General features: G+C 58.7%; 41 protein-coding genes, 1 tRNA gene and 1 pseudogene. 41 read left to right on the forward strand and 2 right to left on the reverse strand.

Features of this window, described 5'->3' with window-relative positions; all coding sequences use genetic code 11:
* The first annotated feature begins 645 nt into the window (after positions 1-645).
* The 9 genes from BN1189_RS00160 (at position 646) to rsmI (ending at position 7,308) form a co-directional block, all read left to right on the forward strand.
* The gene (locus BN1189_RS00160) at positions 646-2,097 is read left to right on the forward strand and encodes an aminotransferase class I/II-fold pyridoxal phosphate-dependent enzyme (RefSeq protein ID WP_040224460.1); all 1,452 of its coding nucleotides are present in this window, start codon (positions 646-648) and stop codon (positions 2,095-2,097) included.
* Entirely contained in the window at positions 2,094-2,726 is a 633-nt protein-coding gene (gene tmk, locus BN1189_RS00165; protein WP_040224462.1) for a dTMP kinase, read from the forward strand. Before BN1189_RS00160 ends, tmk begins: the two co-directional genes overlap by 4 nt.
* A gap of 49 nt (positions 2,727-2,775) precedes the next feature.
* The gene (locus tag BN1189_RS00170; protein WP_040224464.1) at positions 2,776-3,105 is read left to right on the forward strand and encodes a cyclic-di-AMP receptor; all 330 of its coding nucleotides are present in this window, start codon (positions 2,776-2,778) and stop codon (positions 3,103-3,105) included.
* 72 nt (positions 3,106-3,177) lie between these two features.
* Positions 3,178-4,182, forward strand: coding sequence for a DNA polymerase III subunit delta' (gene holB, locus BN1189_RS00175; RefSeq protein ID WP_040224466.1), 1,005 nt, complete (start codon positions 3,178-3,180; stop codon positions 4,180-4,182).
* Positions 4,172-4,978, forward strand: a complete 807-nt coding sequence (locus tag BN1189_RS00180; RefSeq protein ID WP_040224467.1) for a PSP1 domain-containing protein — start codon at positions 4,172-4,174, stop codon at positions 4,976-4,978. Before holB ends, BN1189_RS00180 begins: the two co-directional genes overlap by 11 nt.
* Positions 4,979-5,002: 24 nt before the next feature.
* Positions 5,003-5,365: a DNA replication initiation control protein YabA gene (yabA, locus tag BN1189_RS00185; protein WP_040224470.1), complete on the forward strand. Its 363-nt coding sequence runs from the start codon at positions 5,003-5,005 to the stop codon at positions 5,363-5,365.
* A gap of 59 nt (positions 5,366-5,424) precedes the next feature.
* Positions 5,425-6,174, forward strand: coding sequence for a tRNA1(Val) (adenine(37)-N6)-methyltransferase (locus BN1189_RS00190; RefSeq protein ID WP_040224473.1), 750 nt, complete (start codon positions 5,425-5,427; stop codon positions 6,172-6,174).
* Positions 6,158-6,436 (forward strand): GIY-YIG nuclease family protein, encoded by a 279-nt coding sequence (locus tag BN1189_RS00195; protein WP_040224474.1) that lies wholly within the window; start codon positions 6,158-6,160, stop codon positions 6,434-6,436. Before BN1189_RS00190 ends, BN1189_RS00195 begins: the two co-directional genes overlap by 17 nt.
* Positions 6,433-7,308 carry a 16S rRNA (cytidine(1402)-2'-O)-methyltransferase gene (gene rsmI / locus BN1189_RS00200; RefSeq protein ID WP_040224475.1) on the forward strand — a complete coding sequence of 292 codons (876 nt, stop codon included), beginning with the start codon at positions 6,433-6,435 and terminating at the stop codon, positions 7,306-7,308. The genes BN1189_RS00195 and rsmI overlap by 4 nt, the downstream gene beginning before the upstream one ends.
* A gap of 49 nt (positions 7,309-7,357) precedes the next feature.
* Here rsmI and BN1189_RS00205 read toward each other — a convergent pair whose 3' ends face one another.
* A complete protein-coding gene (locus tag BN1189_RS00205) occupies positions 7,358-7,648 on the reverse strand; it encodes an AbrB/MazE/SpoVT family DNA-binding domain-containing protein (protein ID WP_040224476.1) in 291 nt (96 codons plus the stop codon).
* A gap of 323 nt (positions 7,649-7,971) precedes the next feature.
* Between BN1189_RS00205 and metG the strand changes: the two genes are divergently transcribed.
* From metG to BN1189_RS00345, 28 genes and pseudogenes are all read left to right on the forward strand, one after another.
* Positions 7,972-9,936: a methionine--tRNA ligase gene (gene metG, locus BN1189_RS00210; protein WP_040224478.1), complete on the forward strand. Its 1,965-nt coding sequence runs from the start codon at positions 7,972-7,974 to the stop codon at positions 9,934-9,936.
* A 240-nt stretch (positions 9,937-10,176) separates the two neighbouring features.
* Positions 10,177-10,950 (forward strand): TatD family hydrolase, encoded by a 774-nt coding sequence (locus BN1189_RS00215; RefSeq protein WP_040224480.1) that lies wholly within the window; start codon positions 10,177-10,179, stop codon positions 10,948-10,950.
* 116 nt (positions 10,951-11,066) lie between these two features.
* The gene (locus BN1189_RS00220; protein ID WP_040224482.1) at positions 11,067-12,329 is read left to right on the forward strand and encodes a G5 and 3D domain-containing protein; all 1,263 of its coding nucleotides are present in this window, start codon (positions 11,067-11,069) and stop codon (positions 12,327-12,329) included.
* 508 nt (positions 12,330-12,837) lie between these two features.
* Positions 12,838-13,416, forward strand: a complete 579-nt coding sequence (rnmV, locus tag BN1189_RS00225) for a ribonuclease M5 (RefSeq protein WP_373604602.1) — start codon at positions 12,838-12,840, stop codon at positions 13,414-13,416.
* On the forward strand, positions 13,409-14,287 hold the full coding sequence (gene rsmA, locus BN1189_RS00230; protein ID WP_040224484.1) for a 16S rRNA (adenine(1518)-N(6)/adenine(1519)-N(6))-dimethyltransferase RsmA: 879 nt from the start codon (positions 13,409-13,411) through the stop codon (positions 14,285-14,287). The genes rnmV and rsmA overlap by 8 nt, the downstream gene beginning before the upstream one ends.
* 161 nt (positions 14,288-14,448) lie before the next feature.
* Positions 14,449-14,715, forward strand: a complete 267-nt coding sequence (veg, locus tag BN1189_RS00235) for a biofilm formation stimulator Veg (RefSeq protein WP_040224486.1) — start codon at positions 14,449-14,451, stop codon at positions 14,713-14,715.
* A 116-nt stretch (positions 14,716-14,831) separates the two neighbouring features.
* Positions 14,832-15,017, forward strand: a complete 186-nt coding sequence (locus tag BN1189_RS00240; protein WP_040224488.1) for a small, acid-soluble spore protein, alpha/beta type — start codon at positions 14,832-14,834, stop codon at positions 15,015-15,017.
* 417 nt (positions 15,018-15,434) lie between these two features.
* Positions 15,435-16,301, forward strand: coding sequence for a 4-(cytidine 5'-diphospho)-2-C-methyl-D-erythritol kinase (gene ispE / locus BN1189_RS00245; RefSeq protein WP_040224491.1), 867 nt, complete (start codon positions 15,435-15,437; stop codon positions 16,299-16,301).
* A gap of 105 nt (positions 16,302-16,406) precedes the next feature.
* Entirely contained in the window at positions 16,407-17,237 is an 831-nt protein-coding gene (gene purR, locus BN1189_RS00250; protein ID WP_040224531.1) for a pur operon repressor, read from the forward strand.
* Between the two features lie 2 nt (positions 17,238-17,239).
* Positions 17,240-17,617 (forward strand): RidA family protein, encoded by a 378-nt coding sequence (locus BN1189_RS00255; protein WP_040224493.1) that lies wholly within the window; start codon positions 17,240-17,242, stop codon positions 17,615-17,617.
* Positions 17,618-17,801: 184 nt separating this feature from the next.
* Positions 17,802-18,086: a septation regulator SpoVG gene (spoVG, locus tag BN1189_RS00260; RefSeq protein WP_040224494.1), complete on the forward strand. Its 285-nt coding sequence runs from the start codon at positions 17,802-17,804 to the stop codon at positions 18,084-18,086.
* Between the two features lie 133 nt (positions 18,087-18,219).
* Positions 18,220-20,247, forward strand: a complete 2,028-nt coding sequence (locus BN1189_RS00265) for a penicillin-binding transpeptidase domain-containing protein (RefSeq protein WP_040224495.1) — start codon at positions 18,220-18,222, stop codon at positions 20,245-20,247.
* A gap of 199 nt (positions 20,248-20,446) precedes the next feature.
* On the forward strand, positions 20,447-21,835 hold the full coding sequence (glmU, locus tag BN1189_RS00270) for a bifunctional UDP-N-acetylglucosamine diphosphorylase/glucosamine-1-phosphate N-acetyltransferase GlmU (protein ID WP_040224497.1): 1,389 nt from the start codon (positions 20,447-20,449) through the stop codon (positions 21,833-21,835).
* 3 nt (positions 21,836-21,838) lie between these two features.
* Positions 21,839-22,798: a ribose-phosphate diphosphokinase gene (locus tag BN1189_RS00275; protein ID WP_040224499.1), complete on the forward strand. Its 960-nt coding sequence runs from the start codon at positions 21,839-21,841 to the stop codon at positions 22,796-22,798.
* Positions 22,799-23,029: 231 nt separating this feature from the next.
* Positions 23,030-23,677 (forward strand): 50S ribosomal protein L25/general stress protein Ctc, encoded by a 648-nt coding sequence (locus BN1189_RS00280; protein WP_040224501.1) that lies wholly within the window; start codon positions 23,030-23,032, stop codon positions 23,675-23,677.
* Positions 23,678-23,826: 149 nt separating this feature from the next.
* Positions 23,827-24,390, forward strand: a complete 564-nt coding sequence (gene pth / locus BN1189_RS00285; protein ID WP_040224502.1) for an aminoacyl-tRNA hydrolase — start codon at positions 23,827-23,829, stop codon at positions 24,388-24,390.
* 58 nt (positions 24,391-24,448) lie between these two features.
* Positions 24,449-24,676 (forward strand): anti-sigma-F factor Fin family protein, encoded by a 228-nt coding sequence (locus tag BN1189_RS00290; protein ID WP_040224503.1) that lies wholly within the window; start codon positions 24,449-24,451, stop codon positions 24,674-24,676.
* A 65-nt stretch (positions 24,677-24,741) separates the two neighbouring features.
* Entirely contained in the window at positions 24,742-28,260 is a 3,519-nt protein-coding gene (gene mfd, locus BN1189_RS00295) for a transcription-repair coupling factor (RefSeq protein WP_040224506.1), read from the forward strand.
* A gap of 155 nt (positions 28,261-28,415) precedes the next feature.
* Positions 28,416-28,952 (forward strand): stage V sporulation protein T, encoded by a 537-nt coding sequence (gene spoVT, locus BN1189_RS00300; RefSeq protein WP_040224508.1) that lies wholly within the window; start codon positions 28,416-28,418, stop codon positions 28,950-28,952.
* A 121-nt stretch (positions 28,953-29,073) separates the two neighbouring features.
* Positions 29,074-30,678: a putative polysaccharide biosynthesis protein gene (locus tag BN1189_RS00305; RefSeq protein WP_040224511.1), complete on the forward strand. Its 1,605-nt coding sequence runs from the start codon at positions 29,074-29,076 to the stop codon at positions 30,676-30,678.
* Between the two features lie 5 nt (positions 30,679-30,683).
* A pseudogene (locus BN1189_RS00310) lies at positions 30,684-31,658 on the forward strand (MazG nucleotide pyrophosphohydrolase domain-containing protein); the annotation flags it as partial.
* A 59-nt stretch (positions 31,659-31,717) separates the two neighbouring features.
* Positions 31,718-33,181, forward strand: coding sequence for a nucleoside triphosphate pyrophosphohydrolase (gene mazG / locus BN1189_RS00315; RefSeq protein ID WP_040224514.1), 1,464 nt, complete (start codon positions 31,718-31,720; stop codon positions 33,179-33,181).
* Positions 33,178-33,468, forward strand: coding sequence for an RNA-binding S4 domain-containing protein (locus tag BN1189_RS00320; RefSeq protein ID WP_040224516.1), 291 nt, complete (start codon positions 33,178-33,180; stop codon positions 33,466-33,468). The genes mazG and BN1189_RS00320 overlap by 4 nt, the downstream gene beginning before the upstream one ends.
* An 81-nt stretch (positions 33,469-33,549) precedes the next feature.
* The gene (yabP, locus tag BN1189_RS00325; protein ID WP_040224518.1) at positions 33,550-33,849 is read left to right on the forward strand and encodes a sporulation protein YabP; all 300 of its coding nucleotides are present in this window, start codon (positions 33,550-33,552) and stop codon (positions 33,847-33,849) included.
* Entirely contained in the window at positions 33,846-34,349 is a 504-nt protein-coding gene (yabQ, locus tag BN1189_RS00330; protein WP_040224519.1) for a spore cortex biosynthesis protein YabQ, read from the forward strand. The genes yabP and yabQ overlap by 4 nt, the downstream gene beginning before the upstream one ends.
* Positions 34,350-34,400: 51 nt before the next feature.
* Entirely contained in the window at positions 34,401-34,907 is a 507-nt protein-coding gene (locus BN1189_RS00335; RefSeq protein ID WP_069201925.1) for an FtsB family cell division protein, read from the forward strand.
* 553 nt (positions 34,908-35,460) lie between these two features.
* Entirely contained in the window at positions 35,461-35,967 is a 507-nt protein-coding gene (locus tag BN1189_RS00340; protein WP_069201925.1) for an FtsB family cell division protein, read from the forward strand.
* A 426-nt stretch (positions 35,968-36,393) separates the two neighbouring features.
* Positions 36,394-36,834 carry a S1 domain-containing RNA-binding protein gene (locus BN1189_RS00345; protein WP_040224521.1) on the forward strand — a complete coding sequence of 147 codons (441 nt, stop codon included), beginning with the start codon at positions 36,394-36,396 and terminating at the stop codon, positions 36,832-36,834.
* A 709-nt stretch (positions 36,835-37,543) separates the two neighbouring features.
* Here BN1189_RS00345 and BN1189_RS00350 read toward each other — a convergent pair.
* Positions 37,544-37,617: transfer RNA gene (locus tag BN1189_RS00350), tRNA-Met, on the reverse strand.
* A gap of 184 nt (positions 37,618-37,801) precedes the next feature.
* Between BN1189_RS00350 and BN1189_RS00355 the strand changes: the two genes are divergently transcribed.
* The 4 genes from BN1189_RS00355 to BN1189_RS00370 form a co-directional block, all read left to right on the forward strand.
* The gene (locus tag BN1189_RS00355; protein WP_040224523.1) at positions 37,802-40,210 is read left to right on the forward strand and encodes a SpoIIE family protein phosphatase; all 2,409 of its coding nucleotides are present in this window, start codon (positions 37,802-37,804) and stop codon (positions 40,208-40,210) included.
* A gap of 65 nt (positions 40,211-40,275) precedes the next feature.
* Complete coding sequence (gene tilS / locus BN1189_RS00360; protein WP_040224525.1) at positions 40,276-41,718, forward strand: tRNA lysidine(34) synthetase TilS; 1,443 nt, start codon at positions 40,276-40,278, stop codon at positions 41,716-41,718.
* Positions 41,715-42,257, forward strand: coding sequence for a hypoxanthine phosphoribosyltransferase (gene hpt / locus BN1189_RS00365; protein ID WP_040224526.1), 543 nt, complete (start codon positions 41,715-41,717; stop codon positions 42,255-42,257). The genes tilS and hpt overlap by 4 nt, the downstream gene beginning before the upstream one ends.
* Positions 42,258-42,381: 124 nt before the next feature.
* Positions 42,382-43,323: ATP-dependent metallopeptidase FtsH/Yme1/Tma family protein (locus tag BN1189_RS00370; protein ID WP_040224534.1), on the forward strand; the 942-nt coding region annotated here is incomplete at its 3' end.

Below are 43,323 nucleotides of genomic sequence, written 5' to 3' on the forward strand. Positions count from 1 at the left end.
ACGTTGCGTATCTAGGATAAAACGTTGTGTATCTAAGGTGAAACGTTGTGTATCTGAGCTGAAACGTTGTTGATCTGAGCCGAAACGTTAATTAGCTAGGCTAAGACGTTAATTTGCGGAGCTGAGATGTTAATTTGCCAAGCCGAAACGTTAATTATCCAGGGATGCAGCTGCCGTCCTTCGTTACGGCGTCGCAAAGCCGTCCACAAGCGGGTGGATTCTTCGAATGATGACACTTATACCCTACCATGGACACAATCAGCAACGCCCATGCCGTGTCCGGCCGGTTCGAGATCGAATGTTCCCGGTTCAGGCCGAAATGCGGACGGTCCGCCGATTTCAAAACCCCCGTATCCGTGGCGCGCCTTTGAATTCACTCAGCGCGCCTTTGAAAAATCCTCTCATGGAAACACACCTTCGAACCACCTTCCCCCCGCCTCTGAAACGCTCCCACGCGCTTCTGAATTCCTCCCGATCAGAAACACACCTTCGAACCACCTTCCCCTCCTCTGAAACGCCCCCCCGCGCTTTCGGAATCTCCCCTAAACACGGGCACCGGCCTAATTTCCTTCCTCTTCCCCCGCCCATGCTATAATGAAGCCGGCAAACCATATACAGACACACACAGACAAAGGGGTTTTCATTATGTTGGACAGGCAACAGCGCCGTCCCGTCGTGGAGATGCTTGAATCCTTTACCGGTACAAATCCGATTTCTTTCCACGTTCCGGGACATAAAGGCGGGGAGTTCTCCGGGTTGCCGGCTTCCGTTCGGGGGATGCTGTCCTGGGACGTCACCGAGCTGCCGGGCCTGGATGATCTGCACGCTCCGGAAGGTCCTATTCTGGAAGCCCAGCAGCTGCTGGCGGAGGCTTACGGGGCAGGCAGGAGCTTTTTCCTTGTCAATGGTTCGACGGGCGGCAACCTGGCGATGATCCTGTCGGTCTGCCGTCCCGGTGACCGGGTGATCGTCCAGCGGAATGCCCATAAGTCCATATTCAACGGTCTCGCGCTTGCGGGGGCCAGGCCGGTTTTCCTGACGCCCGAATGGGATATGCGGACGATGGCGGCCGGCCATGTACCGGCTGCTGTCGTCCGGGAGGCGATCCGGCTTTACCCCGACGCGAAGGCTGTCATCTTGACGAATCCGACCTATTACGGACGGGTCTCGCCTGAACTCGGGACAATCGCCGAAGCCTGCAGGAGGGTGGGCATTCCGTTGCTCGTCGATGAGGCGCACGGGTCGCATTTCGGCATCGGCGAGCCGTTTCCGGAGCCGGCGCTCAGGCAGGGGGCGGACGTCGTTGTCCAGTCGGCGCACAAGACACTGCCGGCGATGACGATGGCCTCGTTCCTGCACGTCTCGAAAGATTCACTGGTCGATCCGTCGGCGGTTGCCCGGCAGCTTGGCATTCTTCAATCGAGCAGTCCGTCTTATCCGCTCATGGCCTCGCTCGACGATGCCCGCCATTTCATCGCCACTTATCGATCGGCGGACATCCGGTCTTTCCTTGACCGCCGCAGGTTCCTGATCGAAGGACTGACAGCGATGCCGTCCCTGTCCGTGATCGAGGCGGATGATCCGCTGAAGCTGCTTCTGCGCACGGAGGGAAGAACAGGCACGGATCTTCAGCGGGCTCTCGGAGCGCAGGGAGTGCACGCCGAACTGGCGGACGACTGCCAAGCCCTGCTTGTCCTGCCTCTGTTGAAGGAAGGGCAGGATGACCGCTTCGCCGAAACGCTCGGACGGATCGGCAGGGCGCTGCAGGACCTGCCGGCAGCCGGGAATCGACCGGAGCCTGAAATTCCTTCACTCCCATCGTCCGTCACGGCTTCCGTCCTGCCGCCCGCAGAGAACCCGCAGTCACCGGCGGAGTGGGTCCATTACACCGAATCGGCGGACCGCATCTCTGCCGCGTCTGTCATCCCTTATCCGCCGGGAATCCCGCTTTTATTGCCGGGAGAACCGATCCGGCGGGAGACGGTCGGGCAGCTCGGCCGCCTGCTTGAGGCCGGCGTCCCGTTCCAGGGGCATCACAGGCTGGAGGACGGACAGGTTCTCGTTCTAATACAGTCATCGGAGGCATATTCTATATGAAGAAAAATGGGTTGTTCATCACACTGGAAGGACCGGACGGGGCCGGGAAAACGTCCGTCATGTCCATTCTCGCCGCCCGTCTTGAAGACAGCGGGGTTCCGCATGTCGTGACCCGCGAACCGGGCGGGGTCCGGATCTCAGAAATGATCCGGGAAATTATCCTGGATCCGTCGCATACTGAAATGGATGCACGGACCGAGGCCCTTCTGTATGCGGCCGCACGCCGCCAGCATCTCGTCGAAGTGATCGAACCGGCCATCCGGGACGGGAAAGCCGTCCTGTGCGACCGGTTCATCGACAGTTCCATCGCCTACCAGGGGGCGGGCCGGGGAATCGGGACGGAGGAAGTCCGGGCGATCAACCGGTTCGCCATCGGGAAAAGGATGCCGGATCTTACCCTTCTCCTGGATCTGCCGGCGGAAGAGGGACTGGCCCGGATCAGCCGCAACAAAGGCCGGGAAGTGAACCGGCTGGATACGGAGGAGCTTGATTTTCACCGGAAAGTACGCAGCGAATACAAGGTGATTGCGCAGGAGGATCCGGACCGTGTGATCGTCATCGATGCGACGGGGACTCTTGAAGAGACGGCGGAAAAGGCCTGGGCTTCGGTAAAAAGCCGCCTGCTCTGATGGTTGTTTGTGATATACTATTATAAAAGCAGGCGAGGAGTTGATCCGAATGAAATTGGTCGTAGCGGTCGTGCAAGACCAGGACAGCAACCGTTTATCCGCCGCATTGACGAAAAGTGATTTCCGTGCCACGAAACTGGCGAGTACCGGCGGGTTCCTCCGCTCGGGCAACACCACGTTCCTCATCGGTACGGATGATCCGCTCGTTCCGAAGCTGCTCGGGCTGATCCGCGAAAATTGCCGTTCCCGTGACCAGATGGTCGCACCGGTTTCCCCGATGGGCGGAAATGCGGATTCGTACATTCCATATCCCGTAGAGGTGGAAGTAGGCGGAGCGACGGTGTTCGTGCTTCCGATCGAGCAGTTCCACCATTTCTGATGAAATCCAGCCAGATGCCCCGTGCCCGGAATCGCCGGACACGGGATTTTTACAAAAAGGAGGCAGGGAAGCATGGAAACTGAATATCCGATCGTCGAGAGGCAGCACGCCGCGATTGCAGGTCTTCGGGCTTCCTTTGCCTCCCGGCGTGTTGCCCATGCCTATCTGATCGAAGGAGTGAAGGGTGCCGGAAAGGAGGCGGTCGCCCGGTTTTTCACTCAGCTCCTCCTCTGCACCGAGCCTGCGGATGCCATGCCGTGCGGAAACTGCCGGAACTGCCGGCGGATCCGCGAGGGGAACCATCCGAACGTTTCGGACATCCGCCCGGACGGCCAGGACATCAAAAAAGGCCAGATTGCCGATCTCATCTACCAGCTGAACAAAACGGGGATCGAGGACGGCAGGAAAATCTATATCATCCACGAAGCGGAACGGATGAACGCATCTGCAGCCAATACGCTCCTGAAGTTCCTCGAAGAGCCGGAAGGCGAAGTGACGGCGATCCTCCTGACCGACACGCTTTCCGCCATTTTGCCGACAATCCGCTCGCGCTGCCTGGAGATCCATCTGCAGCCGCCGCCCCGGGAGCAAGTCATTGAACAGCTTGCCGGAGAGGACGGTCTGACCCGCTCGATGGCCTCGACGGCGACGATGGTGACGGCCGGTCCTGAAGAGGCGCTCGAGCTCGCATCCGGCGAGCTGTTTGGACAGGCCAGGAAAACGGTGTTAAAATTGGTGGAAGCATCGGAAAAAAATATCCAGGAAGCGTTGCTCTTCATCCAGACGGATTGGGGGCTCGTTTTCAAGGAAAAGGACGAGGCCGAGCTTGGTCTTGACCTGCTCCTGTTCGCCTACCGGGACATCGCGGCCGTGAAAGCGGGCCTCGGGACGGTGCTTGCCTATCCGGATCAGCGGGACCAGTGGGAACAGCTGGCACTCCGGATGACATTCGGCAGACTGGCGGACATCCTCGGGGCGATCCTCGGGGCGAAACGGAACCTCCACAGCAATATGAACCGCACGCTTCTGATGGAACAGCTGGTGCTCAACATGCAGGAGGTCAGACATGCTTTATAATGTAGTAGGTGTCCGCTTCAAGAAAGCGGGTAAGATATATTATTTTGATCCGGGCGATTATGCCCTTGTGAAAGACGACTATGTGATCGTCGAGACAGCACGCGGCGTCGAATACGGAAAAGTGGCCATTCCGCCCCGGCGGATGAGCGGCGATGACGTGGTCCTTCCGCTGCGGCTGGTCGTACGGCCGGCGACGGAATCCGACCGCGATACCGTCCTCGACAACGAGGAAGAGGCCATCCGGACGTTCTCCGTCGCCGAGAAGAAGATCGAAGAGCACGGGCTCTGTATGAAGCTCGTCGATGTCGAATACACATTCGACCGCAACAAGATCATCTTCTACTTCACCGCGGACGGCCGGGTCGACTTCCGGAACCTTGTGAAGGATCTCGCGTCGGTATTCAGGACGCGGATCGAACTGCGCCAGATCGGGGTGCGGGATGAGGCGAAGATGCTCGGCGGGATCGGTCCGTGCGGCCGGATGCTCTGCTGCTCGACGTTCCTCGGCGATTTTGAGCCGGTATCGATCAAAATGGCGAAGGACCAGAACCTGTCGCTCAATCCGTCGAAGATCTCCGGACTGTGCGGACGGCTCATGTGCTGCCTGAAGTATGAGAACGATGAATACGAGGAGGCGAAGCGGCTCATGCCGGATGTCGGCACACGGATCACGACTCCGGAAGGCACCGGCAGGGTCGTCGGCCTCAACTTGCTGGAACGGGTTCTCCAGGTGGAACTGTCCGGCGGCCAGAAAGTGATCGATTATACGCTTGACGAGATCATGCAGTCGGTATAATGGCTAGATGATGAGGTGTAGACAATGAAGGACCGGAACTTCTTGGACATGGTCATGGAATTTGGCCAGCAGCTCGAATCGGCGAACCGCCAATTTGCGGAATTGAAGGAATCGGTCGCGCAGGTGATGGAGGAGAACCATGCCCTCCAGATCGAGAATCATCACCTTCGAAAGCGTCTGGAGGAAGTGGACGGGGCGGACGTGAAACAGGCCCTGAAGCCGGGGAAGCGCAAAGCGCCCGCCGGTGCGGAGATCGGTGAGGGTCACGACAACCTCGCCCGTCTGTATAACGAGGGGTTCCACGTCTGCAACGTCCATTTCGGAAGTTCGCGGAAGGGTGAGGACTGCCTGTTCTGCCTGTCATTCCTGAATAAACAGAACGGATAATGTGACCGGCCCCGCCTCGTGCGGGATGCGGTCTTTTCTTTTGGAAAGGAACGAGGCTCATGGATGTACATCTTGAAGGGGACGAGCGCCTGGATGACCTGCTTGCCGAAGGGCTGAAGATCATCCAGAGCCCGACAGTGTTTTCGTTCTCGCTGGACGCGGTGCTTCTGGCGAAGTTCGCATATGTCCCGATCCGCAAGGGCAGCATCATAGACCTGTGTGCGGGAAACGGGGCGATTCCGCTGTTCCTGAGCGCCCGGTCGAAAGCGGAGATCACCGCCGTGGAACTGCAGCCGCGGCTCGCCCGGATGGCGGAACGGAGCGTCCGGCTGAACGGGCTGGAGGACCGGATCCGGATCATCGAGGGAGACGTGAAGGGGATCGCGGACCGGCTCGGCCATGAAAAGCATGACCTGGTCACCTGCAATCCGCCGTATTTTCCGGCCCACGAGCTGAGCGACCGGAACATGCTCGAGGAAGTGGCGATCGCCCGGCATGAGCTTTACTTGACACTCGATGAGGCGGTCGCGAACGCGGGCAGTCTTCTCAAGCAGGGCGGAAAGGCGGCATTCGTCCACCGGCCGGGCCGGCTGCTCGACCTCGTGACCGCCATGCGCGCGAACCGGCTGGAGCCGAAGCGGATCCGGTTTGTTTACCCGAAGCGGGGACGGGAGGCCAATACGCTCCTCATCGAAGGCACGAAAGACGGCAGGCCGGACTTGAAGATCCTGCCCCCTTTGTACGTCTACGAAGAAAACGGCGAGTATACGCCGGAACTGCGGGAGATGCTGTATGGACGGGAAGTCTGACGGCGGGCATGTGCTCTATGTGCTTGAATGTGCGGACGGGACATTCTACGCCGGCTACACGAATGACCTGGAGCGGAGGATCAAGACCCACAACGACGGACGCGGGGCCAAGTATACCCGCGCCCGGCTGCCCGTCCGGTGCATTTTCCACGAAACCTACACGACCAAGCGGGAAGCGATGCAGGCGGAATATGCGTTCAAGCAGCTCAGGCGGGACCGCAAGATCGACTATATGAAAGAGAACGGAGGAGACGGCAGGTGAAAACACAGAAGAGCGTGCAGGACCCCGGGGGCAAGCTGTACCTCGTCGCCACGCCGATCGGCAACCTGGAAGACATGACGTTCCGGGCGATCCGTTTAATGAAGGAATCGGCGGCCATTGCCGCGGAGGATACGCGCAACACGAAAAAGCTGTGCACCCATTTCGGGATCGGGACGACGCTCATCAGCTACCATGAGCACAACCTTGAAGCGGGCGGAGACCGGATCCTCGGCCTGCTCGGAGAAGGGAAGGACGTCGCGCTCGTGAGCGATGCCGGGATGCCGTGCATCTCGGATCCCGGAGCGGACATCGCGGCCAGGGCGATTGCGGAAGGATATGCGGTCGTCCCCGTGCCGGGAGCGAATGCGGCCCTCACTTCCCTCATCGCATCCGGGCTGCCGGCCCAGCCGTTCCTGTTCCATGGTTTTCCGCCGAGGAAGAAGAACGACCGGAAGGAACTGTTTGCACGCCTTGCCGGGAGGATGGAGACGATCATCTTCTACGAATCTCCGCACCGGCTCAAGGATTCCCTCCGGGATATGGAGGAGGCGTTCGGAAAAGACAGGCGCATCGCCCTTGTCAGGGAACTGACGAAGAAATTCGAAGAGATTCTCCGCGGCACGATCGGAGAAGTCTCTGCCTGGGCACGGGAACATGAACTGAAGGGCGAATTCTGTCTCGTCATCGAAGGGACGACTGAAGAACCCGCAGCCGCCGAGACGGAGTGGTGGAACGGGCTCACCGCGAAAGAACATGTGGAGGCGCTCATCGGACAGGAAGGCCTGCCGCCGAAAGAGGCGGTGAAAGCTGCCGCAAAAGCAAGAGGCGAAGCGAAACGGGACGTCTACAGGGCCTACCATATGGATGAATGAAAAAAAGCCGGAACGGGCAATCCCGTTCCGGCCTTTCGATGTGTAAAGATTAGACGTGCTGTTTCTTGCCCATGCGTTCCTGGATTTCCTGGATAAGCTGTTCTGCGCCGGCTTCGCTCAAGATCAGCTTGCCGTCGATCAGGCGGAGGTTGTCATCGGAGACATCTCCTGTGATTGCGCAAGTCATGTTCGGCATGTATTTTTTCAGAATGATTTTCTCGTCGTCCACGTAAATTTCAAGTGCGTCTTTCTCTTTGATGCCCAGTGTGCGACGGAGTTCAATCGGAATGACAACCCGGCCAAGTTCGTCCACTTTTCTTACGATACCAGTCGATTTCATTTAAAACTGCCCCTTTCCTACTCCGCGTGTATTCGTCACAATTCGACAAGGAGTTTGTCATATGTCCATCATACCAACTCCTCCCATTAGCGTCAATTTGTTTTGGTGAAAGTTTTATAGAAACAATCATTTATTTTTCGTTTTAGCAGATTCGTGATAAAAAACATTGTTTTTAAGAGGATTTTCTTAATACGGGTCAAATTTGTGTTAGTAGGTATATAGTAACGGTTGGAAATGCCTATGCGGGACCCGGTCATTGAAGAGCGGACGCCCATCGGCTAAAATGAAAGGAAACGCGATTTGATAAACTGGAGGGCCTTGCCATGAGTTCACAGAATACATTTTACATTACGACGCCGATTTATTACCCGAGCGGAAAATTCCACATCGGGACCGCCTACACGACGGTGGCTTCCGACACGATGGCCCGCTATAAGCGGTTGAGAGGACTGGACGTCCGCTTCCTGACGGGAATGGATGAACACGGGCAGAAGATCCAGCAGAAAGCGGAAGAGGCGGGCATGGATCCCCAAACGTTCGTCGACGGCATCGCGGATAACGCGAAGAAGCTCTGGGACCTCATGGATATCTCGTACGATGACTTCATCCGGACGACGGAACCCCGTCACCGCGAAGGAGTCGAGAAGATCTTCAAGAAGTTCCTCGATAACGGGGACATCTACAAAGGGGAGTACGAAGGGTGGTATTGTACGCCGTGCGAATCGTATTTCACTGAATCCCAGCTCGACAACGGCAACTGCCCGGACTGCGGCCGGCCGGTCCATAAGGTGAAGGAGGAATCGTACTTCTTCAATATGAAGAAATACGCCGACCGTCTTCTCCGCTATTATGAAGAGAATCCGGGCTTCATCCAGCCGGAGTCGAGGAAAAACGAGATGATCAACAACTTCATCAAGCCGGGCCTTGAGGATCTGTCGATTTCCCGGACTTCATTCGACTGGGGCATCCGGGTACCGGGCGATCCGAAGCACGTGATCTACGTATGGGTGGATGCGCTGTCGAACTATATTACGTCGCTCGGTTACGGAACCGATGATGAATCCCTGTTCGAGCGGTACTGGCCTGCGGACGTCCACGTCGTCGGGAAGGACATCGTCCGCTTCCATACGATCTACTGGCCGATCTTCCTCATGGCGCTCGATCTGCCGCTGCCGAAGAAAGTGTTCGCACACGGCTTCATCATGATGAAGGACGGCAAAATGTCAAAATCCAAGGGGAACGTCGTCCATCCGGAAATGCTCGTCGAGCGCTACGGGCTCGATGCCACCCGCTATTTCCTTCTTCGCGAGCTGCCGTTCGGCTCGGACGGAGTGTTCTCGCCGGAAGCGTTTGTCGAGCGTCTGAACTATGACCTGGCGAACGACCTCGGAAATCTGCTCAACCGGACCGTCTCGATGATCAACAAGTACTGCGGCGGCAACGTTCCGGCAAATCCGGAAGGTTCGACCGAGTTCGACGAACCGCTCCGTGAAGTGATGGAAGAGACCGTCAGGAAATACGAGAAAAACATGGACAACATGCAGTTCAGCGTCGTCCTCGCCGATGTGTGGGCACTCATTTCCCGAACGAACAAGTATATCGACGAGACCCAGCCGTGGGTGCTCGCGAAGGACGAGTCGAAAAAAGGCGAGCTGGACTCCGTCATGCGCCACCTCGTCCTCAGCCTGCACGAGACGGCAGTCCTGCTCCAGCCGTTCATGACGAACGCGCCGAAGGAAATCGTCGGCCAGCTCGGCCTCGGCGGGTCCGCGCTCGGCTGGGACATGCTCCTGAACGCGGACGCCGTTCCGGAAGGCGCCAAAGTGGCGGAGAAGGGCGTTCCGGTGTTCCCGCGCCTCGATCCGGAAGTGGAAATCGCCTACATCCGCGGCGAGATGCAAAAGACCGCGAGTCCGGCCGCGCAGGAAGAAGCGGAGCCGGAACAAGAGGAAAAGCCGGACGAGCCGGAAATCACGATCGATGACTTCATGAAAGTCGACCTCAGAGTCGCGACCGTCACCGCCTGCGAGAAGATGCCGAAGGCGGACAAGCTTTTGAAGCTGCAGCTGGACCTCGGCTATGAAACCCGCCAGGTCGTCTCCGGAATCGCCAAGCACTATGAGCCGGAAGCGCTCGTCGGCGAAAAAGTCGTCGTCGTGGCGAACCTGAAGCCGGTCAAGCTCCGCGGCGAGCTGTCCCAGGGAATGATCCTGGCCGGCGAAAAAGACGGTGTGCTGAAACTGGCATCCGTTGACCCGTCGCTCGCCAACGGGGCGAAGGTGAAATAACGGGCAATGTTTTAAAAAGTGGAGGAAACTAGGGAGATTAGTCCCGGTTTTCTCCGTTTTTTTGTATTTATGGGCCCGTTTCTTTGACAAGAACCGGCACTTGGGATATAAATGGCACTGCTCCAAAAGGAGGTTTATTACGAGGGGAAACTCAAGTTGTAAACCAACTGTAATATGAATGTGAAATATGAAATTCTTTTTATGTATAGACTAAAACCATTGCAAGGAGAGTGGCAGACGATGTTGGTTGATACACACGTCCATTTGAATGATGAACAATACGAGGAGGACCTCGATGAAGTGATCCGCCGTGCACTGGATGCCGGCGTCGGCAAGATGGTGGTCGTCGGCTTTGACCGGCCGACCATCAAGCGTGCGCTCGAGCTCGCGGATGAACATCCATTCATCTACGCGGTGATCGGATGGCATCCGGTCGATGCGGTCGACTGCACCGAAGAAGACCTGGAATGGATCGAGAAACTCGCCAAGGAACACCCGAAAGTCGTCGGCATCGGCGAGACGGGACTTGATTATCATTGGGACAAATCGCCGAAAGACATCCAGCAGGAGCTGTTCCGCAAGCAGATCGCCCTTGCCAAGAGGCTCCGACTGCCGGTCATCATCCATAACCGCGACGCCACGGCAGATGTCGTGCGGATCCTCCGCGAGGAAGATGCAGCGGAGACGGGCGGCATCATGCACTGCTTCAGCGGAAGCGTCGAGACGGCAAGGGAATGCATCGCCATGAACTTCATGATCTCGCTCGGCGGTCCGGTCACGTTCAAGAATGCCCGCATGCCGAAGGAAGTGGCGAAGGAAATCCCGCTCGAGCACCTGCTCGTCGAGACGGATGCGCCATACTTGGCGCCCCACCCGAACCGCGGCAAGCGGAACGAGCCGTCCTATGTGCCGCTCGTCGCCGAACAGATCGCCGCGCTGAAAGACATCCCGGTCGAGGAAGTGGCCAGGAAGACGACGGAAAACGCAGTCCGGATTTACGGTTTGGATGAATAATTTAGTAGTTTCATTTCCATACTTCACCTGAAGTCGGCGGAAGTCCGGCAGTCTGGAAGTTTGACTCCCAAAATGGATGCCGATATAATCACTCGGGTGATAAGGAGGAGTTCTTTTTGTTGAATGGTTCCAATAAAAATCTGCGCTTCACAGCCCTGAAAGGGAGGAAGGCCATCATGGCCATCCTGACGGTCGTTCTCTTCGCAGGCGTCATCACTTATGCGGTCTACGAAGGGACCAAGAAGAACGTCACGCTTTCGGCAGACGGGGAAAAGCAGGAGTTCCGCACGCATGCAAAAACAGTGGGGGACCTCTTGTCCGAACAGGAAATCGCCGTCGGAAAGCATGATGATCTATCCCCGGCCAAGGGAGCAGCACTCGAAGACGGCACATCGGTCGAGTGGGTGAAGGCAAGGCAGGTTACGATAAATGTCGACCAGGAAAGCCAGAAAGTCTGGACGACGGAAAAGAATCTCGATGGGCTTCTTGAGCAAGCGGGCATCGAGCTGACGGAGCATGACAGCGTCCAGCCGGAACGCGGAAGCGAACTCGGCGGCACGGACACCGTCACGATTGCAAAAGCATATGAAGTCGCCATGATCGACGGGGGCCAGGAAAGCAAGATCTGGACCACTTCGACTACGGTCGCTGACTTTTTAAAGGACCAGGGAGTCAAGCTTGGGGAACATGACCGGGTAGAACAGGAACTGGACGCACAGGTCCGGCCGGGTTCCGCAGTGAAGGTCGTGCGGGTGGAAAAGGTCACCGATGTAGTGGAAGAACCGATGAACTTCGCCGTTGAGACGAAAAAAGACGCCTCCCTCCTGAAGGGCAGCGAGAAAATCGTCAAGAACGGCCAGGAAGGCAAAGTGCAGCGCACGTACGAAATCGTCAAGGAAGACGGGAAGGAAGTCTCCCGCAAGATGGCTGCCGAAAAAGTGACGAAGCAGCCGGTCAACAAGTTGGTCGCGGTCGGCACACGGACGATGGTCGCAAGCGCCGCACCGGCAAAAAGCAACAGCACCCAGCCGGCCGGCAAAATCGTCCAGGCATCGAACAGCGCTTCCCGCGGGGCGGCACCGTCCGGCGGCAAGGAATTCTACGTCTCGGCCACCGCTTACACCGCCTCGTGCAACGGGTGCTCCGGCATCACGTCCACAGGCATCAACCTGAAGGCCAACCCGAACGCCAAAGTCATCGCCGTCGACCCGAGCATCATCCCGCTCGGATCCAAAGTCTGGGTCGAAGGCTACGGCTACGCAATCGCCGGCGACACCGGCGGCGCCATCAAAGGCCACAAGATCGACCTGTTCGTCGCATCCAAAAGCCAGGCCCAAAGCTACGGACGCAAAAAAGTGAAAATCAAAGTCCTCAACTAACAGCCCCCCCAAGATCCGCAGCTCCGTGCTGCGGATCTTTTGTATGGAGAGGAGGGGGGACAATTAACGAGAGGGGATTTGCAATTAGAGCGTTGGGTTTGCAATTAGGAGAGGTATTGCAATTTAGGAGAGGGGAATTTGCAATTAGCCGGGCAGAATTGCAATTGCCCGCACGCTCGGGATCGTATCTAATTTTTGTGTAAGTCTATCAGTCGAAGAATAAAATTCACACAGAGAATTAGGTAAGATTTAGGATAGGATATGACGAGTGTAATCGGAGCGAGGTTGAGTGTAATCGGGGGACCGCCGAGTGTAATCGCAACGGGGTAATCAGAGCGAGGCGGGGTGCAATCATGTTAACCACAGGTGTCCCGCGGGTTTCTTCTCCTTCTGAACAGAATTGATGGACACCATCTCAACCAGCCGCGGCGCCGGCCGGTCATGAAAAGACGGCATTTCTGTACATCCCGGCCGGCGGCTTGTAAAATTGGAGAAAACGTACGAAAGAATGGGATCGACAGTGCATATTGAAGAAATCATCATCGTTGAGGGGAAGTCGGATACGATTGCGATTCGCCGGGCCACAGGTGCGGACACGATTGAAACGAACGGGTCGGCCGTTTCCCCAGAAACCCTCATGAAAATCCGGCATGCCCAGAAAAAGCGGGGGGTCATCGTATTCACGGATCCCGATTATCCCGGCCGCCGGATCCGGGCGATCATCGAAGAGCAGGTGCCGGGCGTAAAGCATGCCTTCCTGCCGAAGGCGCAGTCCATTTCGAAGAATGGAAAGAAAGTCGGAATTGAGCACGCAACGGACGAGGATATCCGGACTGCGCTTTCGGCGGTCCGGACACCGGGCGTAGAGCAGCACCAGTCTCCCGTGAGCGATGCCGATCTCGTCAGGCTCCGGCTGGCCGGTCACCCCGATGCACGGAAGCGCCGGGACCGGCTCGGGGAAATCCTGATGATCGGTCAGACGAACGCCAAAGGCCTCGTGAAGCGGCTGGCGATGTTCAGAATCGGCCGGGATGAATTTTTGGCGGCACTCGCCGCCGTCGACGAGGAAGGGGAAGACCATGCATAAAGACATTGCAACGCCGGTCAGGACAAAGGAGATCCTGGACAGACACGGTTTTTCATTCAAAAAGAGCCTCGGGCAGAATTTCCTGATCGACCCGAACATCCTTGAAAAGATCACGGGTTTTGCGGGGCTCGACAAATCGGCCGGTGCGATTGAAATCGGGCCGGGGATCGGTGCGCTCACCGAACATCTTGCCAGGAAGGCGGGCAAGGTCGTCGCGTTCGAAATCGATCAGCGGCTGCTGCCCGTCCTGGAAGATACGCTTTCCCCTTATGACAATGTAAAGGTCATCCACTCAGATATCCTGGAAGCGGACGTGGCGGAAGTGATCCGCCGGGAGTTTTCGGGGCTGGAGCGGGTGGCCGTCGTGGCGAATCTTCCGTATTACGTCACGACGCCGATCCTCATGAAGCTCCTCGAAGCGAAACTTCCGATCGATTCGCTCACCGTCATGATGCAAAACGAAGTGGCGGACCGGATCAGCGCGCGCCCTTCCACGAAGGAGTATGGCTCGCTCTCGATCGCCGTCCAGTATTATACCGAGGCGGAAAAGGTCATGATGGTACCGAAGACGGTCTTCATGCCGCAGCCGAACGTCGCTTCAGCCGTGGTTCATCTGAAAATGCGGGAGCACCCGCCGGTCCAGGTGGAGAACGAGGAGTTTCTGTTCAAGGTGGCGAGGGGATCGTTTGTCCAGCGTCGGAAGACGATCCTGAACAACCTGCAGGCTTCGATGCCGGACGGCAAGCAGCACAAGGAGAAGATCGTGGCGGCACTGACAGCGGCGGGCGTGGACCCCGGACGGCGCGGCGAAACCCTGACGCTGCAGGAATTCGGCCGGTTGGCGGATTCTTTGTACCCGGTTTTCGGTTGATCTGTTTCTCAATTGTTACAATTTTTTTGCAGTGCGCTTAAAATTAGATGAAACCGCCCGAAAATCATTGACATCCGAATGGGTCACTGATAAAATTATAAATTTTAATTGACAGAAATCTCTTGGTGTGTTATGCTTGGCCTTAGTGAGGTGTAAGCGATATGCCAAAAACATTAGCTGATATCAAGAAGTCGCTGGATTCACACTTGGGGCAGCGTTTGCATTTGAAGGCAAACGGCGGTCGCAAGAAGACGATTGAAAGAGCCGGTGTCCTTCGGGAAACGTATCATGCCGTCTTTGTCATTGAGCTCGACCAGGATGAACATGCGTTTGAACGGGTATCCTACAGTTATACCGACGTTCTGACGGAAGCTGTTGAACTCACCTTCTTCAACGGCGCAGAGAAAATGGATTTTGTCGTTAAGTAATGGTCTCATTTATCATGGACTTGACACCCGGGCCTTCCGCTTTGGAAGGTATTCCCCGGGTGTTTTTTCTGTTTCCGGCCATACTACGCTTGTCAGCCGAATGAGGAGGAAACCAAATGGCTAGAAACGGCGGAGTAATGTCCCAGCGTCTGAAGGAAGAGATCGCGAAGGAACTTGGATTTTACGATGTTGTGCAGCAGGAAGGTTGGGGCGGCATCAAGGCACGCGACGCAGGCAACATGGTGAAACGTGCAATCGAGATGGCGGAGCGGGGAGTCAACGGTCAAAACGGCCCGAAATAAACCCTCAGACCCGGAATCCAAAAACGGCTGACACCGGGGCAGGCGGATCTGATCCGCCTGCTTTTTTAATTTGTCCTTGGAGGCCGAGTCGTCCGCATTCCGCTTCGAGTCGTCCGCATATCGGTCTGAGTCGTCCGCATCCGCCCCCGAGTCGTCCAGGTTTTTTATTCCAGGCGGGTCTCCCGGCCGAGTCGTCCGCATATCGGTCTGAGTCGTCCGCATCCGGCCCCGAGTCCCGGTTTTTTATTCCAGGAGGGTGTCCCGGCCGAGTCGTCCGCATCCGGGCTCGAGTCGTCCAGGTTTTTTATTCCAGCCTGACCTTCCCCGCGGGTTGCACTGCTTTTATCCTTTTGTTCCTTCCAACCTGATGGGCGTATGGTAAAATAGGGGCACTGAATTGAGTTGGAGGTGCCATCCATGCTTCATGAAAAAGCACCGGCGAAGATCAATCTGACACTCGATGTCCTCGGAAAGCGGCCGGATGGCTACCATGAGGTAGAGATGATCATGACGACGGTGGATCTGGCGGACCGGCTGTCGATCGCGCCTGCGAAGGACGGGAAGATCCGCATCCTGTCTTCTGACCGGTATGTTCCAGATGACAAGCGGAATCTGGTCTGGCAGGCGGCCGAGCTGATCCGCAAGAAATACGGGATCACGAGCGGGGTGACGTTTACGCTGGAGAAGCGGATTCCGGTCGCCGCGGGACTGGCGGGGGGAAGCAGTGACGCGGCTGCGGCGCTCCGGGGCCTGAACCGGCTTTGGGGGCTCGGCCTTTCTCTCGGTGAGTTGGCGGAAATCGGCGCGGACATCGGATCGGATATTCCGTTCTGCGTCCACGGGGGAACGTCGCTGGCGACAGGCCGGGGGGAGAAGCTCCGCCATCTTCCCCCGCCGCCGAACTGTTGGGTGATCCTCGCCAAGCCGGACATCGGCGTGTCCACTGCGGACGTCTACGGGCGGCTCGACTTGAAACGGATGCGCCACCCGGACACGCCGGCGATGGAAGCCGCACTCCGGGCTTCAGACTACGAGGCGATGTGCCGTTCGGTCGGGAACGTTCTCGAGCCGGTGACGATGGACATGCATCCCGAAGTGGCGATGCTGAAAAATGGAATGAAGCGGTTCGGAGCCGACACGGTCCTCATGAGCGGAAGCGGGCCGACCGTCTACGGGCTCGTCTCCTCCGAAGCGAGGGTGCCGCGCATTGTGAACGGGCTCCGCGGCTTCTGTCCGGAAGTCCATGCCGTCCGGATGCTCGGCGACGGCCTGCCGCTTGATTAAATCCGGACGTTTGTGTTAATGTTATGAAAAATGTTCGTGATTTAGGAGGTCTGGCGATTTCGTTTGATCGGAAGCCCGGACCGACAGAAACAAGAGGTGAATCCGTTGAAATGGAAGCGCAGTGAACGGCTTGTCGATATGACGCAACACCTGCTCGCCAACCCGCATACCTTGATCCCGCTGACTTACTTTTCCCAGGCTTATGAAGCGGCCAAGTCCTCGATCAGCGAAGATCTGGCTATCGTCAAGGAGACGTTCGAGGAGCGCGGAACGGGCCGTCTCATCACGGTTCCCGGTGCGGCCGGCGGCGTGAAATACATACCGGAAGTGAGCGCGGACGAGGCTGGGGAGATCATCGGGGAGCTGATCCATTCTCTTGAAGATCCGGACCGGCTGCTGCCGGGCGGCTATCTGTACATGACCGACCTTCTCGGTGACCCGCGTCTGCTCGACCGGATCGGCAAGCTGTTCGCTTCCAGATTCTCGGGCCGGAAGATCGATGCGATCATGACCGTGGCGACGAAGGGAATTCCGATCGCCCATGCCATCGCCCGCCACCTGAATGTGCCGGTCATCGTCGTCCGCCGGGACAGCAAGGTGACAGACGGCCCGACGGTGAGCATCAACTATGTGTCCGGCTCGGCACACCGCATCCAGACGATGGTCCTGCCGAAGCGCAGCATGAAAAGCGGCCAGCACGTCCTGCTCACCGATGACTTCATGAAAGTCGGGGGGACGATGAACGGCATGAAGAACCTGCTCGCCGAATTCGGCTGCGAGCCGGCGGGGGTCGCCGTGCTCGTGGAGTCGGAGGATGTTCAGGAAGAGCGCCTCGTGGAGGATTATCTGTCCCTTGCCCTGCTCAAGAGTGTGAATGAAAAAGAACGGACGATCGAACTCGTCGAAGGAAACTATTTCACGAAAGGCGGTAATTGACCATGAAAGTCATCTCAACCGAAAAAGCACCTGCAGCCATCGGACCTTATTCGCAGGGAATCGTGACGGGCGGTATCGTCTACACATCGGGCCAGATCCCGCTCACGCCGGAAGGCAGCCTCATTGACGGTTCCGTCGAAGAACAGACGCACCAGGTCTTCAAAAACCTCTCCGCTGTTCTCGAGGCGGGCGGGTCGTCGCTCGACCGCGTCGTGAAGGCCACCGTATTCATTGCGGACATGAACGACTTCGGCACGATCAATGACATTTATGCTTCTTATTTCGGCGACCACAAGCCGGCCCGTTCATGCGTGGAAGTGGCCCGGCTGCCAAAAGACGTCAAAGTGGAAATCGAAGCGGTCGCGCTGGCGGCGGAATAATCGATGGATTGAATGCAAGACGGCAGTTCCCGACAACGGGGACCGCCGTCTTTTTGCATGGGCAGGAAAAAGGGGAACAAGCCAAATTGAATAGTTAAAAAATTTAGTATTGTAAGAAGGACTATTTACCTTTATATTGAATGTATACCTATAATGCCGACAGATTGCGGAAGGTGGTGAGATTGTGGAAGTAACTGACGTAAGACTTCGTAGAGTTGAGACCGATGGCCGTATGCGCGCCATTGCTTCCATCACGATCGATGATGAGTTCGTCGTCCATGACATCCGGGTCATCGACGGCAATGACGGCCTGTTTGTGGCGATGCCGAGCAAGCGGACCCCGGACGGTGAATTCCGTGATATTGCACATCCGATCAATTCGGGCACCCGCCAGAAGATCCAGGATGCGGTTCTCGGGGCCTACCATCTGACGAAAGAAGAGCCGAAACTTGAAGAGGCAGGGGCCTGAGCCCCCGTACATAGCCGCTCCCGCATCCGGGGGCGGCTTTTCGCCGCTCCGGCCGCCGGTCTTTCAGGAGGCTTATCCTTTTTCCGTTTTGAACTTCTTGATAAGATGGAAAAAGGAATAAGGAGGAACAATCATGAAGAAGATTTTGCTGGGCATCCTGGCAGTCGCCCTGCTCGCCGCTTTGTCGGGATGCCGGGAGAAAGTGACGCCGGAAGATCGCCTCGCCGATTATATCAGCCACTGGAACAAAGGTGACTTCACCGACATGTACAGCAGCTTTTTGACGCAAGAAACAAAAGACGCCTTTCCGGAAGAGGATTTCGCCGACCGCCAGCAGAAACTGCAGGAGGATCTCGGAATCCACGACTTGAAAGTGACCTATCAGAAGCCCGAGAAAGGGACCAAGTGGGACAAGGAAGAACCTGCCGTCTTTCCGGTCGAGGTGAAGATGGAAACGGCCGCCGGTCCGGTGGAGTTCGAAAAAGAGATGACTCTCCTGCATGAGAAACAGGGGGATGACGAGAACTGGTTCGTAGAGTGGGACCCGTCGTTCATCTTCCCGGATCTCGAGGCGGACGATGAGATCGGCGTGACCCGCATAGAGGCGGAGCGCGGGGAAATCGTGGACCGCAACGGGCTTCCGCTCGCCAAAAACGGGACCGGCTACAACATCGGCATCGTCCCGGAGAAGCTGACGGATGAGTCGAAGAAAGCGGAAATCGCCGGGCTTCTCGGCACGACTGTCGAAGCGATCGATGCGAAGCTGAACCAGGGGTGGGTGAAGCCGGATCTGTTCGTGCCGGTCGGCAAAGCCTCAGCGGATGACGGGGAGCTTCTCGACAAGCTCGTCGCCATTCCGGGAGTCGGCGCGCAGCAGACGAAGATGCGCGTTTATCCTTACGGGGCGGCGGCAGCCCACCTGACAGGGTACATCGGGCCGATTTCCGCCGAGCAGCTGGAAAAGCTGAAGGACAAAGGATATACCGAAACCGACCAGATCGGCCGCCGGGGCCTGGAAAGCCTCCTTGAAGACCGGCTGCGCGGCACGGACGGCATGAAGATCTACATCAAAAAGACCGGGGAAGGCGCAGAACCCGTAACCGTAGCCGAGACACTGCCGGAAAACGGGGAAACCGTAAAGCTTGCGGTCGATGCCATGTTCCAGAAGGCGGCCTATGATGCGATGAAAGGCGAGCCCGGAGCGGCTGCGTCCGTCGATCCGAAAACCGGCGAAGTGCTGGCGCTCGTCAGTTCCCCGGCGTACGATCCGAATGAATTCATCCTCGGCGTGAGCGGGGAGCGGTATCAGGCGCTTGAATCGGATCCGGACACGCCGCTGTTCAACCGGTTCGCGCAGAGCTACGCGCCCGGATCGGCCATCAAGCCGATCACCGCCGCAATCGGCATGGAATCCGGAAAGCTGGACCCGGCGGAAGGCCTGACGATCGACGGCAAGACATGGCAGAAAGACGCTTCCTGGGGCAATTACCGGGTCTCGCGCCTGCATGCGGACGCGCCCAATCCGATCGACCTGAACAAGGCGTTGATCTACTCGGACAACATCTACTTTGCCCGGCAGGCGCTGGACATGGGCAAAGGGACGCTCACCGAAGGCCTGAAGAAATACGGGTTCGGCGAGGAGATTCCGCTCGATCTGATGAAGCTCAAATCGTCCCAGATCTCAAACGACGGATCGATCGGCTCGGAGGGGCAGCTTGCGGACACGTCGTTCGGACAGGGGCAGATGCTCGCAAACATCCTGCACCTCGCCTCCATGTATGAGCCGTTCGTGACGAACGGGCCGATGTATAAGCCGACACTGCTGCTGGACGCGGCGGATGCCGAGGTCTGGAAAGAGAATGTAATCGGAGCCGACACCGCGGCGGCCATCCGGACGATCCTGCGCAATGTCGTCCTGGACGGCTACGCCCAGTCTGCCAACCTTCCCGACATCCCGATCGCCGGGAAGACGGGGACGGCAGAGCTGAAATCGGCCGGGGAGACGAGCGGCAAGGAAAACGGCTATTTCGTGTCTTTCAATCCGGATAATCCGGCGTTCATCCTGGCGATGATGGTGGAGAGCGTTGAAGACAACGGCGGCAGCGATTATGTTGCAGCCATGTCCGCGGAAGTCTACAAAAAGATGACGGAAGGCCGCTGAATGATGAATACGGAGGCTTCGGAAGTTCCCCCGCAACAGGGGCATCCGAAGCCTTTTTTGATTCCTGATGCGGTCCCCGGATTCCCGCGGCGGACCACGGACTGTCTGCACTGTCAAGATCAGGCCTATTATTTGTTGAAAAAAAGCATGTTTTCGTCTATCGTTAATTAGAAGAAAACCATGATTGGGGACTTGCCTGATGACAAATACATATGCAGTAGTGCTGGCTGCCGGCCAGGGCACCCGCATGAAGTCGAAAAAATATAAAGTGCTCCATCCGGTCTGCGGAAAACCGATGGTCAGCCATGTCATTGACCACATCCAGAGTCTGGGTGCGGACCGCATCGTCACGATCGTCGGCTTCGGCGCGGAACTCGTCGAAGAGGAAGTCGGGGACCGCAGCGAGTTCGTGCTGCAGGAAAAGCAGCTCGGGACCGGCCATGCCGTCCAGCAGGCGGAAGAGCTCATCGGGGACCTGGACGGCACGACGATCGTCGTCTGCGGGGACACGCCGCTCATCACGCCGGAAACGATGGCCGCGCTCGTCGCGCATCACAACGGGACCGGCGCCAAGGCGACTATCCTCACCGCCTATGCGGAAGATCCGACGGGCTATGGACGCGTCATCCGGGATGAATCGGGCCATGTGCTCCGCATTGTCGAGCAGAAGGATGCAACGGATGCGCAGAAGCAGGTGAAGGAGATCAACACCGGCACTTATTGCTTCGATAACCGGACGCTTTTCGAAACGCTCCGCAAAGTCGGCAACGACAATGCCCAGGGCGAGTATTATCTGCCGGATGTGTTCGGCATTCTCCAGCAGGAGGGGGACACGATCGCGGCGTATGCGACCCTTGATTTCGATGAGACGCTCGGCGTCAATGACCGGGTCGTGCTCGCGGAAGCCGAGCGCGTGATGCGCAAGCGGATCGCCGAACATCATATGCGCAACGGCGTATCGATCATCGATCCGGCAGCCACCTACATCAGCGCGGACGCAGAAATCGGCCAGGACACGGTCCTTCTTCCCGGTACGGTGATCGAAGGCAAGACGATCATCGGGGAAGACTGCACGATCGGCCCGGACAGCCAGATCACGGAAAGTGTCGTCGCGGACCGCGCGGTCATCCGGCAGTCGGTCGTCGTCGCGAGCAAAATCGGTGAAGATGCGGCAGTCGGCCCGTTCGCCCATATCCGTCCCGACACCGAGCTCGGCAGCAGCGTGAAGGTCGGAAACTTCGTCGAAGTGAAGAAATCGGTGATCGGAGACGGCAGCAAAGTGTCCCATCTCAGCTACATCGGGGACGCCGATCTCGGCGAACGCGTGAATATGGGCTGCGGCACGATCACCGTCAATTACGACGGCGTGAACAAATACCGGACGACCGTGGAGGATGATGCATTCGTCGGCTGCAACTCCAACCTCGTCGCCCCGGTCAAAGTCGGAAAAGGCGCCTATGTGGCGGCCGGATCGACGGTGACCAAGAATGTTCCGGAAGATGCCCTTGCAATTGCCCGCTCCAGGCAGGAGAATAAGGAAGGCTATGTCCAAAAACTGAACAAGAAGCGATCGGGAGGAGCAAACTAAAAAATGGCGAATCATTATCCGAACGACAAACTGAAGATTTTTTCGTTGAACTCCAACGAATCATTGGCGCGTGAGGTGGCTGAAGAAATCGGCCGCCCACTCGGAAAATGCTCGGTCAACCGTTTCAGCGACGGGGAAGTACAGATCAACATCGAAGAAAGCATCCGCGGCTGCGATGTCTTCATCATCCAGTCGACGTCCGCTCCGGTGAACGAGAACCTGATGGAGCTGCTCATCATGCTGGACGCCGTGAAGCGCGCCTCGGCCCGCACGATCAATGTCGTCATGCCGTACTACGGCTATGCGCGCCAGGACCGGAAAGCGCGTGCCCGCGAGCCGATCACCGCCAAGCTCGTCGCAAACCTGCTTGAGACGGCCGGCGCCAACCGGGTCATCGCGCTGGACCTCCATGCGCCGCAGATCCAGGGATTCTTCGACATTCTGATCGACCATCTCGTCGCCGTCCCGATCCTGTCCGATTACTTTGAAGACAAAAATATCGACAACGAAGAACTCGTCATCGTCTCTCCGGACCACGGCGGCGTAACCCGCGCCCGGAAGATGGCCGACCGCCTGAAGGCGCCGATCGCCATCATCGACAAACGCCGGCCGCGCCCGAACGTGGCCGAAGTGATGAACATCGTCGGGAACGTCGAAGGCAAGACGGCGATCCTCATCGACGACATCATCGACACCGCCGGCACGATCACAATTGCGGCAAATGCCCTCGTCGAAAGCGGCGCGAAGGAAGTCTACGCCTGCTGCACGCATCCGGTCCTCTCCGGCCCGGCAATCGAGCGCATCGACAACTCGAAGATCAAAGAGCTGGTCATCACCAACTCGATCGAACTTCCGGAAGGCAAGCAATCACCAAAAATCCACACACTGTCCGTTGCCCCGCTGCTCGCCGACGCCATCATCCGCGTCTTCGAAAACAAATCCGTCAGCACGCTCTTCAACTGATCGGTCCAAAAGCAGCAACGACCAGGCAGGAGCCCCGCCGCACGCCGCGGAACGGGGCCCCTGCTTTTTTCGATTCAGATGATTGCTGCGGAACAGGCCGCTGATTTCCGTTTTCGCCTGCAACGGAAATCAATCATCATCATCACTCTTCCGTCAAAATTCCCTGAAATGTTTTAACTCTTTATGAATAGGGTATAAGTATAGTCAGAGAATATAGGGATGGTGACTTGAATGGTAAACACGATTAAAGCAGAGCGAAGGGAAAGTTCAAGGCGGTCAGATTTATCGGCATTGCGCAATGGGGGATACATACCGGCGGTCGTCTACGGCTATCAGCTGGAAAACGTCCCGGTGGCGGTCAGCGAGCGGGAACTCACGATGACGCTCCGGGAAGTCGGCCGGAATGGGGTCATCCGTCTGGAAGTCGAAGGGAAGCCCGTGAACGTGATCCTGAACGACTATCAGCTGGACGTGCTGAAGGGCGACTTCAGGCACGCCGATTTCTTGGCGATCGACATGAACGAAGAACTTGAAGCCGAAGTGAACATCACGCTGCTCGGGGACGAAGATGCACCGGGCGTGAAAGAAGGCGGGACGATCAACCAGCCGCTCTGGACGGTCAATGTGAAAGCGAAGCCGTCTGATGTGCCGGAGACGCTCGAAGTCGATGTTTCGGGGCTCCAGGTCGGGGAAACGCTCACAATCGGTGACGTGAAGGCAAGCTGGGGCGTCGAAGTCACGGATGAAGATGACGCCGTCCTCGTGACCATCACCGCTCCGCGCACACAGGAAGAGATGGATTCGCTTGACGAAGAGCCGGCTGAGACAACCGCCGAGCCGGAAGTCATCGGCGAAAAAGAAGGATCCGAAAACGAATAATTTCCACACGGCCGGGAAGGCTGCCGCACTGCCGGCAGCCTTCCTTTCGTCTTGCGCAGTCCCGGCCGACCGGTCCCGGCGCTTTTATACCGCCCGATCGGCCGGATGTGCTAAAATGGGTAGCATCACGGCCATAGAGGAAGATGAGGATGAAAATGATCGTCGGGCTCGGAAATCCGGGCCGGCAGTATGAACATACGCGCCACAACATCGGGTTCGACGCCGTTGACCGGCTTGCGGACAGATGGGGTGCCGCGCTCAATCAAATCAAATTCAACGGCATGTATGCGACCGTCCATCGCCCGGAGGGGAAGGTGCTGCTCGTCAAGCCGCTCACCTACATGAACCTTTCCGGGGAGTGCGTCCGTCCGATGATGGACTACTTCGACGTGGCCGACGAGGACCTGGTCGTCATCTATGACGATCTGGACCTGCCGCCCGGGAAGCTCCGCCTCCGCCAAAAAGGCAGCGGCGGCGGCCACAACGGCATGAAATCGATCATCCAGCATCTCGGATCGCAGGAATTCAACCGCATCCGCGTCGGCATCGGCCGCCCGGACGGTCCGATGGCGATCACCGACTATGTGCTCTCCCGGTTCTCGAAAGAGGAAGAGCCGGTCATGCGGGATGCGGCCGACGGGGCGGCGGATGCGTGCGAGGCATTTCTCGCACGCGATTTCCTCGACGTCATGAACGATTTCAACGCCCGCTGAGCATAACTCTTTCTTTGCCCGCCTATACTGTGGGAAAAGGAAGGAGGGGCCGCCTGCGATGGCAATCCGCTACCGCTGCCGTCACTGCGAGACGGAGGTCGGCCGGCTCCCGTTCGGATCCGCTGAAGAGGTGCGCTCGCTGCACCGCCTGGCGGACGGGGATTCGGATGACTTCATTACCGAAGGGGAGGACGGCGAAGTGACCGTGCAGTGCATCTGTGAGCACTGCGAGGAGTCGCTTGACCGGTTTCCCGACTACTACGCGCTGCAGAAATGGCTGCAATGAAGCCGTTGCTTTGGCACCCGAAAAGGGTCCAAGGCTTTTTCTGTTTTCTCGAAAGGATGGAACGCATGGAAGAAATACTCGATGTACTCGCGGAAGGCGGGGAAATATCAGAACTGCTGTCGCAGCTGCGGGAAGGCAAGGACCGCCAGCTCGTCACCGGCCTGTCCGGCGGCGCGCGGGCTGTCCTGTTTGCGCTGGCGGCACGGGAGACGGGCAGGCCGCTTCTCATCGTTGAACCGAATATGCTGCAGGCCCAGCGCACATACGAGGACCTGGCGCAGCTCGCCGGTGAAGGGCGGGTGCATCTGTACCCGGCCGATGAGCTGACGGCGGCGGAGCTGTCCGTCTCGAGTCCGGAGCTGCGGGCCCAGCGGATCGATACGCTGGACCGGCTCGTGAACGGCGGGGAAGGCATTTTCGTGACGCCGGTCGCCGGTCTGCGGAAACTGCTCCCCTCGCCGGAAGACTGGTCCGCATCCATCCTGACGGCAGCGGCCGGGGATGAAATCGACCCGGCCGGCTGGGCGTCCCGCCTCGTGGCAATGGGCTATTCCCGGCAGCCGATGGTGACGGCGCCGGGCGAGTTCTCCCTCCGCGGCGGAATCCTGGACATTTACAGCCTGGACCGGGAAGAGCCCGTCCGGATCGAGCTGTTCGACACCGAAGTGGATTCCATCCGGACCTTCTCGGCGGAAGACCAGCGTTCGACGGGGCGGCTCGACTCCATCCGGATCCTGCCCGCTTCGGAGTTCATCTGGACGGAGGAACGACTGGCCGGACTGGCGGATCGGCTGGAAGAAGAGCTCGGGAAGAGCCTGAAGAAACTGAAGGACGATGCGGCGAAAGAATCGCTCCTTGCGAACATCAGGGAAGACATCAGCCGGCTGCGGGACGGCGACATTCCGGAGTCCGTCAACCGGTTCGCTTCGCTTGCCGGAGCGGATTCGTTCCTCGGCGATTATTTCCCTGCGGACGGCATCCTATTTTACAACGAGGCCGGACGCATCCTGGAAGTCGCGGAGTCGCTCGAGCGCCAGGAAGGGGAGTGGCAGCTGGATATGCTGGCGGCCGGCAAAACGGTCCACGCGGCGTCCATCAGCCATTCCTTCAAAGAAATCGAGGCGATGCTCCGGCAGCGGCGCGTCTACCTGTCGCTCTTTGCCCGGTCTCTCCCGGGGATCGTGCTGAAGGATACGATCCAGATTTCCTGCAAGCCGATGCAGCAGTTCCACGGCCAGATGAATCTCCTGAAATCGGAAGCCGACCGGTGGCGCCTGGCCGGCTATACGGTCCTCATCACGGCGGAAGGGGAAGGCCGGCCGGAGAAAGTCCGGTCCATCCTCCGGGACTATGAAATGGAGGCGGATCTCGTGCAGCCGGGAACGGTTCCGGGTTCGGGCATCCACCTCGTCGAAGGGGATTTGTCTTCGGGGTTCGAGCTGCCGCTCCAGAAAGTGGCGCTCGTCACCGATTCCGAACTGTTCCGGCAGAAAACCCGGCGCAAGTCCCGCCCGCAGAAGCTGTCCAACGCCGAGCGCATCAAAAGCTATTCAGAGATCAAGCCGGGGGACTATGTCGTCCACGCGCAGCACGGCATCGGGAAATACATCGGCATGGAGACGCTCGAGATCAACGGCGTCCACAAAGATTACCTGCACATCAACTACCGCGGCGACGACAAGTTGTTCGTGCCGGCGGATCAGATCGACCTCATCCAGAAATACACCGCATCCGATGAACGGGAGCCGAAGATCCACAAGCTCGGCGGTACAGAGTGGAAAAAAACGAAAAGCAAAGTATCGCGGGCCGTCCAGGACATCGCCGACGACCTCATCAAGCTGTATGCAAAGCGCGAGGCGGAGAAAGGCCATGCGTTTTCGGCGGATGATGACATGCAGCATGCATTCGAGCAGGCATTCCCGTACGACGAAACCGACGACCAGCTGAAGTCGATCGAGGAGATCAAGCGAGACATGGAGCGGGAGCGGCCGATGGACCGGCTGCTCTGCGGCGATGTCGGGTACGGCAAGACCGAAGTCGCCATCCGGGCGGCGTTCAAGGCGGTGTCCGACGGCAAGCAGGTCGCCTTCCTCGTGCCGACGACAATCCTCGCCCAGCAGCACTTCGAAACGATGAAGGACCGCTTCAGCGGATTTCCGGTCGAAGTGCGGATGCTGAGCCGGTTCGGAACGAAAAAACAGCATACGGATACAATCCGCGGGCTGAAGGACGGCACGGTCGACATCGTAGTCGGCACACACCGCCTGTTGTCGAAAGATATCGAATACCACGACCTCGGACTCCTCATCGTCGATGAAGAACAGCGGTTCGGCGTCACCCATAAGGAAAAGATCAAAAAACTGAGGACGAATGTCGATGTCCTCACGCTCACGGCGACGCCGATCCCGCGGACGCTGCACATGTCGATGATCGGCGTGCGCGACCTGTCCGTCATCGAGACGCCGCCGGCCAACCGGTTCCCGGTCCAGACGTACGTCATGGAATACAACGGCGCCGTCGTCAGGGAGGCGATCGAGCGGGAAATGGCGCGCGGCGGCCAGGTGTTCTACTTGTACAACCGCGTCGAGGACATGGCGAGGAAGGCGGAGGAGATCGGCATGCTCGTCCCGGATGCGCGGATCGCGACTGCACACGGCCAGATGACCGAGACCGAGCTCGAAGGGGTCATCCTCGCTTTCCTTGAAGGGGAATACGATGTGCTCGTCACGACGACGATCATCGAAACGGGCGTCGACATCCCGAACGTCAATACGCTCCTCGTGCATGACGCCGACCGGATGGGCCTCTCCCAGCTGTATCAGCTGCGCGGGCGGGTCGGCCGGTCAAACCGCATTGCCTACGCCTACTTCCTTTACCAGCGGAACAAAGTGCTCACGGATGTGGCGGAAAGCCGCCTCCAGGCGATCAAGGAATTCACGGAGCTCGGGTCCGGCTTCAAGATCGCGATGCGCGACCTGTCGATCCGCGGGGCGGGGAACCTGCTCGGCGCCCAGCAGTCGGGCTTCATCGACTCGGTCGGGTTCGACATGTACTCCCATATGCTCGAGGAGGCGATCGCCGAACGGCGCGGGGAAGGGACGGAAGAAGAGGCGAAGGACTTGGAGATCATCCTTCACGAAGACGCCTATATTCCGGACTCGTACATCCCCGACGGCTTCCAGAAAATCCAGATGTACAAGCGCGTAAAGGCGATCGCGAGCGAAGCGGACTACTCGGAACTGATCGATGAAATGACGGACCGGTTCGGGGACCTGCCGCTTGAAGCGGAGCAGCTCCTCAAGGTCGGCCTCATGAAAGTGTGGGGGCGCGAGGCGGGCGTCGAGTCGATCAAGCAGCAGGGCGACCGCATCATCGTCACCCTGTCCGAGCAGGGCACGGAGCATGCGGACGGCGCGAAGATCATGGAAGAGACGATGCGCTTCGGGCGCGCGGTCGGATTCCATATGGAAGGCGGCAAGCTCCTGCTGACGGTCGACGGCAAGAAAACCGGCAAGATGAAGGCGTTCGACGTCCTCGAGGAACTCATGAAACTCCTGCCGAAAGCCAAAAAACAGGCCGCCTGACCGAAGTGGCTTGCGGGCGGATTTCTCCGGCCGGCTAAAAAAGAGACGGCATGGCGGTTCAGGCTGTTTCCGGTCGCATTGCATAAAATGGCCAATCGTGATGCATACTATCCCCGCGGGCATCTACAGAAACTGTCGAAAGCGAGGCATCACGAATGAGAGCAACCGGAATTGTCCGGCGGATTGACGACCTCGGCCGGATCGTCATCCCGAAGGAGATCAGGCGGACGATGCGCATCCGGGAAGGCGACCCCCTCGAAATCTTCACCGACCGGGACGGGGAAGTCATCCTGAAAAAGTACTCGCCGATCAGCGAACTCGGAAACTTTGCCAGGGAATACGCGGACACCCTCTACGAAACGCTCGGTACCCCGGCGCTCATCAGCGACCGGGATGAAATCATCGCAGTTGCCGGCCTGTCGAAAAAAGATTATCTCGGCAAGCGGATCATGCCGGAACTTGAAGAGGTCATGCTCGGCCGGACGCCCGTCGTCGAGAAAAACGAAAAGACGCTCGAATGGGTGCAGGGACAAGTGGAACAGGTGAAATCCTCCTGCATCTGCCCGATTATCTCGGGCGGGGATCCGATCGGCGCGGTCTATCTGTTGTCCAAAGTGCACTTCATCGGCGAACCGGAGCTGAAGACCGCCGAAACGGCGTCGCATTTCCTCGGGAAGCAAATGGAACCATGAACTTTATCCATACAGGCGGGAAGGGCCGCCACGCGTAAGCCGGGCAGAACCGGGCGCGTGGCGGCCCTTCCTCGTTTGCATGTTATAATGGAGGCATTCTGTGCCAAAAGGAAGCCTGAACATGCAACAGCAATGGAACATGAGAACGTTCATGAAAGGGGCCGCCATGCTGGCGGCCGCCGGCATCATCGTCAAGATCCTGAGCGCCGTCTACCGCGTCCCGTTCCAGAACCTGGTCGGGGACAAGGGATTTTATATTTACCAGCAAGTGTATCCGTTCATTGCCATCATCATGGTCTGGACTTCCTCCGGGTTTGCGGTCGCCATTTCGAAAATGATGGCGGACCGGGACCGCACGGAAGCCGGGCAGGTCATGAGGATTGCGTTCTTCTATGTCGCCTTTGTTTCCGGGCTGGCCTTCCTCGTCCTCTTTGCGGGCGCGGACCTCATCACCGGCTGGATGGGCGACCGGGCGCTAGCCCCGCTTTTGCGCACCGGCTCGCTCGTCATCCTGCTCATGCCGCTTCTCACCGTGATCAAGGGCGCCTTCCAGTCTCAAGGGAGAATGGGACCCGTGGCCGGAGCACAGATCGCCGAGCAGGCGGTCCGTGTCCTCGTCATCCTCGCCGGGACGTGGATCGTCGTGAGCGCCGGCGCATCATTGTACACGGCCGGGCGCGCGGCGATGTGGGGAACGGTCACCGGGGAACTGGCGGGCGTCGTCTTGCTGCTCCTCCTTTACCGGAAGTGGGCGGACCGGCCGGAACCGGGCATCCGGGCATCGGTCCCGGTCTGGCCGGCCGTGCGTGAACTGACGGCCGTCTCCCTTGCGGCAAGCCTGAGCTCGCTCATCCTGCTGTTTTTCCAGCTGATCGATTCATTCACGATGTTCAACCTCATGACGTCATCCGGCTTCGCTCGTGAAGCCGCAATGGAGGCGAAGGGCGTCTACGACCGGGGGCAGCCGCTCGTCCAGATGGGCATCCTCATCGCCTCGACGCTGTCCCTCACGATCGTCCCGCTCGTCGCCGCCCACTCGGCAAAGACGACCGGCCGGACAGCAGAGCCGTTCGTCCAGCTTGCCTGGCGCATCGCCTTCCTGTTCGGATGGGCCGCATCGCTCGGCCTCATTCTCGTCATGCCGTATGTGAATGAAATGCTGTTTGAAACCCGTGCCGGCTCGGCCGCGCTCATGATGTTCTGCGCGCAGATCTTCTGGCTGTCGCTCATCCTTCCGATCACGGCGGTCCTTCAGGGGCTCGGCCGCGTGAAGATCCCCGCGCTGCTCCTGTTCGCCGGGCTTGCGCTGAAGGCGGCCGCCAACGCCGTGCTCGTCCCGCGGATGGGGATCATGGGGGCGGCGGTCGCCGGGAACATCGGGTTTGCCGCGGCCACCCTCGGCCTCGTCATTTATTTCCGGCAAGTCTGGCCGGTCCGCCTGGCGGATGGCCGGTTTTACCGGGTGATCGCGGCCGCATCGGTGCTGATGGCGGGGGTGCTCATCCCGTGGATGGTGCTGTCGGACGGGTGGATCTTTGACGGTCTGCCGTCCCGCGCCGCCGCCGCCCTGACCGGCCTCACGTCCGTGGCGGCCGGTGCACCGCTGTTCCTCGCCGTCATCGCCAAATCGCGCATCCTCTCGGAGAAGGAATGGTATCTGCTGCCGGGCGGGCGCCATCTTGCCGCCCTGCAGCTTTATTTGAATCAAGACCGGAAAAGGAAGTGACCCGCATGCATCAACTCACTGTTATCGGACTCGGGGCGGGGGAGCTGGATCAGCTGCCGCTCGGAATCTACAGGAAACTGAAAGAGGCCGGGGAAATCTATGTCCGCACCGCCGACCATCCCGTGCTCGCCGAACTGGAAACGGAAGGGCTCCGCGTCCGGACGTTCGACCCGGTCTATGAAAAGCACGACTCGTTCCCGCCCGTCTACCGGGAGATCGCCGATGAGCTGATCGGCTTCGCATCCGGCGGACCTGTCGTCTACGCGGTGCCGGGCCATCCGCTCGTCGCCGAGCAGACGGTCCGGCATCTCATCGAAGCGGAGGAGGAAGGCCGGGTCCGCCTCGTCATCGAAGGCGGGCAGAGCTTCCTCGATCCGGTGTTCAGCGCCCTCCGGATCGATCCGATTGACGGGTTCCAGCTCGTCGACGGCACATCGTTCGGACCGGATGACGTGAACATGGCGCAGCACGTGCTGATCGCCCAGGTGTATGACCAGTTCAGCGCATCGGACGCGAAGCTTTCACTCATGGAAAAGTACGAAGACGACCATCCGGTGACGATCGTCACGGCCGCCGGCTCCAGCCGGGAACGCCTCGTCACGGTGCCGCTGTATGAACTGGACCGAACGGTGGAGACGGACAACCTGACGACGGTCTACGTGCCGCCGGTCTCCGGACTGGAAAGCCGGCTGAAGGAATGGGGGGCGTACCGGGAGATCATCCGCACCCTCCGCGGTCCTGACGGCTGCCCGTGGGACCGGAAGCAGACCCACGAATCGCTCAAGAAGTACATGATCGAGGAAGCACATGAACTTCTGGAAGCGATCGACTCGGAGGACGACGAGGCGATCATCGCCGAGCTCGGGGATGTGCTCCTGCAAGTGTTCCTGCATGCGCAGATCGGCGAGGATGCCGGCTTCTTCTCGGTGGAGGACGTGCTCAAGTCGGCCGGGGAGAAAATGATCCGGCGCCACCCGCACGNCCATCTTGCCGCCCTGCAGCTTTATTTGAATCAAGACCGGAAAAGGAAGTGACCCGCATGCATCAACTCACTGTTATCGGACTCGGGGCGGGGGAGCTGGATCAGCTGCCGCTCGGAATCTACAGGAAACTGAAAGAGGCCGGGGAAATCTATGTCCGCACCGCCGACCATCCCGTGCTCGCCGAACTGGAAACGGAAGGGCTCCGCGTCCGGACGTTCGACCCGGTCTATGAAAAGCACGACTCGTTCCCGCCCGTCTACCGGGAGATCGCCGATGAGCTGATCGGCTTCGCATCCGGCGGACCTGTCGTCTACGCGGTGCCGGGCCATCCGCTCGTCGCCGAGCAGACGGTCCGGCATCTCATCGAAGCGGAGGAGGAAGGCCGGGTCCGCCTCGTCATCGAAGGCGGGCAGAGCTTCCTCGATCCGGTGTTCAGCGCCCTCCGGATCGATCCGATTGACGGGTTCCAGCTCGTCGACGGCACATCGTTCGGACCGGATGACGTGAACATGGCGCAGCACGTGCTGATCGCCCAGGTGTATGACCAGTTCAGCGCATCGGACGCGAAGCTTTCACTCATGGAAAAGTACGAAGACGACCATCCGGTGACGATCGTCACGGCCGCCGGCTCCAGCCGGGAACGCCTCGTCACGGTGCCGCTGTATGAACTGGACCGAACGGTGGAGACGGACAACCTGACGACGGTCTACGTGCCGCCGGTCTCCGGACTGGAAAGCCGGCTGAAGGAATGGGGGGCGTACCGGGAGATCATCCGCACCCTCCGCGGTCCTGACGGCTGCCCGTGGGACCGGAAGCAGACCCACGAATCGCTCAAGAAGTACATGATCGAGGAAGCACATGAACTTCTGGAAGCGATCGACTCGGAGGACGACGAGGCGATCATCGCCGAGCTCGGGGATGTGCTCCTGCAAGTGTTCCTGCATGCGCAGATCGGCGAGGATGCCGGCTTCTTCTCGGTGGAGGACGTGCTCAAGTCGGCCGGGGAGAAAATGATCCGGCGCCACCCGCACGTGTTCGGGGAAGCGAACGCGGAGGACGCCGATGAAGTCGTCCGCAACTGGCAGGCGATCAAGGAAGCGGAAAAAGGCGAGAAGCCGGCCTCCCTCCTCGACGGCCAGAACCGCCACGCTTCTTCGCTCCTCACTTCGTTCAACTACCAGAAGGAAGCCGCGAAGGCCGGGTTCTCCTGGCCGGACGCCGGCGGGGCGAAGGAGAAATTCGAAGAGGAGTGGCAGGAGTTCCTCGACGCATCGGCGAATGGGGATGAAGAAGCGCTCACCGATGAATTCGGAGACGTGCTGTTCACCCTCGTGAACATCGCCCGCTACTACGGAATCTCGCCCGAAGAGGCCATGACGGCCGCCAACCGAAAATTCAAGCGGCGCTTCTCCCACGTCGAGGAGAGGGTCGCGGAAAACCGGGGATCGTTCGGCAGCTACACGCTCAACGAACTCGACCGGTTCTGGGACGAGGCAAAAAGAATGGAGAGAGACAGATGAGACTCGATAAATTCATGAAAGTATCGCGCCTGATCAAGCGCCGCACCCTGGCGAAGGAAGTGGCCGACCAGGGGCGCATCACCGTGAACGGAAAAAAGGCCAAGGCTTCGACCGATGTGAAGGCGGGCGATGAACTCGTCATCCGCTTCGGCCAGAAACTCGTCACCGCCCGTATCGAAGAGCTGAAGGACAGCGTCAAAAAAGAAGACGCCGCCCGGATGTTCACCGTCCTGAAAGAAGAAAAACTGGAAAAAGTCGAACCGGAATTCATCGACGACGAAGACTGACCGTCCCGGCGCAGTCATGTCCGCCCCCTTTTGCTCATACAATGCCGTGAACGGACAAGGACAAGCAAAGGGGGAACGAACATGCAATTTCAGACGGACAGCCCATCGACGTACACAATCCCTTCCGGCGACCATGTGGTCACGCTCAGGAACCGGAAACGGATGGACCTCACTTCCGTGAAGACGATCGACCGGTTCGACCAGGAAGAATTCATCGTCCGGACGTCCCAGGGACAGCTCCAGATCCGGGGGGAGGAACTCCGCATCGTCCATCTTGACGTGGACAAGGGGCTCCTCACGCTCGAGGGGAACGTCAAGACGCTCCAGTATGACGATGAAGACGGCCATTCCCGCAACATCCTCACCAAACTGTTCGGATGATCGTCTCCCAGCAGCTGCTCGGGCTTCTCGCGATGCTCGCAACGGGTGTCCTTGCCGCGGCCGCCATCGATGCCGTCCGGACGGCGGCGGGCGGCACGCGGGCCGGAGCCGTCCTTGAGCCGGCTGCATGGCTGCTCCTCGGCATCGCCGCCTACGGGGTGCTGTTCACCGTCCGGGACGGGGAATGGCGGATCTATGACCTCCTTGCCCAGATTTCGGGGCTTCTTCTTTATGAATCGGTATTCCGGCGGCCGTTCCGGTTTGCCGGCCGGCTGGTCCGCCTTCTCATCCTGAGGCCGGTCTTCCTTGTCATCCGTGGAATCGTTGCGGCGGCGGTCTTCATTCTCATGATCCCGCTCAGAATCCTTGCCTTCCTGCTCGGAATCCTGTCCAGGCCTTTTCGGCGTCCTTACCGGGCGGTCCGGCGGCGGTTGGATGCCGGAATGCGGAAAATCCGGAAACGCCTTCCCCGTAACCCTTTAAAAAAGCGCTCGGCCTGATGTATAATGGATAAAACAATGCGATCCGAAGATCAGGCAGGGGGACTAGGGATGGAACAACGAAACAGGCAGTCACAACCGTCACGGCGGCCCGTCACACCGCTCCAGACTGACTACGTCCGGGCCAAGGAACGCAAGGAACAGATCAGGCAGGCGAGGAAGATCCGGCTTTACCGCCGGCTCGCCGTGTTCGGCCTCATCGCGCTTCTCACCTTCGGGTGGATGACATGGTCGATCATCGAGAAGAACCGCGTGCTCGCCGCCAAGCAGCAGGAGAAGGAAGAAGCGCTCGCCGAACTCCAGCGGCTGGAAGACGAAGGGCACCGGCTGAACCTCCAGCTGGACAAGCTGGACGATGAGGAGTACATCGCAAAGCTTGCAAGGAAGGAATACCTGCTTTCCGAAGAAGGGGAAATCATTTTCACCCTGCCGGAGGACAAGGACAAGGCTAAGGACAAAGCGAAGGACAAGGCCAAGGACAAGGCCAAGGATAAGGACAAGAGCAAGGGAAAAGATAAAGACAACGGGGAAAAGGACGGCGGAGAATCCGGAGAGTGACCGGGGACGCCGCCCATACGGCCTGCCGGTGATCCGGGCAGGTTTTTTATATCCTAAGGGAGTATGGGGCGTTTGAGTTGGAGCGGCAGCCTTGGGGTCGTCAGTCAGCCGATGATGCAAAGCGGCGGTCTAAGGCTCTTTTAATCTGTCCTTCGCACCGATTCATCCGGCTCCGGGCGGCAGCCTCTCGGGGTCATAAGTCCGCCGGCTCTGCGAAGCAGGCNTTCTTCTTTATGAATCGGTATTCCGGCGGCCGTTCCGGTTTGCCGGCCGGCTGGTCCGCCTTCTCATCCTGAGGCCGGTCTTCCTTGTCATCCGTGGAATCGTTGCGGCGGCGGTCTTCATTCTCATGATCCCGCTCAGAATCCTTGCCTTCCTGCTCGGAATCCTGTCCAGGCCTTTTCGGCGTCCTTACCGGGCGGTCCGGCGGCGGTTGGATGCCGGAATGCGGAAAATCCGGAAACGCCTTCCCCGTAACCCTTTAAAAAAGCGCTCGGCCTGATGTATAATGGATAAAACAATGCGATCCGAAGATCAGGCAGGGGGACTAGGGATGGAACAACGAAACAGGCAGTCACAACCGTCACGGCGGCCCGTCACACCGCTCCAGACTGACTACGTCCGGGCCAAGGAACGCAAGGAACAGATCAGGCAGGCGAGGAAGATCCGGCTTTACCGCCGGCTCGCCGTGTTCGGCCTCATCGCGCTTCTCACCTTCGGGTGGATGACATGGTCGATCATCGAGAAGAACCGCGTGCTCGCCGCCAAGCAGCAGGAGAAGGAAGAAGCGCTCGCCGAACTCCAGCGGCTGGAAGACGAAGGGCACCGGCTGAACCTCCAGCTGGACAAGCTGGACGATGAGGAGTACATCGCAAAGCTTGCAAGGAAGGAATACCTGCTTTCCGAAGAAGGGGAAATCATTTTCACCCTGCCGGAGGACAAGGACAAGGCTAAGGACAAAGCGAAGGACAAGGCCAAGGACAAGGCCAAGGATAAGGACAAGAGCAAGGGAAAAGATAAAGACAACGGGGAAAAGGACGGCGGAGAATCCGGAGAGTGACCGGGGACGCCGCCCATACGGCCTGCCGGTGATCCGGGCAGGTTTTTTATATCCTAAGGGAGTATGGGGCGTTTGAGTTGGAGCGGCAGCCTTGGGGTCGTCAGTCAGCCGATGATGCAAAGCGGCGGTCTAAGGCTCTTTTAATCTGTCCTTCGCACCGATTCATCCGGCTCCGGGCGGCAGCCTCTCGGGGTCATAAGTCCGCCGGCTCTGCGAAGCAGGCTTCACTCCGCCGTCGGCCTTATGCCTGTCGAGGCTGATCAGCCGCCTTTCGCACTCGGGTAAACAATTCCATCCATTTTATTGACACTCTTTTTTTGTCAGTTATAATAAAGAATAAGGGACTTGGAGGCCAAGGCCCCGAATATGCATATGCACGGTTGCCAAAGGCAGCCCGCTTAATCTTTAAGGAGGAGCATTTTTTTTATGTCAATTGAAGTCGGCAGCAAGGTAGAGGGTAAAGTAACAGGCATCACAAACTTCGGGGCATTTGTCGAGCTGCCTAACGGGAAGACCGGTCTGGTCCACATCAGTGAAGTTGCGGATCACTACGTCAAGGATATCAATGATCTCCTGAAGGTCGGTGACACTGTCGAAGTCAAGATTATGAACATCGGTAACGACGGAAAAATCGGCCTGTCGATCCGGAAGGCAAAGCCGGAATCCGAGCGTCCGCAACGTCCTGAACGGCCATTCCGTCCACGCGGAAACCGTGACAGCGGCGGTGGACACGGACATGGGCGTGGACGTCCGGAGAACTTCGAACAGAAAATGGCCCGCTTCCTGAAAGACAGTGAAGACCGCCTTTCCACGCTGAAGCGCGCAACCGAATCGAAACGCGGCGGCCGTGGTGCGAGAAGAAGCTGACTTGCTGGCTGATTCGACCAAAAAAAATGATCTTGAATAGATAGCCCGTTCTGGGCACAGTTCGGCGGTTTTTCGGATGCGTATCCGGAGGCCGCCTTTTCGTTGTCCCGTCAGCAAAGTCTTCTGGTGTGGCGGCATCCTGTCGAAAAGCAGCTGTTTCATGTGGAACAATCGCGATTTGCGGCAGACTCTGCGAGTATCCGTGACAGGAAGGTTCATACATGGATGGTGGCCGGTTCTTCGTGAAAAGCCGTCCATGTTCCGAAATTGGGGCCCATACACCGAATTTCCGTTCCATGCTCCGATTTTGGCTTCCATACTCCGAATTTCCGTTTCATGCTCCGAAATTGGCTTCCATACTCCGATTTCCTGCTCCATACTCCGAAATTAGTGCCCATACACCGAATTTCTGTTCCATACTCCGAAATTGTCAGCCATACTCCGAATTTCCGATCCATACTCCGAAATTAACAGGCATACTCCGAATTTCCGTTCCATACTCCGAAATTGTCAGCCATACTCCGATTTCCTGTTCCATACTCCGATTTTGGCTTCCATACTCCGAATTTCCGATCCATACTCCGAATTTGGCACCCATACTCCGATTACATCCCTACCAACAGCTCCAGGGTTTTAACTTGCACATCTCCCGTCCGCAAAACGACAAAAAAACCCGGCAGCCGGGAGTCCGGTTGCCGGGTTTTATCGATGGCGGCAGAGGGGATCGAACCCCCGACCTTACGGGTATGAACCGTACGCTCTAGCCAGCTGAGCTACGCCGCCGCGTCAGAAGACACTTCAATATCATAACCGGGCTTTCCTTCCGTGTCAATCCGTTTTTTGAAAGAGGGCTGAATATCTCCGTTTCCGTCGAAAAGTTTTTCCATTCCGATGCCAGGAACAGACAAACTTTCGTGCATGGCCCCCGGTATACTCGACACACTGATTCGAACGAGGGGGAATCGAGATGAGGGTGTTGGGGAATGATTCATTGACAAATGCGGTCTGGCCCTTCCGGAAATGGGTGGACGCATTCGGCAAGCGGAAAGTGAAATGGAGTTTTTCGGCCTTTTTCCTGCTGGCGTCGTTCTTCCTGTCGCGGGCTGTGCTGTTCGGGGCTGCGATTCCGTTCCTTTTGCCGATCTGGGCGCTGGCATCGGTGCGGTACCGGGCCTATCTGCCGCTCGTCATCATCGGCGGCGGACTCGGAAGCCTGACCGGGGGAGTGGGGCAGGCGGCGATCCATGTGCTGCAGATCGTCCTGTTCCAGTGGGTCATCCGGCTGGCTCCTGCCAGGAAGTCGGTGCCGGTGACGGCGGCACTGACGGTGCTGCTCGTCCAGGCGGCTTGGCAATTGGTGTCCTACAGCGGGAAGGTGCCGGGGGATGTATGGTTCTTCGTCGGCTGCGAGACGCTGCTCACGCTCTTCATGGCAATGTTCCTGTTTTCGGTCATGACGCCCGTCCACCGGTTCCTGCATGAGCGGTGGACGGCGGAGCGGGCCGGGGCCGCGTTCATTGTCGGAGCGTTCATCATTACGGGGATGGGCGGGGCCGTCTTCGGGTACTTCTCCCTTCCGGCCGTGCTGATTCATCTGTCGATCCTGTTTGCGGTGTCGGTCGGGGGGCTTGCCGCAGGGACGGCCGCCGCGCTCGTCATCGGATCGATCGTGAGCGTGTCGGGACTTTCATTCAGCGGCATGATCGCCCTTTATGCATTGACGGGCTTTTGTGCGGGAGCGGCGTCACGGCTCGGCAAGATCGGGATTGCCGCGGCGGGCCCGCTCGCTTCGGTGTTCTTCTATATGTATGACGCCACACTCCCGCTTGATGCCGTCCATTTCATGTCGGTGGCGCTTGCGACTCTTCTGTTCCTGTTCATCCCTCAGCGCTGGATCGACGGCTGCCGGAACCGGGTGTATCCCGACCGGACAGGCCAGTCGGAGCGCAGGCGGCGCTGGTTGGAGGAGAAGATGGACGGCCAGCTGCACGATTTTCATCAGTTTGCCCATTTCATGTCGCGGCTCGTCGGGGAGCATGCCGAAGACCAGGAGGCCGACATCCCGCGGGATCCTCCGTCGATCTGCCATACGTGTTTCCGGAAGGATAAGTGCTGGGATGCCAGAAGCGAGGGGATCCGGCCGGCGATTGACGAGTGGATGAACGCGCAGACTTCTCCGTCCAGGGGTGCCCGGATCCGTGCGGAGGAAAAGCTGGGCATGCGCTGTGTCCGCTCCCAGGGGCTGATCCGCATCCTTGAGGAAGAATACTCGTCGGCGGTTCTGAACAGCCAGCTTCACCACGGACGGAAGATGCTGGCGCTGCAGCTCCGGGACATGAGCAGGCATCTCAACGATATGATGATGAATATGAAAGAAGAGATTAAGACATTCCAGCCGGAAGAGGAAGAGCTGTCCAACCGGCTGCACGAGCTCGGCATTCCGCATTTCCAGGTGGACATCTTGTCGGAGGAACAGGGCTCCCGGAAGATCGTCCTCTCGCTTCCCGACCGGAAATCGGAGTGGGAGACTGAGCGGATGGTCGCGGAGCGACTGATCATGCCGGTGTTGCAGGAAATGTACGGGGAGCCGTTCGAAGTCGGGAATTCGGTCTGGCTGGAGGAGCCGTTCCCGCATATGCAGATGACGTTCATCTCGGCCGTGCGCTTCACGATGGACTATGCGGTCGTCTCTTCTTCAAAGGAAGGGACGTTCCATGCGGGGGATTCGCATGAAGTGTTCCATCTCCACGACGGGCTCGCCGCGGTCATCCTGTCCGACGGCATGGGCTCGGACGCGGCGGCTTACCGGGAAAGCCGCAAAGTGATCCGGCTCATGAGAGAATGTCTGAACCGGCGGATGGATCCGGAGACGGCGATGCATACGCTTCATTATGTCATGTCGCTGAAAGGCGGAGACATGTATGCCACGGTGGACCTCGCGCTCATCGATCTTCAGGAGGGACGTCTCTGGTCGTGGAAGGCGGGATCGATGACGACGTACATCAGCCGGGGCGGTGGGCTCATGAAGATGGAAGGGTCCACGGCGCCGTTCGGCTTCCTGCCTTCCTTCTCGGTCGACGCAAAGCGGCACGGGCTGAAGTCGGGTGACCTGATCGTCATGATGACGGACGGCATGTTTGCACCCGGTACGGAACCGGCCCAGCAGGAGCGCGTCCTTGCGTCGATCCTCTCCAAGTGCGAAGACTTGAGTCCGGAGCGGACAGCGGACATCATCATGCAGGAACTCGCCAGAAAGTTCCGGCTGCCGGCCGATGACCGGACCGTCATCGTCATCAAGGTCGACCACACGGTCCAGAAGTGGTCCATCTTCAAGCCGCATGCAGCGGTTAGCGGGAGGGAAACGGTGGTAAGATAGTAGAAAGACTGCGGCCGGTCATGCGATCCGCCGGGTCAGAACTTATAGAGACGGGAGGTGCGGCGATGGACAGACTGCAAGGGCAGATAAGGGAGTTCTTCGAAAGGACAAGGGCTGCCGCCGGGAGGGAGCGGCTGCTCGTCGCCTGTTCCGGCGGTCCCGATTCGGCCGCACTCCTTCACGTCCTGGCGGAAACCGGTCCCCTGCTCGGAACGGAAATCGGCTGCGCCCATGTCGACCATATGCTCCGCGGCGAGGAATCCGCGGAAGATGCACGCTTTGTCCGCGCGGCCTGCGCGGAGCTGGGCGTGCCTTTCCATGGAACGGCGATCCCGGTCGGCGACATCGTCCGGGAGCAGGGCGGGAACGTGCAGGACGTGTGCCGCGCGGAACGCTACCGGTTCTTCGGACGGGTCATGGAAGCGGAAGGCTACGGCCTCCTTGCGACCGCCCACCATGCGGATGATGTCCTGGAGACGGTCCTCATGAAGCTGGTCCGGGGCACATCGGACGCGGCGCCCGGCATTCCGGACGTCCGCCCGTTCGGCCCGGGCCTCCTCGTCCGCCCGTTTCTCCGCGTCACCCGGGAGGAAATCCTGGCGTACCTGTCGGAGAAAGAAATCCCCTACCGGACCGATCCGTCCAACGAAAAGCCGGATTACACGAGGAACCGGTTCCGCAGCCGCATCGTCCCGCTTTTGCGCGAAGAGAACCGGCAGGCCGCCCTTCACGTGGCGCACTGGGACTCGGAGAGGCGGGAGGACGAGGCGGTTCTCGGGGAACTGGCGCATGCGCGGTTCCGGCAAGAGGCGGAACGGCTTGCGGACGGAGGGATCGCCGTGGCCGCCGGGGAGTTTTCGGCCATGCCCTCCGCTTTACAAAGGCGGTTTATTCCCATACTATTAGACTATCTATACCGACCCGGCACGCCGCCGTCCGGACGGCGGCTTTACGGCCTGATCAGGAGCGAACTCCAGAAATCGGAAGGCAGCGGAGCGGTCGACCTGCCGGGGGGGTGGCGGCTGGAGCGGTCTTACGGCCGGGCGGAGTTTCGCAGGTGCACAACCGCGGATCCCGGCAACGGACCGGCTGCCTCGGATTTTCCGGCAGGCCGCTGGGTCGAAGCCGGAAACGGGTTCCGGCTCTTCTGGTCGGAACGGGCTGCGGCACCGGATCCGCTTCCCGCGGAGGGGGCGGACGTCCTTTATTTCGATGATGTCCCGCCGTTCCCGCCTGCGGGCATCCGGGCTTCCGCAGCGGGAGACCGTCTCCTTCTGCCGAACATGGAGGCGCCGAAAAGAGTGTCCCGGATATTCATCGACGAAAAGATTCCGAGAGATCAGCGGGCGGCATGGCCGCTCGTCACCGGCCGGGACGGTCGCATCATCGCGATTCCCGGCATCCGGTACGGCGCCGGGTTTACGCGGGACGCGGCTGCCGGCTGCCGGTACATATTCATCGTGGAGGACGCCGACGGAGCGGCCCACGCACAGGAGGAAGCAAAATGATTGGCAACGATATCGACCACACTCTCATCTCCGAGGAAGAGCTTCAGGAGAAAATCCGCGAGCTCGGCGCTCAGCTGACAACAGAATACGAAGGCAGGTTCCCTCTCGCGATCGGCGTCCTCAAAGGCGCCCTCCCGTTCATGAGTGACCTGATCAAGCGCTTCGACGGCTATATCGAAATCGACTTCATGGACGTTTCAAGCTACGGCAACGCGACCGTCTCGTCCGGCGAAGTGAAGATCATCAAGGACCTCAACACGAGCGTCGAAGGCCGGGACGTCCTGATCATCGAGGACATCATCGACAGCGGCAAGACCCTCAGCTATCTCGTCGACCTGCTGAAGTACCGGAAAGCGAACTCGATCAAGATCGTCACGCTCCTTGACAAGCCGACCGGACGCAAGGTCGACCTGAAGGCGGACTTCGTCGGATTTGAAGTGCCGGATGCCTTCGTCGTCGGCTACGGGCTGGACTACGCGGAGAAGTACCGAAACCTTCCGTACATCGGTGTACTGAAAAAAGAAATCTATTCATTCTGAGGAAAAATGAGGTACCGGTAACGCCTGCCGGTACCTTTTCCAAAACAGAGCCTTTTCCTTTGGCGGGCGAAGATTCGTGTGATAAGATTTACTATAGTTTTCTTTAATGGTGAGGAGGCTCGGGATGAACCGAATATTAAGGTATACCATCTTGTACGGCCTGATTTTCCTCGTGATCATGGGGATTTTTGGATCGTTCAATAACCCGAATACCAAGACAGACAATCTGACGTACAACGATTTCCTTTCATCGCTTTCCAGCGGGGATGTAAAGGAAGCGACCATCCAGCCCAACCAGCTGGTCTATGAAGTAAAAGGGGTCATGAAGGACGCCAAGGAAGGCGAAACCTTCATCGTTAACATCCCGCCGGACAACGAACAGCTCATGAATGAAATCGACCGGGTCGCGGACCAGACTGACACGAAGATCACCTTCCTGCCTGCTCCGCAGTCGAGCGGCTGGGTCCAGTTCCTGACGGGGCTCATTCCATTCATCATCATCATCATCCTCTTCTTCTTCCTCCTGAACCAGGCCCAGGGCGGCGGGAACAAGGTCATGAACTTCGGCAAGAGCAAAGCGAAGCTCTATAATGAAGAGAAGAAGAAAGTTACATTCGACGATGTCGCGGGCGCCGACGAAGAAAAGGCGGAACTCGTTGAAGTCGTTGATTTCCTGAAAGACCCGCACAAGTTTGACAACATCGGTGCCCGCATTCCGAAGGGGATTCTCCTCGTGGGGCCTCCGGGTACCGGTAAGACGCTCCTCGGCCGTGCGGTGGCCGGCGAAGCGGGCGTCCCGTTCTTCTCGATCTCCGGTTCGGACTTCGTCGAGATGTTCGTCGGTGTCGGGGCATCCCGTGTCCGTGACTTGTTCGAAACGGCCAAGAAGAACTCTCCGGGCATCATCTTCATCGATGAGATCGATGCGGTCGGCCGCCAGCGCGGCGCCGGCCTCGGCGGCGGCCATGATGAGCGCGAACAGACGCTCAACCAGCTGCTCGTCGAAATGGACGGATTCGGCGAGAACGAAGGCATCATCATCATCGCCGCGACGAACCGTCCGGAC

It is taken from the genome of Bhargavaea cecembensis, from assembly GCF_000826125.2.
Classification (GTDB): domain Bacteria; phylum Bacillota; class Bacilli; order Bacillales_A; family Planococcaceae; genus Bhargavaea; species Bhargavaea cecembensis_B.

Bases quoted from the DNA above. Each gene is read 5' to 3' on its own strand.
- BN1189_RS00205 (WP_040224476.1), bottom strand. From the start codon at position 7,648: ATGAAATCGACTGGTATCGTAAGAAAAGTGGACGAACTTGGCCGGGTT.
- spoVT (WP_040224508.1), top strand. From the start codon at position 28,416: ATGAGAGCAACCGGAATTGTCCGGCGGATTGACGACCTCGGCCGGATC.
- BN1189_RS00275 (WP_040224499.1), top strand. From the start codon at position 21,839: ATGGCGAATCATTATCCGAACGACAAACTGAAGATTTTTTCGTTGAAC.
- BN1189_RS00170 (WP_040224464.1), top strand. From the start codon at position 2,776: ATGAAATTGGTCGTAGCGGTCGTGCAAGACCAGGACAGCAACCGTTTA.
- BN1189_RS00215 (WP_040224480.1), top strand. From the start codon at position 10,177: ATGTTGGTTGATACACACGTCCATTTGAATGATGAACAATACGAGGAG.
- rsmA (WP_040224484.1), top strand. From the start codon at position 13,409: ATGCATAAAGACATTGCAACGCCGGTCAGGACAAAGGAGATCCTGGAC.
- BN1189_RS00240 (WP_040224488.1), top strand. From the start codon at position 14,832: ATGGCTAGAAACGGCGGAGTAATGTCCCAGCGTCTGAAGGAAGAGATC.
- ispE (WP_040224491.1), top strand. From the start codon at position 15,435: ATGCTTCATGAAAAAGCACCGGCGAAGATCAATCTGACACTCGATGTC.
- metG (WP_040224478.1), top strand. From the start codon at position 7,972: ATGAGTTCACAGAATACATTTTACATTACGACGCCGATTTATTACCCG.
- BN1189_RS00335 (WP_069201925.1), top strand. From the start codon at position 34,401: ATGGAACAACGAAACAGGCAGTCACAACCGTCACGGCGGCCCGTCACA.
- hpt (WP_040224526.1), top strand. From the start codon at position 41,715: ATGATTGGCAACGATATCGACCACACTCTCATCTCCGAGGAAGAGCTT.
- BN1189_RS00280 (WP_040224501.1), top strand. From the start codon at position 23,030: ATGGTAAACACGATTAAAGCAGAGCGAAGGGAAAGTTCAAGGCGGTCA.
- yabA (WP_040224470.1), top strand. From the start codon at position 5,003: ATGAAGGACCGGAACTTCTTGGACATGGTCATGGAATTTGGCCAGCAG.
- rnmV (WP_373604602.1), top strand. From the start codon at position 12,838: ATGGGATCGACAGTGCATATTGAAGAAATCATCATCGTTGAGGGGAAG.
- yabQ (WP_040224519.1), top strand. From the start codon at position 33,846: ATGATCGTCTCCCAGCAGCTGCTCGGGCTTCTCGCGATGCTCGCAACG.
- veg (WP_040224486.1), top strand. From the start codon at position 14,449: ATGCCAAAAACATTAGCTGATATCAAGAAGTCGCTGGATTCACACTTG.
- BN1189_RS00355 (WP_040224523.1), top strand. From the start codon at position 37,802: ATGAGGGTGTTGGGGAATGATTCATTGACAAATGCGGTCTGGCCCTTC.
- BN1189_RS00345 (WP_040224521.1), top strand. From the start codon at position 36,394: ATGTCAATTGAAGTCGGCAGCAAGGTAGAGGGTAAAGTAACAGGCATC.
- pth (WP_040224502.1), top strand. From the start codon at position 23,827: ATGAAAATGATCGTCGGGCTCGGAAATCCGGGCCGGCAGTATGAACAT.
- BN1189_RS00160 (WP_040224460.1), top strand. From the start codon at position 646: ATGTTGGACAGGCAACAGCGCCGTCCCGTCGTGGAGATGCTTGAATCC.
- BN1189_RS00195 (WP_040224474.1), top strand. From the start codon at position 6,158: ATGGACGGGAAGTCTGACGGCGGGCATGTGCTCTATGTGCTTGAATGT.
- glmU (WP_040224497.1), top strand. From the start codon at position 20,447: ATGACAAATACATATGCAGTAGTGCTGGCTGCCGGCCAGGGCACCCGC.
- BN1189_RS00190 (WP_040224473.1), top strand. From the start codon at position 5,425: ATGGATGTACATCTTGAAGGGGACGAGCGCCTGGATGACCTGCTTGCC.
- yabP (WP_040224518.1), top strand. From the start codon at position 33,550: ATGCAATTTCAGACGGACAGCCCATCGACGTACACAATCCCTTCCGGC.
- mazG (WP_040224514.1), top strand. From the start codon at position 31,718: ATGCATCAACTCACTGTTATCGGACTCGGGGCGGGGGAGCTGGATCAG.
- tilS (WP_040224525.1), top strand. From the start codon at position 40,276: ATGGACAGACTGCAAGGGCAGATAAGGGAGTTCTTCGAAAGGACAAGG.
- holB (WP_040224466.1), top strand. From the start codon at position 3,178: ATGGAAACTGAATATCCGATCGTCGAGAGGCAGCACGCCGCGATTGCA.
- mfd (WP_040224506.1), top strand. From the start codon at position 24,742: ATGGAAGAAATACTCGATGTACTCGCGGAAGGCGGGGAAATATCAGAA.
- BN1189_RS00290 (WP_040224503.1), top strand. From the start codon at position 24,449: ATGGCAATCCGCTACCGCTGCCGTCACTGCGAGACGGAGGTCGGCCGG.
- BN1189_RS00180 (WP_040224467.1), top strand. From the start codon at position 4,172: ATGCTTTATAATGTAGTAGGTGTCCGCTTCAAGAAAGCGGGTAAGATA.
- BN1189_RS00320 (WP_040224516.1), top strand. From the start codon at position 33,178: ATGAGACTCGATAAATTCATGAAAGTATCGCGCCTGATCAAGCGCCGC.
- tmk (WP_040224462.1), top strand. From the start codon at position 2,094: ATGAAGAAAAATGGGTTGTTCATCACACTGGAAGGACCGGACGGGGCC.
- BN1189_RS00265 (WP_040224495.1), top strand. From the start codon at position 18,220: ATGAAGAAGATTTTGCTGGGCATCCTGGCAGTCGCCCTGCTCGCCGCT.
- BN1189_RS00305 (WP_040224511.1), top strand. From the start codon at position 29,074: ATGCAACAGCAATGGAACATGAGAACGTTCATGAAAGGGGCCGCCATG.
- BN1189_RS00255 (WP_040224493.1), top strand. From the start codon at position 17,240: ATGAAAGTCATCTCAACCGAAAAAGCACCTGCAGCCATCGGACCTTAT.
- BN1189_RS00340 (WP_069201925.1), top strand. From the start codon at position 35,461: ATGGAACAACGAAACAGGCAGTCACAACCGTCACGGCGGCCCGTCACA.